Source organism: Paenarthrobacter sp. A20 (genome assembly GCF_024168825.1).
GTDB lineage: Bacteria > Actinomycetota > Actinomycetes > Actinomycetales > Micrococcaceae > Arthrobacter.
Genome location: NZ_JALJWH010000001.1, coordinates 737,970 through 794,906 on the forward strand (window position 1 = coordinate 737,970; position 56,937 = coordinate 794,906).

52 protein-coding genes (2 of these 52 running past the window's edge) are annotated in these 56,937 nt (G+C 63.6%); 23 read left to right on the forward strand and 29 right to left on the reverse strand.

The features are described 5' to 3' along the window. Positions 1-868, reverse strand: the 5' portion of a protein-coding gene (locus J3D46_RS03550; protein ID WP_231340355.1) for a shikimate dehydrogenase. The gene continues 47 nt to the left of window position 1, outside the view; only the first 868 of its 915 coding nucleotides appear in the window; its start codon is at positions 866-868; its stop codon lies beyond the left edge, outside the window. A gap of 204 nt (positions 869-1,072) precedes the next feature. Next, positions 1,073-1,843, reverse strand: a complete 771-nt coding sequence (locus tag J3D46_RS03555; protein ID WP_231340354.1) for an IclR family transcriptional regulator — start codon at positions 1,841-1,843, stop codon at positions 1,073-1,075. Between the two features lie 203 nt (positions 1,844-2,046). On the opposite strand from J3D46_RS03555, the gene J3D46_RS03560 reads away from it, so the two are divergent. Beyond that, on the forward strand, positions 2,047-3,384 hold the full coding sequence (locus J3D46_RS03560; RefSeq protein ID WP_231340353.1) for an MFS transporter: 1,338 nt from the start codon (positions 2,047-2,049) through the stop codon (positions 3,382-3,384). Between the two features lie 144 nt (positions 3,385-3,528). Here J3D46_RS03560 and J3D46_RS03565 read toward each other — a convergent pair whose 3' ends face one another. Both J3D46_RS03565 and J3D46_RS03570 read right to left on the reverse strand, forming a co-directional pair. Then, positions 3,529-5,406: an S-layer homology domain-containing protein gene (locus tag J3D46_RS03565; protein WP_231340352.1), complete on the reverse strand. Its 1,878-nt coding sequence runs from the start codon at positions 5,404-5,406 to the stop codon at positions 3,529-3,531. 110 nt (positions 5,407-5,516) lie between these two features. Beyond that, positions 5,517-8,240 carry an FG-GAP-like repeat-containing protein gene (locus J3D46_RS03570; protein ID WP_231340351.1) on the reverse strand — a complete coding sequence of 908 codons (2,724 nt, stop codon included), beginning with the start codon at positions 8,238-8,240 and terminating at the stop codon, positions 5,517-5,519. Positions 8,241-8,469: 229 nt separating this feature from the next. On the opposite strand from J3D46_RS03570, the gene J3D46_RS03575 reads away from it, so the two are divergent. Then, positions 8,470-8,706 (forward strand): hypothetical protein, encoded by a 237-nt coding sequence (locus tag J3D46_RS03575; protein ID WP_089597727.1) that lies wholly within the window; start codon positions 8,470-8,472, stop codon positions 8,704-8,706. Between the two features lie 23 nt (positions 8,707-8,729). On the opposite strand, the gene J3D46_RS03580 is transcribed toward J3D46_RS03575, so the two are convergent. Together J3D46_RS03580 and J3D46_RS03585 are read right to left on the reverse strand one after the other, a co-directional pair. Next, positions 8,730-9,017 (reverse strand): MoaD/ThiS family protein, encoded by a 288-nt coding sequence (locus J3D46_RS03580; RefSeq protein ID WP_159707990.1) that lies wholly within the window; start codon positions 9,015-9,017, stop codon positions 8,730-8,732. Positions 9,018-9,024: 7 nt separating this feature from the next. Further along, the gene (locus tag J3D46_RS03585; RefSeq protein ID WP_231340412.1) at positions 9,025-10,272 is read right to left on the reverse strand and encodes an exo-alpha-sialidase; all 1,248 of its coding nucleotides are present in this window, start codon (positions 10,270-10,272) and stop codon (positions 9,025-9,027) included. A 542-nt stretch (positions 10,273-10,814) separates the two neighbouring features. Here J3D46_RS03585 and J3D46_RS03590 point away from each other — a divergent pair. Both J3D46_RS03590 and J3D46_RS03595 read left to right on the forward strand, forming a co-directional pair. After that, the gene (locus J3D46_RS03590) at positions 10,815-12,026 is read left to right on the forward strand and encodes a GGDEF domain-containing protein (RefSeq protein ID WP_231342820.1); all 1,212 of its coding nucleotides are present in this window, start codon (positions 10,815-10,817) and stop codon (positions 12,024-12,026) included. 158 nt (positions 12,027-12,184) lie between these two features. Continuing rightward, entirely contained in the window at positions 12,185-12,964 is a 780-nt protein-coding gene (locus J3D46_RS03595) for an isocitrate lyase/phosphoenolpyruvate mutase family protein (RefSeq protein ID WP_231342822.1), read from the forward strand. Between the two features lie 54 nt (positions 12,965-13,018). Here the strand turns inward: J3D46_RS03595 and J3D46_RS03600 are convergent, their stop codons facing one another. Then, positions 13,019-13,942, reverse strand: a complete 924-nt coding sequence (locus J3D46_RS03600) for a LysR family transcriptional regulator (protein WP_231342824.1) — start codon at positions 13,940-13,942, stop codon at positions 13,019-13,021. Between the two features lie 182 nt (positions 13,943-14,124). Between J3D46_RS03600 and J3D46_RS03605 the strand changes: the two genes are divergently transcribed. Together J3D46_RS03605 and J3D46_RS03610 are read left to right on the forward strand one after the other, a co-directional pair. Further along, complete coding sequence (locus J3D46_RS03605; RefSeq protein WP_231342825.1) at positions 14,125-14,469, forward strand: YgjV family protein; 345 nt, start codon at positions 14,125-14,127, stop codon at positions 14,467-14,469. A 109-nt stretch (positions 14,470-14,578) separates the two neighbouring features. Further along, positions 14,579-15,610: an LLM class flavin-dependent oxidoreductase gene (locus J3D46_RS03610; RefSeq protein ID WP_231342826.1), complete on the forward strand. Its 1,032-nt coding sequence runs from the start codon at positions 14,579-14,581 to the stop codon at positions 15,608-15,610. 9 nt (positions 15,611-15,619) lie between these two features. Here the strand turns inward: J3D46_RS03610 and J3D46_RS03615 are convergent, their stop codons facing one another. Then, positions 15,620-15,820 carry a hypothetical protein gene (locus tag J3D46_RS03615; protein WP_231342827.1) on the reverse strand — a complete coding sequence of 67 codons (201 nt, stop codon included), beginning with the start codon at positions 15,818-15,820 and terminating at the stop codon, positions 15,620-15,622. A 167-nt stretch (positions 15,821-15,987) separates the two neighbouring features. Here J3D46_RS03615 and J3D46_RS03620 point away from each other — a divergent pair, with 167 nt between their 5' ends. Genes J3D46_RS03620 through J3D46_RS03630 form a run of 3 tightly spaced genes read left to right on the forward strand, consistent with a single transcriptional unit; the run spans position 15,988 to position 19,530 of the window. After that, positions 15,988-18,627: a CHAT domain-containing protein gene (locus tag J3D46_RS03620; RefSeq protein ID WP_231342828.1), complete on the forward strand. Its 2,640-nt coding sequence runs from the start codon at positions 15,988-15,990 to the stop codon at positions 18,625-18,627. Further along, on the forward strand, positions 18,624-18,965 hold the full coding sequence (locus J3D46_RS03625) for a CU044_2847 family protein (RefSeq protein ID WP_231342830.1): 342 nt from the start codon (positions 18,624-18,626) through the stop codon (positions 18,963-18,965). Before J3D46_RS03620 ends, J3D46_RS03625 begins: the two co-directional genes overlap by 4 nt. Before the next feature lie 58 nt (positions 18,966-19,023). Further along, positions 19,024-19,530, forward strand: coding sequence for a universal stress protein (locus tag J3D46_RS03630; protein WP_231342833.1), 507 nt, complete (start codon positions 19,024-19,026; stop codon positions 19,528-19,530). Between the two features lie 306 nt (positions 19,531-19,836). Here J3D46_RS03630 and J3D46_RS03635 read toward each other — a convergent pair whose 3' ends face one another. The 4 genes from J3D46_RS03635 to J3D46_RS03650 are packed head-to-tail and all read right to left on the reverse strand — an operon-like array spanning position 19,837 to position 24,857. Next, positions 19,837-21,228, reverse strand: coding sequence for a GntP family permease (locus tag J3D46_RS03635; protein ID WP_231342835.1), 1,392 nt, complete (start codon positions 21,226-21,228; stop codon positions 19,837-19,839). Between the two features lie 23 nt (positions 21,229-21,251). Further along, the gene (locus J3D46_RS03640) at positions 21,252-21,887 is read right to left on the reverse strand and encodes a bifunctional 4-hydroxy-2-oxoglutarate aldolase/2-dehydro-3-deoxy-phosphogluconate aldolase (protein ID WP_159707966.1); all 636 of its coding nucleotides are present in this window, start codon (positions 21,885-21,887) and stop codon (positions 21,252-21,254) included. Further along, positions 21,884-23,527 carry an amidohydrolase family protein gene (locus J3D46_RS03645; RefSeq protein WP_231342837.1) on the reverse strand — a complete coding sequence of 548 codons (1,644 nt, stop codon included), beginning with the start codon at positions 23,525-23,527 and terminating at the stop codon, positions 21,884-21,886. The genes J3D46_RS03640 and J3D46_RS03645 overlap by 4 nt, the downstream gene beginning before the upstream one ends. Before the next feature lie 10 nt (positions 23,528-23,537). Next, on the reverse strand, positions 23,538-24,857 hold the full coding sequence (locus tag J3D46_RS03650) for an alanine racemase (RefSeq protein WP_231342838.1): 1,320 nt from the start codon (positions 24,855-24,857) through the stop codon (positions 23,538-23,540). A 247-nt stretch (positions 24,858-25,104) separates the two neighbouring features. Here J3D46_RS03650 and J3D46_RS03655 point away from each other — a divergent pair, with 247 nt between their 5' ends. Genes J3D46_RS03655 through J3D46_RS03665 form a run of 3 tightly spaced genes read left to right on the forward strand, consistent with a single transcriptional unit; the run spans position 25,105 to position 27,294 of the window. Next, a complete protein-coding gene (locus J3D46_RS03655) occupies positions 25,105-26,127 on the forward strand; it encodes a sugar kinase (RefSeq protein WP_231342839.1) in 1,023 nt (340 codons plus the stop codon). Further along, entirely contained in the window at positions 26,087-26,893 is an 807-nt protein-coding gene (locus J3D46_RS03660; RefSeq protein WP_308102750.1) for an IclR family transcriptional regulator, read from the forward strand. The genes J3D46_RS03655 and J3D46_RS03660 overlap by 41 nt, the downstream gene beginning before the upstream one ends. Beyond that, a complete protein-coding gene (locus J3D46_RS03665; protein ID WP_231342843.1) occupies positions 26,890-27,294 on the forward strand; it encodes a RidA family protein in 405 nt (134 codons plus the stop codon). The genes J3D46_RS03660 and J3D46_RS03665 overlap by 4 nt, the downstream gene beginning before the upstream one ends. A gap of 277 nt (positions 27,295-27,571) precedes the next feature. Here J3D46_RS03665 and J3D46_RS03670 read toward each other — a convergent pair whose 3' ends face one another. The 4 genes from J3D46_RS03670 to J3D46_RS03685 all read right to left on the reverse strand — a co-directional run bounded on the left by J3D46_RS03670 (position 27,572) and on the right by J3D46_RS03685 (position 32,083). Continuing rightward, the gene (locus J3D46_RS03670; RefSeq protein WP_231342896.1) at positions 27,572-28,495 is read right to left on the reverse strand and encodes an AEC family transporter; all 924 of its coding nucleotides are present in this window, start codon (positions 28,493-28,495) and stop codon (positions 27,572-27,574) included. Positions 28,496-28,600: 105 nt separating this feature from the next. Beyond that, positions 28,601-29,971, reverse strand: coding sequence for an L-serine ammonia-lyase (locus tag J3D46_RS03675; RefSeq protein ID WP_231342898.1), 1,371 nt, complete (start codon positions 29,969-29,971; stop codon positions 28,601-28,603). Between the two features lie 131 nt (positions 29,972-30,102). Beyond that, positions 30,103-30,996 (reverse strand): LysR family transcriptional regulator, encoded by an 894-nt coding sequence (locus J3D46_RS03680; protein WP_231342900.1) that lies wholly within the window; start codon positions 30,994-30,996, stop codon positions 30,103-30,105. Positions 30,997-31,018: 22 nt separating this feature from the next. After that, positions 31,019-32,083 (reverse strand): Lrp/AsnC family transcriptional regulator, encoded by a 1,065-nt coding sequence (locus J3D46_RS03685; RefSeq protein WP_231342902.1) that lies wholly within the window; start codon positions 32,081-32,083, stop codon positions 31,019-31,021. Between the two features lie 81 nt (positions 32,084-32,164). Here J3D46_RS03685 and J3D46_RS03690 point away from each other — a divergent pair, with 81 nt between their 5' ends. Both J3D46_RS03690 and J3D46_RS03695 read left to right on the forward strand, forming a co-directional pair. Then, positions 32,165-33,625: an MFS transporter gene (locus tag J3D46_RS03690; protein WP_231342905.1), complete on the forward strand. Its 1,461-nt coding sequence runs from the start codon at positions 32,165-32,167 to the stop codon at positions 33,623-33,625. A 29-nt stretch (positions 33,626-33,654) separates the two neighbouring features. Then, positions 33,655-34,884 carry an amidohydrolase gene (locus J3D46_RS03695; RefSeq protein WP_231342907.1) on the forward strand — a complete coding sequence of 410 codons (1,230 nt, stop codon included), beginning with the start codon at positions 33,655-33,657 and terminating at the stop codon, positions 34,882-34,884. Positions 34,885-35,009: 125 nt separating this feature from the next. Here J3D46_RS03695 and J3D46_RS03700 read toward each other — a convergent pair whose 3' ends face one another. Further along, positions 35,010-36,323 (reverse strand): LssY C-terminal domain-containing protein, encoded by a 1,314-nt coding sequence (locus J3D46_RS03700; protein ID WP_231342909.1) that lies wholly within the window; start codon positions 36,321-36,323, stop codon positions 35,010-35,012. Positions 36,324-36,471: 148 nt separating this feature from the next. Between J3D46_RS03700 and J3D46_RS03705 the strand changes: the two genes are divergently transcribed. Then, the gene (locus J3D46_RS03705) at positions 36,472-37,887 is read left to right on the forward strand and encodes a CotH kinase family protein (protein ID WP_231342911.1); all 1,416 of its coding nucleotides are present in this window, start codon (positions 36,472-36,474) and stop codon (positions 37,885-37,887) included. Between the two features lie 37 nt (positions 37,888-37,924). Here the strand turns inward: J3D46_RS03705 and J3D46_RS03710 are convergent, their stop codons facing one another. Further along, positions 37,925-38,908, reverse strand: coding sequence for an NAD(P)-dependent oxidoreductase (locus J3D46_RS03710; RefSeq protein ID WP_231342912.1), 984 nt, complete (start codon positions 38,906-38,908; stop codon positions 37,925-37,927). A gap of 112 nt (positions 38,909-39,020) precedes the next feature. On the opposite strand from J3D46_RS03710, the gene J3D46_RS03715 reads away from it, so the two are divergent. Then, positions 39,021-39,266, forward strand: coding sequence for a hypothetical protein (locus J3D46_RS03715; protein ID WP_231342913.1), 246 nt, complete (start codon positions 39,021-39,023; stop codon positions 39,264-39,266). A gap of 261 nt (positions 39,267-39,527) precedes the next feature. Further along, positions 39,528-41,819: a maltose alpha-D-glucosyltransferase gene (gene treS, locus J3D46_RS03720; protein WP_231342917.1), complete on the forward strand. Its 2,292-nt coding sequence runs from the start codon at positions 39,528-39,530 to the stop codon at positions 41,817-41,819. Between the two features lie 66 nt (positions 41,820-41,885). Here treS and ppk2 read toward each other — a convergent pair whose 3' ends face one another. After that, entirely contained in the window at positions 41,886-42,821 is a 936-nt protein-coding gene (gene ppk2 / locus J3D46_RS03725; RefSeq protein ID WP_231342919.1) for a polyphosphate kinase 2, read from the reverse strand. Between the two features lie 36 nt (positions 42,822-42,857). Beyond that, positions 42,858-43,412: a GNAT family N-acetyltransferase gene (locus tag J3D46_RS03730; protein WP_231342921.1), complete on the reverse strand. Its 555-nt coding sequence runs from the start codon at positions 43,410-43,412 to the stop codon at positions 42,858-42,860. Positions 43,413-43,678: 266 nt separating this feature from the next. Here J3D46_RS03730 and J3D46_RS03735 point away from each other — a divergent pair, with 266 nt between their 5' ends. The 4 genes from J3D46_RS03735 to J3D46_RS03750 are packed head-to-tail and all read left to right on the forward strand — an operon-like array spanning position 43,679 to position 47,218. Next, positions 43,679-44,716 (forward strand): TOMM precursor leader peptide-binding protein, encoded by a 1,038-nt coding sequence (locus J3D46_RS03735; RefSeq protein WP_231342186.1) that lies wholly within the window; start codon positions 43,679-43,681, stop codon positions 44,714-44,716. Between the two features lie 22 nt (positions 44,717-44,738). Further along, a complete protein-coding gene (locus tag J3D46_RS03740; RefSeq protein WP_231342188.1) occupies positions 44,739-45,182 on the forward strand; it encodes a hypothetical protein in 444 nt (147 codons plus the stop codon). Continuing rightward, on the forward strand, positions 45,160-45,993 hold the full coding sequence (locus J3D46_RS03745) for a hypothetical protein (protein WP_231342190.1): 834 nt from the start codon (positions 45,160-45,162) through the stop codon (positions 45,991-45,993). Before J3D46_RS03740 ends, J3D46_RS03745 begins: the two co-directional genes overlap by 23 nt. Then, on the forward strand, positions 45,986-47,218 hold the full coding sequence (locus J3D46_RS03750) for an MFS transporter (RefSeq protein ID WP_231342191.1): 1,233 nt from the start codon (positions 45,986-45,988) through the stop codon (positions 47,216-47,218). The genes J3D46_RS03745 and J3D46_RS03750 overlap by 8 nt, the downstream gene beginning before the upstream one ends. 22 nt (positions 47,219-47,240) lie before the next feature. Here J3D46_RS03750 and J3D46_RS03755 read toward each other — a convergent pair whose 3' ends face one another. Continuing rightward, entirely contained in the window at positions 47,241-48,149 is a 909-nt protein-coding gene (locus J3D46_RS03755; RefSeq protein ID WP_231342192.1) for a MurR/RpiR family transcriptional regulator, read from the reverse strand. Between the two features lie 178 nt (positions 48,150-48,327). Here J3D46_RS03755 and J3D46_RS03760 point away from each other — a divergent pair, with 178 nt between their 5' ends. Both J3D46_RS03760 and J3D46_RS03765 read left to right on the forward strand, forming a co-directional pair. Further along, positions 48,328-49,620 carry an exo-beta-N-acetylmuramidase NamZ domain-containing protein gene (locus J3D46_RS03760; RefSeq protein ID WP_231342194.1) on the forward strand — a complete coding sequence of 431 codons (1,293 nt, stop codon included), beginning with the start codon at positions 48,328-48,330 and terminating at the stop codon, positions 49,618-49,620. Between the two features lie 61 nt (positions 49,621-49,681). After that, the gene (locus J3D46_RS03765; RefSeq protein ID WP_231342197.1) at positions 49,682-51,700 is read left to right on the forward strand and encodes a glycoside hydrolase family 3 protein; all 2,019 of its coding nucleotides are present in this window, start codon (positions 49,682-49,684) and stop codon (positions 51,698-51,700) included. Positions 51,701-51,721: 21 nt separating this feature from the next. Here J3D46_RS03765 and J3D46_RS03770 read toward each other — a convergent pair whose 3' ends face one another. From J3D46_RS03770 to J3D46_RS03805, 8 genes are all read right to left on the reverse strand, one after another. After that, positions 51,722-52,090, reverse strand: coding sequence for a YdcF family protein (locus J3D46_RS03770; protein ID WP_253465135.1), 369 nt, complete (start codon positions 52,088-52,090; stop codon positions 51,722-51,724). After that, positions 52,087-52,731, reverse strand: a complete 645-nt coding sequence (locus tag J3D46_RS03775; RefSeq protein ID WP_253465139.1) for a YdcF family protein — start codon at positions 52,729-52,731, stop codon at positions 52,087-52,089. The genes J3D46_RS03770 and J3D46_RS03775 overlap by 4 nt, the downstream gene beginning before the upstream one ends. A 136-nt stretch (positions 52,732-52,867) precedes the next feature. Further along, positions 52,868-53,227, reverse strand: a complete 360-nt coding sequence (locus J3D46_RS03780; RefSeq protein ID WP_231342200.1) for an iron chaperone — start codon at positions 53,225-53,227, stop codon at positions 52,868-52,870. A gap of 44 nt (positions 53,228-53,271) precedes the next feature. Next, positions 53,272-53,937 carry an alpha/beta fold hydrolase gene (locus J3D46_RS03785; RefSeq protein WP_231342203.1) on the reverse strand — a complete coding sequence of 222 codons (666 nt, stop codon included), beginning with the start codon at positions 53,935-53,937 and terminating at the stop codon, positions 53,272-53,274. A 14-nt stretch (positions 53,938-53,951) separates the two neighbouring features. Next, a complete protein-coding gene (locus J3D46_RS03790; RefSeq protein WP_231342205.1) occupies positions 53,952-54,356 on the reverse strand; it encodes a rhodanese-like domain-containing protein in 405 nt (134 codons plus the stop codon). Further along, a complete protein-coding gene (locus J3D46_RS25065; RefSeq protein WP_231342206.1) occupies positions 54,353-55,168 on the reverse strand; it encodes an IclR family transcriptional regulator in 816 nt (271 codons plus the stop codon). The genes J3D46_RS03790 and J3D46_RS25065 overlap by 4 nt, the downstream gene beginning before the upstream one ends. Then, on the reverse strand, positions 55,169-56,779 hold the full coding sequence (locus J3D46_RS03800; RefSeq protein ID WP_231342207.1) for a beta-N-acetylhexosaminidase: 1,611 nt from the start codon (positions 56,777-56,779) through the stop codon (positions 55,169-55,171). It lies immediately after the preceding gene. Next, positions 56,776-56,937, reverse strand: the 3' portion of a protein-coding gene (locus tag J3D46_RS03805; protein ID WP_231342208.1) for a carbohydrate ABC transporter permease. Its footprint extends 750 nt past the window's final position; 162 of the gene's 912 nt are visible here — the last part of the coding sequence; the start codon falls outside the window, past its right edge; its stop codon occupies positions 56,776-56,778. The genes J3D46_RS03800 and J3D46_RS03805 overlap by 4 nt, the downstream gene beginning before the upstream one ends.

Genomic DNA, 56,937 nt, shown 5'->3' on the forward strand with positions numbered 1-56,937 from the left:
CTTCCACGGCGATCAGTTCCAGGAAGTGCGACCGCATCCGTTCGCGGTTGGCTTCCCGCCCGGTGATGAGCTGGAAGGCATCCGCCGCCTGGCCGACTGCCATGCGACCGCCGTCCAGGACATCGCAGCCCTTGGCGCGTGCTTCGCGGACCAGTTGCGTTTCGATGGGGCGGTAGACGATGTCGGCCACCCAGTGGCGCGGTTCCAGCAGTTCGATGTCCAAGGGAAGACCCGGGTGGGCCGCCATGCCGATGGGAGTGCAGTGCACCAGGCCGTCGGCGAGGGGCATGACCTGGCTCAGCTCGCTGGTGCTCCGCGGCGTGACAGTGGCTTCCGGAAAGAGCCCGCCGAGTTCGGAGGCACGTTCTGCGGCGCGGGCGGGATCCATGTCCACGAGGTCCAGCGTGCCGACGCCGGCCTTGAGGAGCGCATAGGCAACGGCGGAGCCGGCACCGCCTGCACCGAGCTGGACCACGCGGTCCAGCTTCGCGTCCGGCAGTCCGGTGGCGAGCGCAGCGCCGAAGCCGGAGAAGTCCGTGTTGTGGCCGATCAGCCGACCGTCCTGGATGAGGACCGTATTGACGGCACCCAGGCGACGGGCGTCGTCGGAAATTTCATCAAGGTGCCCAAGCAACAGCTGCTTGCACGGGTGGGTGATGTTCAGGCCGTTGAAGCCCATGCGCTGTGCTGCGGTCAGGAGATCACCGACGGCGGTGGCCGGCAACGCGAGTTCCAACAGGTCGATGGGGCGGTACAGCAAGCGAAGGCCCTGCACATCGGCTTCACGTTCGTGCATGGGCGGCGTGAGCGAGGGCATGACGCCTTCGCCTATGAGGCCCACCAGAACGGACTCGGCTCGGTTGCTCATCCTAAAGCTCCTTTGACTTCAGCACCGCGGGCTTCTTGCGCTTTTCTGGGGCGCCGCCTGACCGGGTGTTATTTAGACTACTACAAGTGTTCATCTTCCGCACGCATGTTCTTATCGCGAACATTTGCTGGGAGCGCACCCAATCAAGTCGCAGCTCAAGGCGTTATGAGGCCCTAAAACGGCTTTAACTGCGACTCAGTTGGGTCAGCGCTGGGGCAGGCGGGCCGCGAGTTCCGCCGCAGCCTCCTGCAGAGTGGGAACGTGGGCGATGAGTTCCTCCAGGGTCAGGCGGAAGACGGGCACAGCGACGGCCACGGAGGCGAAGGCGTGGCCCTGGGAGTTCAGAACCGGCACAGCAACAGCACGCATGCCAATCTCGTTCTCCTCATCCATCACCGCGTAGCCCTGCCGGCGTACCTGCTCGATCTCCGCCCGGAACGCGTCGCGGTCAGTGATGGAATGTTCCGTGAGTGGATCCAGGGGCAGCTCCTCCAGGAGGCGCTTCCGCTCGATCTCTTCTTCGAACGCCACAATGGCCTTGCCTACCGACGTCGTATGCAGTGCACCCAGATGGCCGGGATCGCTGGTGACGCGGAAGGTCTTGGGGCCATCCACCTTATTGACCGTCAGATGATGGTTGCCGTCGCGGACGGACAGGATGGTGGCCTCATGCGTGCGCTCGGTAACGCGCTGCAGGACCGGCAAGGCAGTGGCGGCGAAACCGTGATGATTGGAAACCCTCTGACCGAGCTGGAACACGCGCAATCCCAGGTGGTAGCGGCGGCCATCAGGCTCGTAATCCACAAAGCCGTCGCGCGTCAGCGAGCCCAGCAGGCGATAGGTGGTGCTGAACGGCAGGCTGGCGCTCCTGGCCAGGTCAGCCGCGCTTGCACCCCGCGGTTCATTGCCCAGAAGTACCAAAAGGCTTAGGGCTTTGCCGACCATGTCGGTCTTTGTGTCCTCTTTCACACTCATAGCTCGATGCTCTCACATAGTGAGAGCTATTTCTAGATGGTGGTGACATCTCTTGACAAGTGACCCCACTCACAGCCAGTATTGCTGTATTGCACAAGTAGCTCTCACCATGTGGTTACTTTCGGGATGATCCGGCCGCACCTCGTTCTGGTCTTCCCTTTGAAGCTAGATCCGCGACATCGTCGTCACAGAAGGAACCACCCATGAGCCAAACAATGCCGTCAGCGACGCCAGGCACTGAAACAACCACCGGAACACCCAAGAAAGCCGCGCTTGCCAGCTTCCTGGGCAGCGCCGTCGAGTACTACGACTTCTTCATCTTCGGTTCTGCCGCGGCCCTGATCTTCCCCCACGTATTCTTCCCCTCGGCCGACGCCAACGCGGCCATCATGTCCTTCGCAACCTTCGGCTTCGCCTATGTTGCCCGGCCCGTCGGCGCCGTGATTCTGGGTCACTTCGGCGACCGTATTGGCCGGCAGAAGGTCCTGATGTTCACGCTGGTCCTGATGGGCGCAGCCACGTTCGTCATCGGCTGCCTCCCGGACTTCAAGACCATTGGCTGGTGGGCGCCCGTCCTGCTGGTCCTTGCCCGTCTTTGCCAAGGTCTTTCCGCGGCCGGCGAGCAAGCCGGCGCTTCCTCCATGACCCTTGAACACGCCCCGGACAACCGCCGCTCCTTCTTCACCTCCTGGACCCTTACCGGCACCCAGGGTGGCCAAATCCTGGCGGCACTGGTGTTCATCCCTGTGGTGGCACTGCCGGATGAGATCAAGTACGGCATCGGCTGGCGCATTCCGTTCTGGCTCAGCGCAGTGGTTGTCCTGGTGGCCTTCTTCATCCGCCGCACCCTCCACGAGCCGCCGGCCTTCGCGGAAGCCAAGAAGAACAATGAGATCTCCAAGCTCCCCGTTGCCGATCTCCTGCGGCTGCACTGGCGCGATGTTCTCCGCGTGGTCTGCTGCGCCTTCATCGCCGCAGTCAGCACTGTCTTTGGAACCCTGGCCATCAAGTACGCCCAGGATGTTGCCGGCGTCAACAGCACCATCACGCTCTGGCTGGTGGTCGCAGCAAACGTTGTTGCCCTGGGAACCCAGCCCCTGTTCGGCATGCTCGCGGACAAGATCGGCCGGAAGCCCGTCTTCATCTACGGAGCCTTCGCCAGCGCCATCATGACTCCGGTGTTCCTGCTGACCCTCGAGTCGGGCATGGTGCCGCTCATGTTCCTCGTCTCCGTGGTGTTCTTCTCCTTCGGATACGCCGCAGCAAACGCAGTATGGCCGTCCTTCTACGGTGAAATGTTCAGCACCAAGGTCCGCTTCTCCGGTCTGGCCATCGGCACGCAGCTCGGCTTCCTCATGGCAGGCTTCGCCCCGGCCATCGTCACCGCGCTGGGCGGAACCAAGCCCGGCGGATGGGTTCAGATCTCCATCTTCACCGCAGTCATCTGTGTGATCGCAGCCGTCTCAGCGATGACGGCCCGCGAGTCCGCAAAGACACCCACAGCAGAGCTCGGCCTTCACAAGCAAGCCCAGCACGCCTAAGCCTGACGCTCCAGCCCGCTTTGTCTGGTCTGGAGCACGGAAAGCCCGGGATGTCACCTGACATTCCGGGCTTTTCGCTGTGCCTGAGACGCGACAGGCCGAGACAACTGGGACGGAGCGCGCCGCGCCACCTGAGAGGAGCGTCTAACTGTCCTGCGCGTTGAACCTGTACATGAAGGCGGCCATGGCATCACGATTGACGGGCGTCAGGGGCCGGAAAGTGCGGTCATCCCAGCCGGTGCTGATCTCCGTGGACGCCAACCACGCGATCTCCTTGTAGAACTGGGCGTTGGCCGGGACATCCACGAACGGGGAAGCGGCTGGCGGAACGAAGTCCGTGACCTTGGAGAAGCGGTACAGGAACGCGGCCATGGCATCCCGGTTGACAGGCTGCAAAGGCCGGAACGTCTGGTCCGGCCAGCCACCCGAGATCTTGGTTGACGCCAGCCACGCGATCTCCTTGTAGAACTGGCTGGTGGTCGGAACGTCCACGAACGGCGACGAAGCCGGGGGCGAGAAGGCGGGTTGCCCTGCCAGTCGATAAAGGAACGCCGCCATGGCATCACGGTTCACAGGAAGGAAGGGGCGGTACGTAGCGTCAGGCCAACCCTTGGAGATACCAGTGGATGCCATCCAGCTGATCTGGTGGTCGAACGGCTGCCCCTCAACGATGTCCGCGAACCGCGTGGGCGACCAGTAGGTAAGGTCGGCACTTGTCTGCGCGCCGCTGGTCACGGCAATCTCCTTCGCTTCCGGCTCTTCAGCCACATTTCCGGAGAAGGTGGTGCCGGCCAACCGGACGTTGGTGGTGTTGCCCCGGAGACGGTACGAACCCGTAGTCAGCCCGGTGATCTCGTAGCGTCCTTGGGCATCCGTGACAGCCTTTCGGGTGCTTAGCGAACTATCGCGCGTGTAAGCCTCTACTACCGAGAACGGCAAAGGATGGGCTTGCTGGTCGCGGAGCGTCCCTGTAATGGTTCCACCATTGGTGGCAGTGAAGTCGAATCGTGTCTTTTCCTCATTTCCGGCGAGTGTGATGACCTGCGCGGCGTCAGCACCCTCATGCTCAAGGACTCCGCTGTAGAACTGCCCCTCGAAAGCCCTCCGCCCCGTGAAGATGTCCAAACCGAGCTTGTATTGTCCCGGCGCCAGGCCACTGACCGTGTAGCTTGTTCCGGTCTGGCCTACGATGATCTCCTTCACGACGTTTCCGTCCAGGTCCCACACGGAAATCTGGTGGCTTATGGTTCCAGCCGAAGGCCAAGGCCCGTCCACATACCCGCTGATGCTGGCTCCTGCGTCAGCGGTCATCGTGGCGTTCCAGACGTCCTGTTCCCCTGTGATGGAGACAGTTTCTGCTTCAGCGAAAGACGCGCCACCGCCATACCAAGCGGGCAGGACACCCCCGGTGACTCGAATTTTGTAGTCTCCGCTGGGGAGGCCCCGGAGATCATAGTTGCCGGTGGAGTCTGGGTATTCGGATGCTGCGACACCGCCCGAGGCGTCGATGGCCTCCACTTTCACCGTATTCGTGTCGACGTGGAAGGGCATGTCGACCCTGCCTTGGATCCGGCCGCCACCCATACGCAGGTCAATTCCGGTGACAGACTGCCCCTCATTGACCAGCACGGGAACAAAGGTGTCGAAGTTTGAGCCGCCGTAGATTTCCTCGGGAAACCACGCGGCCTGGCTGGAATGGAAATAGATCTTGTATTCCCCCGCCGGCACGCCAGGAATTGTGTACGTACCATCGAGGTTCACCGTTCCCATCGGAACGGTGGAGGACGGGTTATAGAGATTGATGGCCCAAACGGCCACCTCGCCCAGGTCCACTCCCGAACGGACGGAAATGGTTCCGCTGATCGAACCGCCCGTCGTGCTGCTGAGCGTATCCACACGAACGGCACCGGGGCCCGAGCCAATGGCGTGCGCCGGAACCATTCCCAACACCAACGAAGCAAGCAGTGTTGCCATCATCGCCAGGACAGCCACACGCCAACGCCGGATCCTCAAAAAAGACACGGATTCCCCCAAGATCAAGAGTGGATCGCCGTCCTCATCGCAGCGAATACGGCAATGCTAACGTTCGCCTCCGACAGAAATGGAATCCGTGTCTCAGCTACGACAGATAGCTACCGCGGGTTCAGCGCCACCGGTTTGAACGCGCCCCGGCCCGTCCCGGAGTACATCAACAACGTCCCGTCCCCTGCGACGCCCACCAGGGACGGATCGCCTGTACCGGTAAACGCGTTGCCGATGGCCGCGAAGGTGGTGAACATGTTCCAGCCCGAGCCCAAGTACTGCCGGGCGAGGAAACCTCCGCTGCCGTTGCCCGGGTAGAGCCAAAGTGCGCCGTCAGTCCCCCGAGCCAGCACGTCTTCGCTGCCATCGCCGTTGAAGTCGCTGCCCTGCATCACCGCGTTGAAGATGTTCCAGCCGGTACCGATCTGTCGCCACGGCTGGAATCCGCCCGCACCGTTGCCCGGGTACAACCACATGCTGCCGTCAGCGGCCCTCGCCAAAATATCGGCGCGGCCATCACCCGAAAAATCGCCGGGTGCCAGCAGTTCCGTGAACCCTTGCCATCCCGTCCCGATCTGCTTGCGGGCCAGGAATTGTCCCTTCCCGTCGGTTGGATAAAGCCACAGCGTCCCATCGGAGGCCCTCGCCACGAGATCCGGGTGCTTATCGCCGTCGAAATCCCCGGCACTGAGTACCGCCGTGAAGACGTTCCAGCCCGTCCCGAGCTGCACGCGCGGCAGGAAGCCACCCGACCCGTTGCCTGGGTAGAGCCACAGGACGCCGTTGGTGCCACGCGCCAGGACGTCAGCGACAGCATCGCCGTCGAAATCCCCCGCCTCCCACACTTGGCTGAAGTGGTTCCAGCCGGTTCCAATTGCCAGGCGGTCCGCGAAGCCGGCACCGTCACCCGGGTACAGGATCATGGACGCGCCCGCGAGGACGTCAGCACGCTGATCGCCCGTCAGGTCCTGCCCTCCGACGATGTCACCGGCGCTGTTCCAACCACTTCCGACGGCGGCACGCGGCAGGAAGCCGCCCCCACCATCGCCGGGGTAGACATAAAGCGTGCCGTCAGCAGCGCGGGCAAGGAGCCCGCCGGACCCGCCACCGAAGGAACCGGCAGGGGCGAGGCTGTTGAACGAATCCCAGCCCTGGCCGGCCAGCACCCTGGCAAGGAAACCACCCGAGCCGTTGCCCGGGTAGAGCCACAGGCGACCGTCCGTATCGGAGGCGATCACGTCCGCGCGACCATCGCCGTTGAAGTCACCCGGAGCTACTAACTGGGTGAAGCCCTGCCATCCGATGCCAACCTGGCTTCTGGGCAGGAATCCGCCCTTCCCGTTGCCCGGGTAGAGCCACAGGGCACCGTCGCTGCTGCGTGCCAGAATGTCCGCAAAGCCATCCCCAGTGAAATCGGAAGTGCCCAGCACTGCGTTGAAAATATCCCAGCCGGAGCCGATCCGCACCGAATCCTCCAGGCGGTTCCCGGGCAGGCCCGCGAAAAGGAGCAAGGAGCCGTCGGCTTCGCGGGAAATGACATCGGCGAGTTTGTCGCCGTCGAAATCACCTGCTGAGAACCGCATTCGCGTCTTGAGCTTGGGATCGGCGTTGATGGTGACCGTCGCCGAGGTCGACGTGACGGAATTGATGGTCACCTTGGTACCCGTGTAGGTGGTGAACGTGCTGCCGGCCTGCCACGCGTGGTTCTTTGCGTAGTAGGGCTCAGTGAACGGAACGGTCGACGGCATGAGGATCAGTGACGAGGCAATGGTGGCCCCGCCGCGCTGGACGATTTTGACGCCCTTGTTACCGCTCTGCGTCGATGCCGAGAGGTAGTTGTCGTAGCCCACCGGTTGCCGAAGTTCCAGGTAATAGACCTCGCGGCTGATGGGATCCGTGAACTTGATGGCCCGCTGCGCCTCAGTGCCGCCCCATGGTTTGAGGGTGTAGCTCTTGACCCCCGTGGCAACGCCCACGTCTCGGATTTCGTCGCCGCGGCCCAGCCCGGCGAAGTCCCACAGCGTGGAACTCACCACGGGCGAGGCGTACTGCGCTGCACCCATGATGTCCGTGGTGTCGCCGTACTCGCGGATGTAGCAGGAAGAGTCGGTGAAACGCCCGTTGCTGTCCACCCCAATGTCGGAAGCACCGCTGCGGCACTGCAGCGCATCGGCGTGCATCAAGCCGATCACGTGACCGAATTCGTGGCTCATCACATTGTTGGAGAAGTTGCTGATCTGCGGCATCAGGACGCGACCACTGTAGCTGCCGCTGCTGTAGCCGGCGCCCAGCGCATTCCCGGACAGCGTGGCCGTGGGAACGAAGATCACCAACGCCGTGTAAGGGCTCGCGGACCACTTCAGCTCACTGGTGATGGTGGACATGATGGTGCTGTAACTGTCCGTGGACTTCGCCTTGGACTGGTGCCCGGCCACCTTGCTGGCAACGGACATGGACAGCTTGTTGGCCGTCATCGCTTTCCAGTAGCTGCTGGTCGCAGCCACGGCCTGCTCGGCACCCGCCATCGAAACCGGGTTGGTGTTGTCCGCCAGCTTGGCCGTCACCAGGCGGACGCGGATATCTCCGCCCGGGCCGGCGGCCAGCGCCCCGTCGCGGAGGAGGGAGTCGACGTCGGCCTGTCCCTTGGGTGCGTTGTCGACGGGAGGCGTCTCGAACGTATGCTCCGAGTGCGGTGTTCCTTCCACGAACTGGACGTTCGGATTGTCCGGCCCCGGCAAGGGAACGGCCGTGGCCGGCGCCTGGACGAAAAACAGGCCCGCGGCAAACACCACCAGGCCTGTAGACAACGCGATCGATCGCCGCAAAACACCCATTGAATCTCCCCGGGGATGGAGCCTGTTGGTTCCTGTGAGTCTCAGGAACCGAGATCAGGCTACAGCCGCGGCCGCAGTGCACCCGGAAGGCGGGGCGGGGCCACCGGAAATGCAAGCAACCCGGAATGCTAACCGGACCCTAACCGCCCCGAAATACCGTGGCAACATTGGCCCGCCACACTGGAATAGCCGGCAAGTGCAGGCACAAGCTCCAGCCCAGGAGGCCACAATGTTGAAGGAAGTCACAACACACACAACACGTATACGCGCGATCAGCCAGCTCCACCGTGGAGACGAGATCGAAGCCCGCCTGTCCGTGGGACCCGCCTACGATGACGTGGTCATCCGCCGCGGACAGGTCCAGGAAACCGCGCCGGGAATCGGCGTCGTCTGGATCATGGATCACGCCTCAGGTATGAGGAAGGCCATCAATACCGACGAATGCAGTGTTTGGCGCGTCGCCTGAACCGGCTTGACCCCAAACCCCGCTCAGCCACCGGCCACGGACTGGACAATCAGGACCTCCTGGCCGGCCGCGACCTCCGTATCAAGACCCTTCAGACGCCGGACCTCATCACCGTTCACGTAAATATTCACGAAACGGCGGAGCGCCCCGGTTTCATCACGCAAACGCCTGGCCAGCACCGGATAATCTCCGGTCACAGAATCCAGCAACTGTCCCACGGTCACAGCCCCGTCGGCGGACGCAGTCAGATAGGACTGTCCGCCGACGAGCGGCTGCAGGACACCAGGCAACAGGACCGTAAAGTCAGCCACAACGGACCTAACCAGGTACCGGGGCGCTGGATTGATCGTCCGGAGTGGGGTCAATCGACCGGGCCGCTTCCTCCACAATCACTGCGGCTTCGGCAATCACAGTGGCTTCCGCCGCAGCCAGCGGGGCTTCCACGCCTGCGGCGTTGCCAACCACGACAGCGGCCCGCACGCACAGTACGTCCGGTAGGTGCGAGGCCACTTCAGTAAAGGTCCCGTCCTCGTCGGCGCTGGCGTACACGGCACCGCCGCGGGTTCCGAAATACACGCCAACGGGTTCGGCTGTGTCCACGGACGCCGCATCGCGCAGGACGGCGTTGTATTCGTGGTCCGGAAGTCCCGTGTGCAGTTCAGTCCACGAGTTTCCTGCGTCGTTGGTTCGGTGCACGCTGAGCTTGCTGTCAGGAGGGATGCGTTCGCCATCGGCCTTCAACGGAATGACCCAAGCCGTGCCCTCGCGGCGGGGATGCGTCAGCATGACGAAGCCAAAGTCCGCCGGCAGCCCCTCCGCGATGGAATCCCAATTCTCACCGTTATCGTCCGTGCGGTACACGCCGTGATGGTTCTGCGCATACAAGCGGCCCTCGACGGCGGCATCCGCTGCGATCTTGTGAACGCACTGGCCGAACTCCGGATTGGGATCGGGCATGAAGTAGGCCGAGATTCCCTTGTTGCGGGGCTCCCAGGACGTCCCGCCGTCGAGCGATCTGTAAACGCCGCCAGTGCTCATGGCGATGTGGACCTTTTCGCCGGACGGATCAACCACGATCGAGTGCGCAGCCGCGCCACCATAGCCGGCGCCCCATTCGCTGCGATGCGGGTGGTCCCACAGCCCGCGGTTGAGCTCAAAGTGCTCGCCGCCGTCGGTGGATTTCCACACGGAAATCGGTTCGCAACCAGCCCAGACGACGCCGGGGCGGGAGTCGGCGTCGGGGTGGATCTGCCAGATCCGTTCCAAGGCGGCGTCGGTGCCGTCCGGGAATTTGATGGCGCCTTGCTCAGGCTCGGTCCAGGTGGCACCAAGGTCGTCGGAGTGGGCCACGGTGGGACCCCAATGCTCTGATCGCACACCCACCATGATCCTGGTTTTGCCGCCCCGCGTGTCTATCCCGATGCTGGGTATCTCGCTCATCAGGAAGTGCGGGCCGGAGAGGGACCATTCCTTGCGGTCCGGGCTGGTAGCCAGCCACAGGCCTTTCTTGGTCCCGATCGCTAAGACATAGCTCTCTGCGGTATCTGCGGTTGCCATGAGTCCCATCGAACCATCAGGGCGGGTGGGTGGCAAGGGTGGGATACTGGCCGATTTTGCGGGACGGCGGCCGGCATATTCCATCGCCGATAAATCAGTATCGATTCCGTTATTGGCGTGCCTGGGAAAATCTGCTGTTTCCTCGACTGCTGGGCCCTTCGCTGGTTCTCGTGTTTTTTATTTCGGCCGCAGGCAGCATTGCAGGCATGGCAGCGGTCCGCATTAAAAGGCCCGCGGAACCTTAGAAGGCCCCGTGAAATCAGCCGCAAACAAGAGCCAGTGCAGGGCGTCCCTGAACGGGCGCTGACCCGCGAGGCAGCGCCCAACGCCGAACAAACGTGGCTCACGTCCGGGTTCGGATTCCTCCGGGTTCGGATTCCCCTCACTGATCCCTATTCACTAAAGTGAGAAAACATGCTTGACTGTTGGCTTTGTGGCCAAAAGCCAGTAGAGCAACAAATGCGGGGGATTAAGTGCAGCACGGAGATAGCGATCATTCGAGGGTAACAAATGAGGGATATTTGGTGCTCGGAAGTTAGCGGCGCAGCGCCATGATTGCACAATCAGTGCAAGAGGGAGCCATAGTCCTGGACCCCTTCTCCGTCAGGATCGTCCTCGGCCTGGTCACTCTGACCTTGATCGTCATTTCCTGTGCCTCGTCCCAACGAAGACGCTCGCCCTACGCCGAGTGGTGGCGGGTAGCCCTGTGCCTCTTTTTCGTTGGCAATGCAGCCTTCCTGCTGAACGGTACGGCCGCCCAACTGTGGGCCAATCCCGCCGGCAAGACCCTTGTTGTCGCGGGGACATTCTGTGTCTGGGCGGGGGCACGCACCCTCCGCGACCGCCGGGCAAGCGCGTGGCTGCTGTTGCCGGCTCCTCTTCTCAGTGGCTTTGCATCCGTTCTGGACGATCCGGGAAACAGCGTGTGGTCCGGCGGCTTGGTGTACCTGTGCCTGACGACGCTGGGAATCACGTTGGCCGCGATGGAACTGTGGTTCGCGAAACCTGCCCGGTCCAGGATCACCAAATTCCTGTCCATCGTCGCCGGGCTGACGGCCTTGTACTACCTGTTCCGGGCAGTGACCTTCGTGCTGGCCGGACCGGGCAACGAGGTTTTCCGGACCTTCTTTGGCTATGCGCCGGCTGCCCTGATGCATTTGATGCTGCTGGTGGCCGTGTCCTCCACCATGAATACGCTCAGCAACAAGCAGTTGATCAAACGCCTCCGGGAACGGGCGGATCGTGATCACCTGACCGGGTTGCTCAACAGGGGTGCTTTCCTGGAGCTGGCCTCCCGGCAGTTGGCGGGCCCTGCGTCCCATCACGGTGCGGCCCTGGTCCTGGCCGACCTGGACCATTTCAAGGCCGTCAATGATGAACACGGGCACTCGGCCGGTGACGCGGCCCTCCGCGCCTTCGCCACAGCCTGCACTGCCTCGGTCAGGTCGACGGATCTCGTGGCCCGATACGGTGGGGAGGAATTCATCCTGTTCCTGCCTGGAGCTACCCAACAACGGGCTGAGGTCATCGCTTCAGAAATCAGTAGCCGCCTATCGGCGATGCAGGGCCCGGATGGCTTGCCGTTCCCAACAGTGAGCTACGGCGTCACCTCGACAGGCACGGACGTTCCGGACCTGGCCTTCATGATCAACGTGGCAGATGCCGCGCTTTACAATGCGAAAGCCCAGGGCCGGAACAGGGTCGTAGGAGCAGAGCCGGCGGAAACGGAACCAGCGGCAGAAGCCGGCCACCCGACGTCGTAGTTTCCACCGCTACGTAGTACATGGGCACACGATGCATGGTGTGCCGCCTCACCCCCCAGGCTGTTTCCATGGCCCGACGTTATGCCTAGGCTGTGGGTGGCAAGTGAGACTGGTTCCCACCCGTGGATCACGGAGAACAACGATGACGGAGAACGACGATGACTGACGCAAATATCAACGCCCGTGCACAGCAGCTCAAAGCCCTGCATGAGGCACCGGAAATCCTGAGTGTGGTCAATGTGTGGGACGCCATCAGTGCCCGGACAATTGCAGCACTGCCTGAGACGAAGGCCATTGCCACTGCGGGGCATTCGATTGCTGCAGCCTTTGGCTATGCCGACGGAACCATGCCCTTGGACGTCGCACTGGACGGCGTGAAACGCATCGTCGACGCGGTGGATCACCCGGTCACTGCCGACCTGGACGATGGCTACGACAACCCGGCCGAGACCATCCGCCGGGCGATGGGGATCGGCGTAGTTGGTGCCAACGTCGAAGACCGGCTTCGGCCCTTCGACGAGGCCGTGGCCCGCGTGCAGTCGATCATGTCGGCAGCCGCCGACGAAGGCATCCAGTTCCAGCTGAACGCACGCACCGACGCGATCGCCCGGGGCGGGGACCGGCCGATCAAAGACAGCATCGAGGACGCCATCGCCAGGGGACGCGCCTTCCTGGACGCCGGCGCTGCGCTGGTCTTCGTGCCAGGCGCCATGACCCGTGAAGTCATCGAACCGCTGGTTGAAGGCCTCGGTCACGGGAAGCTCTCCGTGATCGGTGCACCTGGAGCCCTGCCCGCTGCCGAGCTCCAGAAACTGGGTGTGGCCCGCGTGTCCTACGGCCCGTTTACGCAGCGCGTGGCCCTGCGTGCACTGCAGGACCTCGCCACCGACCTGTACGGCTCGGGAGTGATCCCTACTGACACCCCGGCCCTCAACTAACCTGAAGCAGTCGCCGGCTGCCTGACCTGCCCCGCCTGCGAAAGGCGCGGCGGGTCAGGAGCCCGAGCGGGTGTCGAACGCCGCCGCAGACTCCCGGAGCAGCCGGGCCACCGTGTCCACGGGCAGGCTCGCCGCCCTTCGCCGGTCGAAGCGTCGCAAGGCGATGTGCCGGGTCCCCAAACCGGGAACGTCCAGGATGTCCACTTGGTCATGGACCACGCCGGTGAGCGCCAAGGTGGGCACGATGGCAACCCCCTCGCCGGCAGCGACGAGTGCCAGCGCGGTGAGTGTGTCGTGGTACTGATGAACAGTCTCAATCCGGGCACCCGTCGAGTGGCGGAGACGCCCGAGCACTGCTGTGTTGGCTGCTGACGGCTCGACTCCCAGCCACGGCAAGTGCAAACGGGTCAGGTCGATGTTGTCCGTGCCCAGCAGGGTTCCTGTGGGCACCACGAGCTTCCATGGTTCATCCAGCAGGGGTTCCTGCACCATTCCGGCCGCCATCGGATGCTGCTCGGCCGCTGTCGAGTCCTGTTCAATCACCACAGCATCGAGCTGGCGTTGGCGGAGCAGCCGCATCAGCGCGGGATAGGAATCCTCCACGATCTGAATCTGCAACTGGGGGTATTGGCTGCGCCACTCCGGAAGACGCGGGATCACCACTGTCCGCATGAAACTGGTGAATCCGCCCACGCGCACAACACCTGCGATGTTGACCTCGCTTTGCATCCGGGCGCGGGCCACGTTGAGGGCTCGTTCTATCTCTTCCCCCGCCTCGGCCATGGCCAGGCCTGCGGGTGTGAGCACGGAGCCTTTAGGGGTTCGCAGGAGTAGCGCCTGCCCTGCCTCGTTCTCGAGTTTGCTGAGCTGCTGCGACACCGCGGAGGGCGTAATCCGCAGTTCATCAGCTGCCGCGAGGACGCCGCCGGTACGGGCAACAGCGAGAAGAACCAGCAGTCGGCGCGGGTCCATATCCATGTTAAGCGCTCCTAAACACGGGCTTCAGAATATTGCAATTGAACTAAACGGCTTACTCACTCAATATTGACTCAAAAGCACGATTCCGTCGCCCAACACCGACTACCGAATCAAGCCTCCACTCCGGACCACACGCCGCCCGCCGGCTTCATCCGAGTGCCCAAAATCATGAAAGGACTCCCATGGAAATGCTGTTCGAAATCACCGGCTGGGCCGGCGCAGTGGCAATGCTCGGCGGCTACATGGGAGTGTCACTGGGCTGGTTGCAGGCGGGCAGCACCTTCCAGACGGTCAATCTTTTTGGTTCATGCGCGTTCATCGTCAATGGCACGCTCCATGGAGCCTGGCCCTCCGTCGTGACGAATGTCGCCTGGTTCCTGATCTCGGCAGTGGCTCTTCTCCGGATGCGGGCCAAGCAGCGGCCTGCGCGGGTCGCAGCCCAGGCTCCGGAAAGCCCGTCACTGCGCCCGGACACTGCCGCCCAGGTCATCGTCGCGGCAACCCGCCCGGCCGCCAGCTGCGCGTAGTTCTGGCACCAGAAGCAGTCCTCCATCACAAAAGGTAACGTCCCGCCGTCGCCCCCGGGACCGCAGCCTATTCTGGGCAGTAGCCGCCGCCCGACCGTGAAGGAAGCCCATGCCCATCCCCGAACACCCCCTGCGCAAGCTTGGTTTCCTCACTATCGGCCTGTTCGATCCAGCTGACCCGGCCGCCGGGCACCAATCGACGTTGGAGATCATCGAACTCGGCGAGCGGCTGGGGTTCGACAGCGCCTGGCTGCGGCACCGCCACCTGCAGTTCGGGATCTCCTCACCTGTTGCGGTCATGGCCGCGGCAAGCCAGCGCACCTCCAGGATTGAGCTCGGCACCGCCGTGACGCCGTTGGGTTGGGAAAACCCCTTGCGGCTGGCCGAAGATCTGGCCACCGTGGACCTGCTCTCCGGTGGGCGGATCAACCCGGGGCTGAGCGTCGGCGAACCCATGAACTTCGACACTGTGAAACATGAGCTCTATCCGGACACCGCTGACGTGGAGGACTTCAGCTACGCACGGGTGGACCGGCTTGCCCGTCTGATAGCCGGCGAAAAAGTGCGGGACTTCTCCGGGAAGCAAGGCGTAGTGGAGGAATTCTCCAACCGCGTGGAGCCGCACTCCGCCGGGCTTCGTTCACGGCTTTGGTATGGGGCGGCAAGCATGAAATCGGCCGTGTGGGCCGGAGAAAACGGCTTCAATCTGCTCTCCAGCAGCGTCATCTTCCCCGACAAGGACCAGGAGCCGGATTTCGCCGGGGTCCAACAGTCACAGATCCGCGCTTACCGCGCGGCCCCCGCCCTGGCAGGGAACACTGCCCGGGTATCGCAGGGGCTGGTGGTAATTCCCACGGATTCGGCATCACCGGCCCAGCGGCAGAAGTACCAGCGGTACGTGGACGAACGCACACCACGCACACGCACGCCCCAAGGACCGAAGCGCATGATGTTCGCCCAGGACATCATCGGTACCAGCGATGACATCGCCGAGCAGCTCTACGCCCATCAGGGATTCCAGGAAGTCGACGAGGTTGCCTTCGCGCTGCCCTTCAGCTTTGACCAGGAGGACTATGTACAGATCCTCACCGACATCGCGGGCAAGCTGGGACCGGCCCTGGGATGGAAGCCGGCCGGCTAAGCAGCCTCGTCAGTCCACGAACTCCGACTGCGTCTCAATGAAGTCCCAATCGGCGACGGTCAGCACACCGCTGACCTTGTCCCGGTGGGGTCCGCCGGCTTCGGCAATATGCTGCAGTACTTGCAGCGGAAGTTCGTCGGCACGCAGGTTTTCGCGCAGCCATTCCTTGCTGTCCAAGTGCAGATCGAGCCACCACATGTAAATTTCCATCGCAGACCGCCTTCCTTCGAATTAACCGTAGGCCGGGGCAGTTGCGTCTACAAGGGTCCCGGCCTACGGGCTCTTGTGGCGGGGCGGGCTTAGGGCCAATCTATTCCTAGGGGCACTCCCGGCTCACTGGATGTGCGGCGGATTGCCCTCTGCACAAGGGATCCGCGATGGACTGTGACATCGAGCTGGAAATTGATACCGGCTCCGCACGCGGCGAATATACGGTGCACGTAGTCCGTGCCCCGGCGGGAGGCCACGCTTCGGGGGCATTCACCCTTGACGTGGACGGCATCCTGGACCGGCTCCCCCAACTGGAGGCCACAGTACTTGCTTCCGCTGTTGCCGCCCGCAGGACCATGCCCGTGGCCGAGATGGCCGTCCGCGAGGTTGGCCAGGAGCTGTTCCAGGCGCTGTTCACTCGCGAGGTCTACGGCACGTACCGGGCAAGCCTGGGTGCGGCGCAACACGCCGGCCAGCAACTGAGGGTTGTCCTGAGACTGGCAGCCCCGGAACTGGCCACCATGCCTTGGGAGACCCTGTTCGACCCGGAAACCGAAACGTACCTCTGCCAGACCGAGCCCCTGCTCCGGCACGTCCCCGCCCCCGATTACAACCTGAACCCCTTGGATGTGGCGCCTCCGTTGCGCATCCTCGGGATCGTGGCCTCACCCCGGGACCTGCCCACTTTGGACGTCGACGCGGAGAAGGACCACTTGGGCCGGGCTCTTGCCGGTCCGGTGTCCGAAGGCCGGGTGGAGCTGGTTTGGGCAAAGAGCGGCACTTGGGATGACGTGCAGTCCATGCTGCTCGCCGGCCCCTGGCATGTGGTCCATTTCGTGGGACACGGCGACTACGACTCCCGTACCGACGAAGGCCGGATAGCGCTGGTGGGGCCGGATGGCAGGGCCGCGATGGTCCGTGCCGTCCGACTCATGGCCCTGCTCAGCGTCGCCGCACCCCGTCCCCGGTTGGTGGTGCTGAACTCGTGTTCCTCCGGCGAAATGGGGCAGTCAGACCTCTTCTCAGGCACCGCGTCGGCCTTGGTCCGGAGCGGCATCGGAGCCGTGGCAGCAATGCAGTTCGCCATCAGCGACTACGCCGCAATCGCCTTCGCCCACGGTTTCTACGCCGCCATCGCAAACGGCCGCACAGTGGACGAGGCAGCACGGATCGGCAGGATCTCGGTCATGGCCAGCCCGGACGGCACCCTGGAGTGGGTCACCCCTGCCCTCTACGTCCGCGGCGGCTCCACCCAACTGTTCACCTTGAAGGGAACGCCCCGCGCGCCCGGTTTCGTTGACGGGACAGGCTCGGTTGCGGGCACTGGTTTTGCTACCGGCACGACGGCGGCAACATCAGCGGGTGGCCAGGCTGCGGGTTCGACGGCGGTCACCCCGGTGGGCGGTCAGGCGGCAATCCCACCGGGATTTGCCGGTGGTTCCGGAAGCGGTGCTGCGCAGGCCATGAAACGCGCCCAACTGCGTGCGTTGTATGTTCAGGCATCGGCGGAACTGCGGGCACGGCGCTTCGAGCAGGCCGTAGAGCTGTTCGAAGACCTCCTGACACTGGAACCCGGATATCGCGACGCCACAGCCTTGAAGGACAACGCGCGGCACCGGCTTGAGCTGGCCCGGACGTACCGCGAAGCTCTCGAAGCTGAAGAAGCGGGCGATTGGTTGGCCGCGGCAGATGGCTTCGCCGTGGTCCAGGACGACCCCGCGTACCCAGAAGCCGCAGCCCGGAGGCAGGACTCCGAACGGCGGCAACGCATCTCCGATCTGCAGGGCGAGCTGCGCTATCACTCGTCCCTCGGCTCGTGGGAGGCGGTGCTGGACGTGTCGGAAGAGTTGGCGGCCGTGGACGCCGGCGCAACGGATCCCGACGGACTCGCCACGGCAGCGCGGGCAGAAATCGAGAAGGCCAGGCCCAAGGAGCCACCCCCGGCTGAGGTGCCTGTGGTTGCCGGGGCCACTGAAGATGAGACACCACATGGCTCCTACACAGCGGCCGATTCTCCGTTGCGGCCACTGCGGAAACCGACGCCGGCACACACCGTCGCCGCGGACCAAAGTCCCGGCCCTGGGACTGGCGCGAACCCCGCCCCAACTACCGGCACCGAAGAACGTCCGGCACCTGACCCAGCCCCTGACGAAACCAAAGCTGAGGCACCCGACGGCGTCCCGGCGTCGGGCGCTGGCGTTTCAGCACCCGACCCCGGAGGCGGGCCGGAGCCGCTGCTGTGGACGCCGTTGGCGTGGGGCGGCGCCGCGCTGGCTGTTGCAGGCGGCGTGGGAGCGTGCTTCGCGGTGTTCTTCATGTGGTTCGACGTCGAGTTCTGGCAGGACAACGGCGGCGACATCGTTCTTCGGGTCCTTTATGGGCTGTTGGCTCCTATCGGGTTCCTGCTGTTGGCCGTCGCGGGCCTCCCGGAGCGATCAGCCCAAGGAAGGTTGGCCATGGCGGGCGTTGTGGTTTCCCAGGCCGCTTTTGGCTTGGCCGGCCTCAACTACACGGTTGAGGTAACCGCAGTCGTGTCCAGCTTTATCCTGTGCGTTTTTGGGCTGTGGGCGGGCGTCCTGGCACTCCGGAATCCGGCACAACGGACTCTCGCATGGTTCTTGCTGCTGCCCCCTGTGCTGCAGCCCATCATCTGGATTCAAGGGAAAGGCGTGTTCATGGAGAGCTGGTATATGACGCAGGCGCTGCCATTGCTCCTGCATTTGCTGCTGCTTTGCTCGGTGGGCATTGGAATCATGGTCACTGCCCGCAGGCTTCGTCCGGTTGCTGAAGCGGGGACCGCGCCATGAGCAGGCTGGTTGAGTTCACTACCGACGACGGCGGCACGGTTGTTGTGGAGGTCGCGAGCGCTGCGGGGAGCCTGGTGACCAGGGGCGGCGATCATGCAGGGGATCATTCCGGCATTTTCGCGCGGGCCCAGCAGACCTTCGAGCGGGCGTTGGCGCATGTGCGCCCAGCGGTTCAGGGGGTCATCGATGAGCTCCTTAGCCTGGAGAACCGTCCGGATGAGGTGAGTGTGGAATTCGGCATCGACCTTCATGCGGAGGCGGGCGCGTTCATTGCATCGGCGAGCACGGGCTCCAATTTCACAGTGCGCCTCACGTGGAACAGGCCCTCTGAAAGCTAACCCGCAGTAGCCCCCAAACAGCCTGTTCATTGGATCGCCCCGGCGCAACAATAAGGGTATGGCTGCGGAAAATTTCAGCGGACCGATTCCCTTGGTTGTAGGGGTTCTGCCGGACCAGCATGTGGAGGTCCTCCAAACTGCCCGGACCTTGGCCGAGCGGCTCGGCGTGCCGTTGGTGTGCGCGTACGTGGACGAGGCCAGCTACCTCGTGGAGTGGGACCCATCCCGGGAGACACACCGCATGTCGCTTCATCCCGAGAAGGACGATGCCGACGTCGAGGCCGTGCGCGGCGATCTTGGCAGGGTTATCGCAGAGGCGATGGACGGCGGCACGGCTGATTGGACCTTGCGTCTGCTGGCCGGCGATCCGGCCCGGGCCTTGGGCAGGCTCGCCGCGGATATCAACGCCTCAATGATCATCGTTGGGACGCCGGAGCCGGGTTTGGGGCATCGGATTTCGGAGGCCTTGAATGGTTCGGTGGCGGCGTGGCTCAGCCATCACCAGCGCCGTCCCGTACTGATCGTGCCCCGGAAAAAGAGGCCTGACGGTGCCCATAAAAACTAAAGCGAAAGTACTTATTCAAGGTGGTGGCAAAGGGGTTCCCCGCAACGTAGAGTAATTACTGCAGGTCGGCCAAAGCCCCTGCTCAAAGACCGCTCCGGAGTGCGTATCCCCCAATAACGCACTCCGGAGCTCTTTGCTTTAAGCGGCCTGCCCACATGTACCGCCACCACCTTCTTTGACGCGACAACGGCCCCGACACACCTTTTCCAAGGCGTGTCGGGGCCGTTTCGATTTCATCGTGGGTGGCAGCGGTTCAGGCTCAAACGGACGGGCACGACGCCGGCGCCTGGGTTGGGTGCCGGAACGTCACCTGACGAAGGTGTACAGCAGGGCCGCCATCCCGAAGCCCACGATGGAGAGCACCGTTTCCAGCACGGTCCAGGTCTTCAGGGTGTCCTTGACGGACATGTTGAAGTACTTGGAAATGATCCAGAAGCCGCCGTCGTTCACGTGGCTGGCAATGATGGAGCCCGAGGAAATGGCCACCACGATCAACGCGAGCTGCGGCTGCGAGTACCCGGAGGCCAAGCTGGGAGCCAGGATGCCGCCGGTGGTCACGATCGCCACGGTGGCCGAACCCTGCGCGATGCGCATGCCGGCGCTGATCACGAAGGCGGAGAGGATGATCGGCAGGCCTGCCTGGGACAACGAATCCGCAACGGCCTTGCCCACGCCGGTGGCCGAGAGGACCGCGCCGAAGAAGGCGCCGGCACCGACAACCAGCAGGATCATGCCCACGGGACGCAGCGAAGAGCCCGTGATTTCGCTGAGCTCGGCCGAGGTCATGCCGCGTCGGATGCCCAGGAGCCACATGGCCAGCAGCACGGCCACGGTCAACGCGATGGCCGGGTTGCCGAAGAACTGGAGGATGTCCCGGAACGTGCCCGCAGGGGCAAAGATGTTGCCGAACGTGCCGCCGAGGATGAGGATCATGGGCAAGCCGATGGCCAGGAGGACAAGTCCAATGGACGGCTCGTTGCCCTTGGCCTGATCAGATTCCGGAACAATCCGGTCCTCCGGCACGGAAACCATCACGCGCTTGCCGATGTACGTGCCCCACAGGATGCCCGAAGCGAACCAGGCCGGAATGCCGCAGATGAGGCCCATGAGGATGATCCATCCAAGGTCCACGCCGAACAGTCCAGCGGCCGCAACCGGTCCGGGGTGCGGCGGCAGGAAGGCGTGGGTCACGGAGAGGCCGGCGAGCAAGGGCAGCGCGTAGAGGGCCAAGGACTTGCCACCACGGATCGCAGCAACGTAGACCAGCGGCGCCAGGACGAAGATGCCGATATCGAAGAACACCGGAATACCCAGCACGAAGCCGGTGATACCCATGGCCAGCGGGGTGCCCTTTTCGCCGAAGATCTTCACCAGCTTCCCCAACAGCACTTCAGCGCCGCCGGACCGCTCAAGGATGGCGCCAAGAACGGTGCCGAGGCCGATGATCACGGTGATGTGGCCCAGGATGCCGGCGAAACCCTTCTCAATCAGGGCGTCGCTGCTCTTGGTGGCTGAGCCCACCAGGGCCTCCACGGAGATCCCGCCCACCAGGGCAACGATCACACCGGTTCCCACCAGGGCGATGAACGGCTCAAGTTTGACCTTGATGATCAGGAACAGCAGAAGGGCAATGCCTGCACCTGCAAGGAGGAGCAGCCCGGCAGTATCGTGCCGCAGCCAGTCAAGGAATTCATTCATGGGCGTTTCTTTCTGGGTGAGTCCTACTTGAGGGTGCCGGTGAAGGCGGCGGCACGTGCCGCAATGTCTGCCCAGTCGCCTGCTGCAACTGCTGCGGGCGGGACTACGCTGGTGCCGCAGCAGACTGCGGCAGCACCGGCGTCGAGGTAGCTCTTGGCGTTGGAGGCGTCGATGCCTCCCGAAGGCAGCAAGCGGATGCCCGGGTACGGGCCCTGCAGGTCCTTCAGATACGCCGGGCCGAGCTGCCGGGCGGGGAAAATCTTGACGGCGGCCGAGCCCAGGTCCAGGGCCTGCGCCACCTCGGTGGGGGTCATGGCGCCGAGGCTGAACGGGATCCCCGCAGCCACGGCAACGGCGGCAACCTCCGGCCTGAGGCCGGGGGTCACCAGGAACTGCGCACCTGCGTCGATCGCCGCGCGGGCTTGGTCCGCTGTCATCACCGTGCCGATTCCGACGGCGGCACCATGCTCCGCTGCCGTCTCCGCCGCACGCTGTACGTGCTTGAGAACATCCGGGGTGGTGAACGTCAGCTCGACACTGCGGATGCCGCCGTCGGCCAGTGCCCGGCAGAGATCCGCGGCGTCGGTGATGGACGGGGCGCGGACAACCGCGAGGGTACGGTCGGCTTCGAGCTGCTGGAGGAACTGTTCAGGGGTCATTGTTGTCCTTCTCTGGTGAGGCCGTCGCTGCTGCGGCGCAGGGCGCGGCCGGCGCGTGCGCCGGTGGGTTGGCCGGCGTCGATCGCTGCCGCGCCGTTGACGAAGACGTACTGGATACCGCTGGCGGCTTGGCGGGGGTTCTCAAAAGTGGCTTCGTCGCGGATGGTTTCGGGATCGAAGAGCACGACGTCGGCCGCGTAGCCTTCGCGGACCAGCCCCCTGTTGTGGAGCTTGAGCCGTGCGGCAGGACGGCCGCTGAGATGGTGGACCGTTTCCTCGAGGCTGAGCAGTCCGAGGTCGCGGGAGTAGTGGCCGAGGTAGCGCGGGAACGTGCCCCAGGCCCGGGGATGTGGCTTGGCGCCGACCAGGAGTCCGTCGCTGCCGCCGGTGTGGGTCCGGTGCTTCATGATGGCCTGCACGTTTTCTTCATGGCCTACGTGCTGCAGGATTCCGGTTCCGAGGCGGTCTTCGGTGAGGATGCGCGCGAAAACGTCGAAGGGCTCTTGCTGGGTTTCCGCAGCAATGTCCCTGATGGTCTTTCCCACGTGACCCGCGAGCGCCGGGTTCTGGACGCCGCTGATTTCCAGGGTGTCCCACTCGGCCACTACGCCGTGGCAGCCATCGGAGCCGTAGACCTCCACGGCTTCACGGATCTTCGCGCGGGTTTCAGGATCTGCCAGGCGCGCGAGAGTGGCTTCCGTGCCGCCGGAGGAGGCCCAGCTCGGCAGGATCGCCGCAAGAGTGGTGGCTCCCGGGAGGTATGGGTAGGTGTCCAGGGTGATGTCCACGCCTTCATCGAGGGCGGAGTCGATCAGGTTCAGGAGTTCCCCGGCGCGGCCCTTGTTCTCAGCGAAGTTCATGGTGGCATGCGACAGGTGCAGTGCGCAGGCGGTGTCGCGGCTCAGCCCGATCATCTCGGCGTAGGCACCAAGCGCTCCCTTGCCGTAGGAGCGGTGATGCGGTGCGTAGAAGCCGCCCAACTCCCCCACCGTCCGGCAGAGCCCGGCAAGTTCCTCGGTTTGGGCGTACATGCCCGGCGTGTAAGTCAGGCCCGAGGACATTCCCACGGCGCCCTCCTCCATCGCCGCGCGGATGACGTCCTGCATCTGCTGCTGTTGCTCCGGCGTGGGGTCGCCTTCGGCGAAGCCCATCACCATGGCCCGGACGGTTCCCTGTGGGACGAGGTACGCGGCGTTGGTGGCGATGCGGCCACCGTCGTGTTCTGCGTCGAGGCGGTCGAGGTACTCGCCCACGGTCCGCCAGTTCCAGTCGAAATCGGCCGGGTTGTCGTTCCAGCCGGCGATCTTCTCCCGGACACCGGCCAACGTCGCATCGTCCACCGGCGCGTAGGACAATCCGTCCTGGCCGAGCAATTCCGTGGTGACGCCCTGGCTGAGCTTGGCGTAGTGGTCCCTGTTGACCAGAAGTTGCAGGTCCGAGTGCGCGTGCATGTCGACGAACCCGGGACTCAGGACAAGTCCCGTGGCGTCGATGACGCGGTCGGCACCGGTTTCCGCTGCGGTGAGGGTCCCGGCGTCGACGACGGCGGCAATCACCGCACCGTCCAGCAGGACATCCGCGGGGTGGCGGTCGGATCCGGTTCCGTCCACCAGGGTGGCGTTGCTGATGAGTGTCTTCATGGCATGGGTCCTAGAAGAAGGTATGGATGAGGTCCACGACGGTCTGGTCGCCGGCGGTATCCGCGAGGACCGGGATGACGGTCCATTTATCGAAGGCGGTGCACGGGTGGGACAGGCCCAGCCGGACGACGTCGCCGGGGTTCACCGTGGTGGTGTTGGCGTCGTAGGTCATGAAGCTGTGCTGGTCATTGACCGAGGTGATTTCGGCGCCCACCAAGGGGTCCATGGCTCCGCCCAGTGTTGGGCCGATGAGCTGCGGTTCGGGCAGGCCTTCGTCGAACGGGAGGTCACGCTTGCCGGCGTCGAGGATGGCCAGGCCGGGTTCCGTCTGCGAAACGACGCGTGCCCAGCCGTACATTCCAGCGCTGAACGGCTGATTGCCTTCACGGGAAAACGGCGAGATTCCGCGGTAGAAACCGTCGTCGTGGATGATGTACGCCCCACTGCGGATCATGAGGTCCACAGATACGGAATCGGACCCAGTCTCACCGGCCGCTCCTGTTTTTCCGATGTACGGCGACAAGACGGTGACAACATCGTCAAAGTAGGCGCTTCCCCCCGCGGTGAGGATCACCTCGCTGGAGCCGTACAGCCCTTCGGTGAGCAACTGCTCATGAAGCAGCCCCATCCGGGCGAGGTAGCCACGGACGGCGGCCAGGCCGGCGTCGTCCGCTGTGTGCGCGAGCGAGCCTTCGTACCCACTGACGCCTACCAGGCGGAGGTTCGGGGAGGACGAAATCGCGCGGGCCACGTCCATGGCGGCTTCGACGCCACGGGCGCCGGTCCGGCCGCCATGGGCACCGAGCTCCACCAGGACGTCCAGCACGGCCCCACTGCCGGCGAGGGTCCGGTCGATGACATCCACGGTTCCCAGGGAGTCGATCCAGGACAGGATGGTGGTCCCGGCGGGCTGGCCGGCTACCCACTGGATCGCCTGCGGATCCGTGAGGCTGTTGGCCAGCTGCAGGTTCCGGACCCCGAACTCCCGGGCAACCCGGAGCTGCGCGAAGTTGGCCAGCGTGATGCCCCAGGCGCCCCGGTTGAGCTGCTCGGTCCAGAGCTGCGGCGACATGGTGGTCTTGCCGTGCGGCGCGAGGAGGACTCCGCGTTCCGTGCACCACCTGGCGAGGCGATCGGCGTTGGTTGCGAGCGCTGAAGCGTCGAGTGTCAGCAGCGGCGTCTGGAGGTCGGCCAACGTGTGCTTGGCGGCGAGGAAGTCCGCGTGGGTTGTCCCGTTGTCGGTTGCCGGCACGGCCTTGTGCCGCCAGTCGAGCCTGCGGTCTGCGAGGCCGGCCACGGCGGTCCCCGAAATGGCTTCGGAAGTGTTCACGCGTTCATTCCCTTCGCGGTGCTGCGTTTTTGGAGCTGCGTTGTGGGGTTGTTTGGGGAGGTTTTCCCTTAGCGTTGCGTATTTTGCAACGCTGGTTGCAAACCTGCTGGTGATATGTCTAACATGGTGGCGGATTGAGAGTCAAGGCCGCGGCATACCCGCAGAGCCTCCCAATCTGCCGCGAATCGCCCAGAATTCGTGGCCCACCAAAGGCGCTGGGAAGCGCAACGATGAGTGCGGGAGAACGATGCTTTCAGCTGTATGCGTTGGCGAAACCATGGCCATGCTTACCCCTGTCCATGCCGTTCCCCTGCACCTTGCCACCGAGCTCCACTTCGGAATCGGCGGCGCAGAATCAAACGTCGCCATGGGCCTGGCGGCCATGGGGCTGGACACCCACTGGGTCAGCCGGGTGGGCCGCGATGGCTTCGGCACGCGCATCCTCCACGACCTCCGGGACCACGGCGTCGGCGTGTCCGGCGTCGAGGTTGACGATTCCCTGCCCACGGGCCTTTACGTGAAGGTCCCCGCCCAGGAAGCAGACCCCGACGGCGGCAGTTCAGTTCTGTACTACCGGCAAGGCTCAGCGGCGTCGGCCATGGGACGGGCCACGCTCGCCAATCCGGCCGTTTCCTCCTTGCTGGAGAATGCTGCGCTGATTCATCTGAGCGGGATCACCGCTGCCCTCTCCCCCGAGTGCCTGTCATTGCTGGAGGCCATCCTGACCGCACCGCGGAACGGCCGGACCATCAGCTTCGACGTCAACTGGCGCGAAGCCTTATGGGCAGGCCAGGACCGTTCCGTCCTGCAGCGCCTGGCGAACCTGGCCGACGTCGTACTCGTTGGAAAAGACGAAGCCGAGCACGCCTTCGGCACCACCGACGAAGCCGAACTCCGCCGGATGATGCCGGATCCCGAGGTTCTGGTCATCAAGAACGAGGCCATCAGCGCCATTGCGCTGACACGCGGCACGGCTGACTCAAGTGGCACCCGGGAAGAGGTGTCCGCCCTGTCCGTCGCCGTCGTCGAGCCTGTTGGCGCGGGTGACTCGTTCGCCGCCGGTTACCTCAGCGGCATGCTGTTCGGCCTCGGCCAGAAAGAAAGCCTCCGCCGCGGACATGTGGCAGCAGCGTGCACCCTCACTGTTCACGGCGACCGCGGCCCGCTGCCCGATGCCGCCGAGCTTGCAGCCATCCTGGATTCTTCGGATGACGCCTGGGCTGCTATTCATGTTGAAGACGGACAATTCAACACCAGAACCGGAGCGTGACACTGTGAGCCAGAGCCTCATGCGGGCCATCGACCTGCTCGGCGAACTCGCCGCCAAACCCGCAACGCTGGACGAGCTCGCGTCCAAGGCCGCGGTGCACAAGACCACCGTGATGCGGCTTCTGCACGCCATGGAGGAGAAGCGTTTTGTGGTGCGCGACGAGGACCAGCGGTTCATGCTCGGCTCAAAGCTGTTCGAACTGTCCTCGCTGGCACTGGAACAACGGGACATCCGCAAGGTGGCCCACCCGCATTTGGCCGACTTGAACGGCCGCACCGGGCACACTGTGCACCTTGCCGCCTTCGAAGGGAGCGAGGTGGTGTACATCGACAAGTTCGAGTCGCACCACCCCGTCCGCATGTACTCGCGCATCGGCCTGACTGCATCGCTGCACTCGGCCGCTGTGTCCAAGGTCCTCCTCGCCGATATGCCGCGCAGCCGGCAGGAAAAGATCGCGGCGGGGCTGGACTACATCAAAGTTACCGAGAACACCCTGACCTCGCCGGAGGCCCTCCTGGCCGAACTCGAGCAGGTCAAGGAACAGGGCTGGGCCCACGACAACGCCGAGCACGAAGCCTTCGTGCACTGCATCGCGACCCCCATCCGCGACGCCAGCGGCACCGTTGTAGCAGCAGCCTCTTGCTCGGTACCGGTAGTGATGCTCAGCTATGAAGGCTTGCTTGAGCTGCTGCCCGACCTCAAAGCCAGCACCGAGTCCATCTCCAACGACCTCGGCTGGATCAGCCACGAAAGGAACTCAGCATGAGTGAAAAGACCGTAGTACTGACCGAAAACGCCCCCGCCCCGGCGCACGTATTCTCGCAGGGCATCAAAAAGGGTGGCATGTTCCAGGTTTCCGGCCAGGGACCCATGGACCCCGCCACCAACCAATACATCGGCGACGGCGACGTCCGCGTCCAGACCCGTCGCACGCTGGAAAACGTGAAGGCCATCCTGGAAGCCGGCGGCTCCTCCGTTGAAGACGTCCTCATGTTCCGCGTCTACCTCACCACCCGCGACGACTTCGCCGCAATGAACGAGGTCTACGGCGAGTTCATCCGCGAGAACGTGCCCAGCGGCCAGCTGCCGAGCCGCACCACCGTCTTCGTGGACCTGCCCCACGAGGTCATGCTGGTGGAGATCGACGCCCTGGCAGTCACCGCGTAACCCCCTCCCACCTAACTACAGCTTCCACCGGACGCTCTCTCACCGCCGGAACGGTTTCGGGGAAGGCTCTCTCACCGCCCGCACGGGAGAGCTCGACGGCGGCACTCACCCGAGTGCCGCCGTCGAGCCTTAAGCGGTGGCTGGCTTCCCACTGCGTGCCGCCACCACCCACTTTGGATCTGAAACCACTCCGACACGCCGCGACTGACGGCATGTCGAGCTCCGTCATGTTTCAAAGTTGGTGTTGGAGGCCCAGCCAGATGGACAGCTGTTGGGCCTAGCCGAACAGCCAGGCCGCCCCCAGCAGCAGCGGTATGGCCAAGATGCTGGTGAACACCGCCGTTGACTGGGCAATCCCTTGGCCCACGCCGTAGCGGACAGCATAGAGGACCACGTTCTGGCCGGTGGGAAGGATGGCACACGCCGTGACCACGAATGTGCTGAAGGGGTCCAGGTGGAAGACGAAGGCGGCCAGGATCCATGCGAGCACAGGCTGGACTGCCGACTTAAGAATGACGGCAATAGTGGTGGGGACGCGGTCTCCGATGCCGGGGCGCACTGACAATCCGTGAAGGGACATGCCGAAGATGATCAGCATCAGGGGGACAGCCAACTGGGCAACCAGCGCCAACGGATCCAGAACCAGGCGGGGCAGTTCAATCCCCAAGGCACTCACCACGATCCCAAGAATCGCGGCAACTGTGACCGGGTTGCGGAAGGGGATGGACAGCACGCGCCAGATGGAGACGTGTTTGCCCGCCGGATCCGTGAGGTCCAGGATGGTCAGGGCAATGGGCGTGACGATGGCCAATTGAAACAGCATGATGGGCGTGACGTAGGTGGCGCTGCCGAGGATGTAAAGGGACAGAGGAACGCCCAGATTGGTGGAGTTCACGATTCCCACGGACAGCGCGCCAATGGTGGTCCGCCGGACACCCCAGCGGCCAATGAGGCCCGCCACGGTAAACACGAGCATGACCGCCACCGCCGTGACTACGGAAATCAGGCCGGTGGCGCTGAGGACATCTGAAATGTGGCGCGAGGCAATCGCCGAAAACATCAGGCAGGGCAGCCCCACCATGAACGTCAGCGTGGAGAGGACTTTGCTGCCCTCGGGACCCAACGTCTTGGTTCTGCCAAGGATGTAGCCAATGAGCAGCACAACACCGACCACAAAGAAACCCTGAAGGACTCCGTCCACACCGTTTTCCTCAATCCGTAACTCTGGAATGCCGGCTGGTGACGCAGGCTGACTGGGAACGGATTAACCCTATCGGTCAGGAAACGACCGCCGGGCCAGGTGACGTCAGCACGCTATGACATTGACGGCCAGGCCTCCCCGCGAGGTCTCCTTGTACTTGCTCTTCATGTCCGCGCCGGTCTCGCGCATGGTTTTGATGGCGGCATCCAGCGAGACGTGATGGATACCGTCGCCGCGAAGGCTGATCCTGGCCGCATTGATGGCTTTGTTGCTGGCCATGGCGTTGCGCTCGATGCACGGTATTTGCACCAGGCCGCCCACGGGGTCGCATGTCAGCCCGAGGTTGTGTTCGATCCCGATTTCCGCAGCGTTCTCAACCTGCTGGGGCGTGCCGCCGAGGATCTCGCACAACGCCCCGGCCGCCATGGAGCACGCCGATCCCACCTCTCCCTGGCACCCGACTTCGGCACCCGAGATGGAGGCGTTCTCCTTGAAGAGAACACCGATGGCGGCCGCCGTGAGCAGGAACCGCACCACCGAATCCTCCGTCGCCCCGGGCGTGAACATCATGTAGTAGTGCAGGACGGCAGGGATGATGCCCGCAGCTCCGTTGGTGGGCGCCGTGACCACTCTTCCGCCCGTTGCGTTCTCTTCATTGACCGCCAACGCGAAAAGGTTGATCCAGTCCACGGCGCGAAGGGGATCGCTGGTGTCGTCTTTCGCCTGCAGGTCAGCCAACAAACGGGGCGCACGACGGCGGACCTTGAGGCTGCCGGGCAGGTGCTCTTCCGGGCGGCGACAGCCGCGTTCCACGCATTCCTTCATGGTGTCCCAGATGTGGAGCAACTCAGTGCGGGTTTCCTCATCGCTGCGCCAGGCACGCTCGTTGGCCAGCATAATGTCACTGATGGACAGGCCTTCGCGGTCGCAATGGGACAACAACTCCTCGGCGCTGGTGAACGGGAACCGGAGCTGGACGTCGTTCTGCGGCTTGGCCCCCACCGAGCCTTCGTCCACCACGAAACCGCCGCCCACCGAGTAGCACGTCTGCTCGGCGAGCACGTTTCCGTCGTGGTCGAAGGCCTGGAACCTCATGCCGTTGGGATGGGCCGGCAGGGATTGGCGCAGGTGGAGCGTGACGTCCTTGCCCCGGTTGAAGGGGATCATCCGGCGTTGACCGATGAGGAGTTTCCTGGATTCTGTGGCCTCCTCGACCCTCTGGTCCGCCGTCACGGTATCCACCGTTTCGGGCGACTCTCCCATGAACCCCAGGATGACAGCTTTGTCCGAGCCGTGGCCTCTTCCAGTAGCCCCCAGTGAACCGAACAGTCCGGCGTGAAGGCGATCAACGGCGTCGAGCATGCCTTCAGCGGCAAGGGTTTCAACGAAGGTGCGGGCAGCCCGCATCGGGCCGACCGTGTGGGACGACGACGGGCCGATCCCGATCGAAAACAGATCAAGGGCGCTCAAGGCCATGGCGTTCCTCCGCGGGGTAAAGGGTTGGGGGTCTCTTCCCAGCTTGAGGGCGGATCGGGTCAGCGTCTATCGGGAACTTCTGAACTCGATGTGAAGCGCAGCTTAACGATCCTGTACCGTAGTGCGCTGCATCAGGCAGTGGGGCGTGCTTCCACGGCGATCCTGAGTTCTTCAAGGACGGCAGCAACGGCTGGTGATTCCTTGCTGGCGGTCCGGTTCAAGACGATGATGTTGCGGCCACAGCTCGGCTCCACCCGGCGGACTACCAAATCCTCCGTTTCCCGCCCGAGGTTCAACTCACTCATCAACGCGACCCCGAGACCGCCACGGACCAACCCCAGTGTGGCCATGAGGTTTCGGCAGTTCGCGACAACGTTCGGCTCGAAGCCCGAGTCGCGGCACGTTTGGCGCACGAACTGCTCGAACACACTGCCCTGCTGGTCAAGGATCCACCGATCAGCCGCGAAGTCGGACAGGGTCACCGCCTCCGTCGCCTGCCTGCCCCCGGGAAGACAGAGGATGATTTCGTCACGCGCCAAAACGGTCTTCACGAGCCCTTCGTCCTGTATTTCGTGCAGGTCGTCCACTACCGCGACATCGATGTGCCCGGCGCGCAATTGTGCGACGCTTTCGAACGGCTCAAGGTCGGAGACGGTCACGTCCAGGCGCGGATAGTTCGTCTGCAGGGACATCACGGCAGCGGGCAATACCGTGCTGCAAAAGCTGGGGAAGGCGCTGATGGCAAGCCGGCCACGGACATCAGTAAGGAACTTCTTCAGGTTGGCTTCGGCGGATTCCACCTCAGAGGCGATGCGGCCGTAGTGGCCAACCAACATAGTGCCGGCTTCGGTGAGCCGAACCTTCCGTCCGGCGCGGACAAGGAGCGGCAGTCCGGCTTCCCGTTCAAGCACCGCCAGCTGCTGGCTCACGGCCGAGGTAGTCATGTGCAGCTTGGCAGCGGCCGCTGTCATGGTGCCTTCAAGCTCAAGGGTCTTGAGGATGTGCAGCCGACGGATATCAAGCACAGGAACCTCCTACGGTTTAGCTCTACTTAACCCCAGAAGCAGGCCGCGAGCCACGTTCGGGTGACCCATCCGGCGTCGTCCAGGGGTGAATGAAACCGAGAGTCGCCGCTCCGTCGTCATCAATCAAACGCCCCAGGTGCTTGCTCATCCTGAACACCACGCTGCGATCCACAATCCTCGCGCTGGGAACGGCCGCTTCCAGAGCTGCCTCGAAGCGCATCACATCGGTCAGCTCCCTCAGCCATACGGCGACCACCAGGTTGTACTGGCTGGCCACTGCGAGCGCAGTGCGGGCTTCCGGGATCCGGGCCATCAGCCCGCGTATCTGCTGGATGTGCTTGGCGGCTGTGCGCATGAAGTACCAGGCATAGACGGGCCAGCCTGTGACGCTCCGGGCAACATCGGTACGAATGCGGAGCAGCCCGTCGGCCCGCAAGCGGGCCAGCCCATCTGCGACCCGCTGCTCGCTGAGGCCGTGTTCTGCGGCGATGTGGCTGACGGGCCGCCTTCCGTCCTCGGTGAGGCAGTGCCGTAGGGCCGCTTCGACGTCGGGGTGCACCGTCCGCGGGGCCCTTGTCCGGGGCGGGCGCGGTTTGGGTACTTTGGCCACTTCGGGTGGAGTCAGCGCGCGCAATCGCCAGTCGGACGCCTCCATCACCATTTCCGTGACCAGATGCGTCTGGGTGTTCCGGACGCCCTCGAGCGCACCGATCTGATTTGTGACCGCATCCCAGATGGCCAAAGGGTTGTCCGCGAGCATGGTCGCCAGAAGGTCGCGCCCGCCGGAGGTGTGGTCGAGGGTCAGCACGGAGGGAATCCGGGTAATTTGCCGGGCCACGTCACCGATTTGTTGCGGGATGCAGGTGATGTCGATGAGCGCCGAGGCCCCACTGGGGAAGATGCCGGTCACCCAGGCGAGTCCACGTTCCCGCAGCGAGTCCCATCGCCTTGCCAGCGTTACGGGGTCCACGCCGATCACCGGAGCCAGTTCGCTCCACGGGGCGCGGCCTTCAATCTGAAGAGCATGGATGATGCGTTCCTCAAGGGGATCGAGCATGTATTCCTGCATGAAGATAAGGATATTCATGAATACCTGCGATTTCATCCAACGGAAACACGGCACTTCCATGATGTTGTGATCCCGTTCACTTCACACATCGGAGCGCACATGCGTACAACTGCGCAGACTTCCACCAAGGCCGCAGGAGCCGTCGGCTTCCTGGTGGTCATGGAGCTCGGCAGCGGCATTCTTCAGGGCTGGCTGAATCCTTTGTTCTCGTCCATCGGTGAACACCATGGAGTTTCGGCTGCCTCGCTGAACTGGATCAGCGCCGCGTACTTGCTGGCTACCGTCTTGGTAGTCCCGCTGCTGTCCAAGCTCGGCGACATCCACGGCCACAAGCGAATCCTCATGATCTCCACGGCAATTGTCGCCGCGGCCTCAGTGCTTGTGGCGTTTGCCCCCAACTACGAGTTGTTCCTGCTGGGCCGGGCCATCCAGGCGCCACTGGCAGTGTTCCTCCCCCTGGAATTCGCCATCGTCCACCAGCGCGATTCGGAACGCTCGGGTCGGAGCATCGGCCGGCTGGTCGCCGCGCTGACCCTCGGCGCCACGATCGGCGGATTCCTCGGAGGCCTCGTCCTCGACGCCACGGGGAGCCTGTCCATCACCTTGCTCATGCCCGCAATCTTCATGGCCCTGTGCATCCCGGGCATCGCCATGTTCGTCAAGGAGACCCCGCTGCGGAGCAAAGGGCGGGTGGACTACCTGGGGGCCGCGCTTCTTGGAGCCGGGCTGGTTGCCCTGCTTGGAGGAGCCTCGAACCTGGCGACCTGGCCGCCAACGACGACTGCCCTTGCGATGGCGGCCGGTGTTGCGCTCCTGGCTGCCTGGGTGGTTTCCGCCCGCCGGATCGAACACCCTCTGGTAGACCTCACCATGCTCTTGCGCGGTGGAATTGGGCTGCCGATCGTGGTCGCGTTCCTGTTTGGGGCGCAGCTGTTCGGAGCACAGGCACCCATCTCCGTGTATCTGCGCTCTGATCCCGCCACCTTGGGCTTTGGCTTCGGTGCCGCAGCTTCTGCTGCCGGAACCATGCTCAGCATTATGGCCTTGGCCGCCTTCCTTGGGGCTTCCCTCGGCGACCGCGTTTCCCGCGCCTTGGGCGGCACCCGCACCGTTGCCCTCGGCGGAGCGCTCGGCGCCGTGGCCTATGCCCTCATGATCCTGACGCCGGGCAGCCTGGTGACCTTCTCCACGTGGCTGGTGATTGCCGGCTTCGGTACAGGACTGGTCAGTGGCACCCTGCCAACCTTGGTGGTCCAGCGCGCGGCGGCGGATTCTGTGGGGATCGCGTCCGGCCTGTATAACACCGCCCGTACCGCTGCCGGCGGTGTTGCCGGAGCGCTGTTCGCGCTGCTGATGTCCGCTCTCACAACCCCGACGGCTACGGGAACACGCGCCGCAACCGAGTTCTCCTTCCACGCCGTGTGGTGGATCTGTGCAGGCCTTTGCGTGCTCTTCGCCATCGCCGTCCTGTTCATCCGTCAGGCTGCACCACCAAAGGAAATGGCCGCACCAGCCGTGGCCGCACCCCGGGCAGGCGACGCCCTCGAACCCGTCAACTGACACGACTACAACTACCAGCGAGGAAAACAATGACAATTTCAATCGACATCACCTCACGGCAGACACTGCGCGACGCCGTACGGGAGTCCGTGGCCGCCGTCGGGCCTTCCATCCTTGACCTCAGCCACAAGGTCCACGCGCTGGCCGAGGTCTCCTGGGAAGAACACAAATCGGCGGCGGCCGCGGCCGAAGTCCTGCGCGACGGCGGTTTCGACGTCATCGAAGGCGCCTATGGTGTGCCGACGGCGCTTGAGGCCGTCTACGGGAGCGGCGAACTGACCGTCGTGATCTGCGCAGAGTACGACGCCCTCCCGGAAGTGGGCCACGCATGCGGGCACAACATCATCGCCGCAGCAGGCGTCGGCGCAGCGCTGGCCCTCAAGCCCGTAGCGGACGCCGCCGGGCTGCGCATCAAATTGCTCGGCACTCCGGCTGAAGAGCATGGCGGCGGCAAGGTGTCCCTCTTGCAGGCAGGCGCCTGGGAGGACGCCGCGTTCTCGCTCATGGTTCACGGGATGACCGGGACGGAACGGAGCGCATCAGCGTTCAGCATGGCGGCCGTGGAACGCTTCGAGGTCCAGTTCAAGGGCAGCGAAGCCCACGCCGCAGGAGCGCCGGACAAGGCCATCAACGCGGGAGCAGCAGCGAGCCTGGCGCTGATGAACATGGCCGTCCTGCGGCAGCACCTGCCGGAGGACTCCAACACCAACGCCTTCATCTCGCACGGCGGCGGCGCCACCAATGTCATCGCTGGTGACGCCACGGTGCAGGTGGAGGTCCGGGCCGGAGACCTCAACGATTGGCGCGAGCTCAAGCGGCGCGTTCTCGCCTGCTTCGAGGGAGCGGCCATCGCTACCGGCTGCACGTGGACGCACTGCCAGACCGAGCACCCCTACGCCCCCTTGGACACGCACGCCGGACTGGGTAAGGCATGGGACGCCAACATGGAAGCAGTAGGCCGGCCCGTGGATCACACCCCTGTCTTCGGTGGCGGCTCCTCGGACATGGGCAACGTCTCCCAAGTGATCCCGTCTGTCCACGGCATGGTGGTTGTCCGCAACAGCAGCGCGGTGCCCCACCACCCGGACTTCACGGCAGCCGCCATCACGCCCGAAGCCGACGACGCAGTCATCGACGGCGCCACCGTCCTGGCGCTCACCATCCTGGATGCCGCTTTGGATCCCCAACTGCGGTCCGGGCTGATGGAGCTTCAGGCCTCGCGACAGCCCGGTGCCACCAGGCTGACGCTGGAGGCATAGGTTACGGCCCACACGGTCGACGGCGGCACTCGCGTGGGTGCCGTCGTCGATCCTTTACCGGGGACGGCTATTGGGGGACGGCTACTGGGGGACGGCGTGTCCCGGTCCCGCAAAGTCAAAGAAGGTCAGGACGGCACACGCCGGTTGACCAGCTCCGGAGGAAGAGCCGGAACGCGTTGGCGCTTCGCGTAGACCCTGGCCCGTTGGCTGGAGAGCGCCAGCAACACGAGGATGTCCGAGGCCAGACCGGAGAGTCCCGCCTCGAAGGTGAGGTTCGCGGTCCCCGTGGAGTAGTCGATTGCCTGAACCAGGATCGAGATGGAACTGAGGGCCATGGCGATCACCCGGGCGCCGTTGCTGCCCAGGAAAATCCGCCATGCCAGGAAGACTTCGCCGAGACCGAAGAGCAGCACAATGACCGCTACGGTGACCAGGGCCGCCGTCGTGGTTTCAGGGTCCGAGGAAGCGTCATCGAAGGTGATGCCATCCAGCTCTCCGCCGGACGTCAGGAGCGTGATCGATAGGACCAACGCCGCGACCGCCCTGGCAACCACCAGTGCCGCGCCCATCATCGTGGGGGCCGGCCGCCTATCGCGGCTGTCAGTCCTGTTGGCCGGTTGCCCGGAGGGGACCGGCACGCGGCGTGCGTCAACAATGGGCAGGTCGCCGTCGGTGGAAATCGAGTCACCGCCGCCGTTGCGTGTGTGATAGCCGGTGGAGAAGTCCTCGATGACCTGCACGGTGACAGCGGGCTCTACGGCAGAAACCGTGGAAACGATGTGGTCGCGTTCCACATCGGTGTTCTGCTCGATCTTGTGCGTGATCTGGAGGGTGAACAGCGAGAAACCGACGCTGCGGTCATAGGTTCCGGCAGCCAGCCAATCCACTTTGTGGCCACCGGGCAGGAGCCATCCCTCCGGGCAACGCCAGAAGCGGACGTGGTGGCGTTTGCCCGGGGTGTTGTCCACTTCCTGTTGGTAGGCAAAGTCCTGTTGCCGGTCGAAGAGGTACAGAGGGCTGACCGGTGCCTCGGTGTAGCTCCGGCGGAAAATGGTGGAGCTGACAATACGGCGGCTGCTGGCAAACGTTACGTCGTCGGCCATCGTCCACCCGGCGGACTGCATGATCGCGTGGATCTGGGGCTCAGCGCCGAGAAGGGCAACATTCACTGGATCCCCGAGAAGGCCATCGCTGGTTCGTGCGCGGCCAATGAAATAGCCGGGAACGTAAATGGTGGTCAGAATCCGGTGCAGCCGTGGCAGCAGCAAATAGGCCAGGAATGCCCAGAACACCACGGAGAACCAGATCTGGCCCCATCCCAGATGGAAGCTTTCCCCCACCAACAGGAACGCCAGCCACACGGCAGCCGCTCCGCCCAGGATGAAGAATCCATGGTCCAAGCGGCTGTCTGTGACTTCTTTCTTCGGCACCTTGTACATTTAGCTCCCCCTTGTGGCCCCTTAAGCTTCGGACTTCGGGTGGCTGTTGTACAGACGCCAATACATACAGCCCGCACTGGTACGGCACAGCAGAGTCACAGGCATCATAGGGAACCTAGGAAGGACCCCTAGCCGAAAGCCAACGTCCATGCATCGCACACCACGCACCGTTATCGCCGTATCCGTCCTTGCCGTGACACTCGCCGTCGCAGGGTGCGGCGCGGGCGCCGGGACCCAAGCGGCCGGCACCAGCGTCTCCACCGGCACCGCAGCAAGCACGACGGCGGCCACCACCCTTTTCGACGCCGGCTCCCCACATACGGTCAGCATCCAGTGGGACGAGGCCGCGTACGCGAAAATGATCGCAGCTTATGAGGCCGATGGTTCCAAAGAATGGATCAAAGCCGATATCACCATCGACGGAACAATGATTTCCGCCGTCGGCGTGCGGCTTAAAGGGAACTCCACGCTTCGTAGCCTCAGCGGAAATGGAAGCGGCCCCGGCGGAAATGCTACGTCCTCAGGCATCTCCTCAGACGTCCCGGAGTCGCTGCCGCTGCTGATCGATTTCGGGAAATACGTGGATAACCAGACGTACCAGGGGCTGACCCAACTCTCGCTTCGCCCGGGTTCGCCTGTCCTGAACGAGGCCCTGGCCCTGGCTATGACCCAAGCCAGCGGGCAGGCCACACAACGCTATGCCTACACCACGTATTCCGTAAACGGCGGCCCAACCCAAACCAGGCTGTTGGTGGAAAACCCTGGCGAGACATACGCAGATGCCCTCTTCGACACCCCGGGTGTCCTGTTCAAGGCAGATGCCGAATCCAGCTTCACCTATCAAGGCGATGACCTGGCCACTTACGAGGAACAATTCAAACAGCTGAACGCCAAAGAGACCGCTGACTTCCAGCCGGTGGTGGCGTTCCTCAAGTGGCTCTCCGAGGCCAGCGACGAAGAGTTCGATGCGGGGCTGGCAGAGCGGGTGGACGTGGAGTCGTTCGCGCGTTATGCCGCCACCATGAACCTGCTGGTCAACGGGGACGACATGGCCGGGCCCGGACAAAACTACTACCTCTGGTACAACCTCGACACCAAGAAGATCTCCATCATTTCCTGGGACTTGAACCTGGCCCTGGCAGGGGACGCCACAGCCACCCCGGACCAGGAGGTGTCCATCGGGGGTGGCGGTGAGGGTGCCGGAGGCGGGATGCAGCCGCCATCCGGATTCACCCCACCATCCGGGCTCACTCCACCAAGCGGGGACCCCGCGGGCTCCGACGCGTTCCCTGGGATGGGCGGAGCTGCTGGCGGAGGGCGGGGCGGGAACGAGCTCAAGGAACGGTTCCTGGCGTCGGCCGACTTCAAAACCTTGTACGACGACGCCTACAAGGATCTCTACCAGCAGCTCTACGCCAGTGGAAAGGCCGCGGGCCTCCTCGACCAGATCGCCGCCTCCGTGCCCACCAGCGACAACCTTTCAGCGTCCGACGTGGCCAAGCAAACGGACACGCTAAAGGCCTTCATCACCGAACGCACGGAGGCACTGAAGGACAAGGTTTAGTGTCCTTCAGCACTGAGGCGAGTCCCGGCGTCGAGCGTTACGCCGTGGAATCAAGGGAAGCCTGAACCTGAAGCTTGTTGTTCCCAATAAGCCACTGCAGCGCCTCACGAACGGCCTGTTCCGGCTCGTAGCGGGGGGCGTAGCCCAGGAGGGACCTGGCTTTTTCGATGGTGAGGCAGTGGTTGCGGGAGAGATGGGCCCAGCTGGTGTCGGCATGTTCAGGCGTGGTGGTTTGGCGGAAGTCCTCCCAACTGATCATCTCCGAGTGCGGTTCCCGCCCAAACCACGACGCCGCGATTTCCACGTAGCCGCGAACCGTTAAAGCTGCGGGTGCAACGATGTTGAAGTCCTCGCCGGCTGCCGCGTCGCGATTCAGGATGGCTCCCTCGAAGGCCTGCGCGAGGTCGTCCGCATGGACGTGGTGCATCATCTCGGTGCCACTGCCCGGAATCTGCAGTGGCTGTCCGGCCGCGATCTTTTGCCACACGGAGGGATCGAAATTTCCGAGCGGCCCCACGGGATGCCATCCGGGACCGACAATGTGGCCGGGGTGCAGGGACGTGGTGATGAGCCCTCCGGAGGCCGTCTCATCCTTCAGCATCCGGGCAATATCGCGTTTCTGGATGCCGTATTCATCCAGCGGCTCCGCGGTGGAGTCCGCCCCCTCTGAGATGGGCAGCTTCCGGCTGGCACCATAACGCCAGATCGACCCGCAATGCAGCAGGTGCCCCGCCTCGCCGCGCAGCCGGTTCACCAGCGCCGTGGCGGAGTCGAGCGTGAAGCACACCAAGTCAACTACGACGTCGGCTCCCAGGTCGGCGACCCTGTCACCGAAGATGCCCTCCCGGTCCTCGAGGCGGCGGTCCGCGACGACCTGCCGGACCTGCTGCCACTCGGGCGCATCAACGTATGCTGTGCTGGTCCCGCGGCTGATATTGATGACCTCGTGGCCGCTGCGGACGAGCCTGGGAATGAGGAAGGAGCCAATATGGCCGCTTCCGCCGATAACAACAATTTTCATGTGTCCTCCGATCTTCACCAGCCACGGTAATGGCTGTTCGGCGCCGGCCATAGGGCCGGAGGGGCTTTCGCGGACCGTTGACTGCCTCGGGCCGGATGCTTACTCTATCGAAATGACTAACCTGAAGAAGAAGATTGCGTCCATATTCGCGGCAACCTCCATCCTGGCGGGCGGTGGAATTGCTTTGGCTGCCCCGGCCGAGGCGGCCAGCACCTACGTCTATTGGTTTCACACGAAGGCGACGTGCGAGTCGAACCTGGATGCCGCCCGGCCCGGATTCGGTTCCTACGTGCGCCTTGTCGAGGGGTGTGTCCGGAACGGCAACGGCTACGCCTACACGGTGGTGTGGCGGTACTGACAGCCCCACACCCGGCCCGCACGATTCCGAGCCCGACGTCGGCACCCACCCGAGTGCCGACGTCGGGCTTCATCGTGGCCACCGCAGCGCGACCAACGTCAACCCGACACATAATAACGAGACTTACTTGTTCCCTGGTTAGACAAACGGCAGGCTCCCCCGACTAGCATGATTAAGCCGGGCATGCCCGGGTACGTGACCTCTTGAACGACCCCCTCGGACGGTCGGCGTTGACGCGGCGACCACGTAAAGGAGAAAACTGTGCGGGAGCCTGCAGTCAACGAGAGCGTGTCAGAAATCAGCGGAACCCCTGAAGGAAATTCGGAGGAGACGCCCCAGGAAACGCCCGATGAAACAGCAAGCGAACCAGCGGAGATCACGTTCGACGAACAGTTCTATCCGGCCCGGCCGAAGGCCCTCAGGCCGATTGCCCGGCGGCGGCAGTTCTTCGCAGCGCGCCCCTCACTGGAGTTTGACGGCCTGAACAAGACGTACGTGGACTGGCTGCGGAATCAGTCCATGCTGGGCGACGCCAACACCATGGCCCGCCAATTATCCGGCCAGGCCAGCATGTGGCAGAACTCCTACGCCAGGCCCAATCCCCGGGCGGCCGTGGAGCGGGCACCTGTCTGGTTCACCGCCTACCCCCTTTCCTTCATCACCAAGGATGGCCAGTCGTTCCTTTCGGCCCTTGGTGATCCCGAGCTCTGGGATGCCTTCAGCAAGATTGGCATCCGTGGGCTGCACACCGGGCCGGTCAAGCTGGCGGGCGGCATCCGCGGCTGGTCGCAGACGCCCAGCGTTGATGGCCACTTTGACCGCATCAGCATGGCGATCGACCCCGCTTTCGGCACCGAGGAAGAGTTCCGCCAGATGTGCGAGGTTGCCAACGATCATGGGGGCACCGTCATTGACGACATCGTTCCCGGGCATACCGGCAAGGGCGCGGACTTCCGGCTGGCTGAGATGAACTTCCGCGACTACCCCGGCATCTACCACATGGTGGACATCCCGGAGGAGGACTGGCACCTGTTGCCCGATGTCCCCGAGGGCGAGGACTCCGTGAACATCAGCCCCGATGCGGAGCAGGCCCTGCAGCAGGCGGGCTACATCATCGGCCGGCTGCAGCGGGTCATTTTCTATGAGCCTGGCGTCAAGGAAACCAACTGGAGCGCCACCAAGCCGATCGTCGACACCACCGGCAAGACCCGCCGCTGGGTCTACCTCCATTACTTCAAGTCCGGCCAGCCCTCCATCAACTGGCTCGACCCAACATTCGCCGGGATGCGCCTGGTAGTTGGCGACGCCCTGCATTCCCTGCTGGACCTTGGCACTGGCGCACTGAGGCTGGATGCCAACGGCTTCCTCGGCGTCGAAAAGAGCGCGGAGGAAGAGCCCGGCTGGTCCGAGGGCCACCCACTGTCCGAGGCAGCCAACCAACTGATCGGTTCCATGATCCGCAAGGTGGGCGGGTTCTCCTTCCAGGAACTCAACCTCACCATCGATGACATCAAGATCCAGTCCGAGTCCGGCCCGGACCTCTCCTACGACTTCATCACAAGGCCCGCTTACCACTACGCCCTGGTCATCGGGGATACCGAGTTCCTGCGGCTGATGCTCAGGCTTTCCATGGAAATTGGCGTGGACCAGGCTTCCTTGGTCCACGCCCTCCAGAACCACGATGAACTGACCTATGAACTGCTCCACTTTGCTGCAGGGCACAGGGACGACGTCTTCGAACTTGGCGGTGAGGAACTGACCGGCGCCGAGGTTGCCGAGAAGGTCCAGAACACCATGCGGGAACGACTCACCGGCGAGAACGGACCGTACAACGCGGTCTTTACCACCAACGGCATCGCCTGCACCACGGTCAGCTTCATCATGGCGGCCCTGGGCATCAAGGATCCGGACGCCATCACCAAGGAGCAAGAGGTCCAGATCCTGGACGCCCACGTCCTGCTCTCCATGTACAACGCACTGCAGCCTGGCGTCTTCGCACTCTCCGGCTGGGACCTCACGGGCATCACAGCCATTGACCGCGAGACGGTCCGCGAGCTCACTTCGCAGGGCGACACCCGCTGGATCAACCGCGGAGCCCACGACCTGATGGGCACCAGCCCCGACGCGAAGACCTCCTTGGCCGGCATGCCCCGCGCACGGAGCCTCTATGGTCCGTTGCCCGAACAGCTCAAGGACTCAACCTCCTACGCGCGGCGTCTGCAGCAGATCCTCACAGTGCGGGAAGAGTCGGGGATCGCCACCAGCACCCTCCTGGACGTGCCGGACGTGTCCAACCGTGGACTGCTGGTCATGGTCAACCAGCTCGCCGACGGGGCTCTCCAGGTGACCGTCCTGAACTTCTCCGACCAGGACATTGCCGGCAGCATCCAGTCACCGCACCTGGTCCCGGGCGCCACCGTGCACGACCTCTTCAGCAGCGAAAATGTCGGCCAAGTGGACGACCTCCACAGCTTCTTCCTCGAACTGCCCGCCTTCCAGGGCACTGCACTGCTGTTGAAGGACCCGGTCATTGAGGACGAGGTCACCGAATAGGGAGCACGACGTCGGCACTCACGGTGAGTGCCGACGTCGTGGTGTGGCGTTTGGTCGCCTGCAGCGTTAGTCGCCTACAGCGTCCCGGCCGCGGCGGAGGATGAGCGGATCGGCGTCGTAGACAACCGAGGTGTCCTTATCCTCGTAGTCGAATTGGTTCAGGAAATAGCGCATGGCGTTGATGCGGGCGCGCTTCTTGTCGTTGGACTTGATGGTGATCCACGGCGCGTGGTCCGAGTCCGTATGTAGGAACGTTTGTTCCTTGGCGTCGGTGTATTCTTCCCAACGGTCCAAGGACGCGAGGTCCATGGGCGAGAGCTTCCAGCGGCGGACGGGGTCGATCTGGCGGATGGCGAAGCGCGTGCGCTGCTCCTGCCGGGTCACGGAGAACCAGAACTTGGTCACATGGATGCCGGCGTCCACCAGCATCTTTTCGAAGACCGGCGCCTGCCCCATGAAGGTGTCGTATTCGTCCTCGGTGCAGAAGCCCATGACGCGTTCGACGTTGGCGCGGTTGTACCAGGACCTGTCGAACATGACGATTTCACCGGCTGTGGGAAGGTGCTGGATGTAGCGCTGGAAGTACCACTGGCCCTGTTCGCGGTCCGAAGGTTTGGCGAGAGCAACTGTCCGGGCGGAGCGTGGGTCCAGGTGCTCCGTGAAGCGCTTGATGGTGCCGCCCTTGCCGGCGGCGTCCCTGCCCTCGAAGACAATCACGTGCTTGAGTCCGCGGTCCTGGCCCCAATACTGGAACTTCAGCAACTCGATTTGCAGGCGGTACTTCTCGATTTCGTATTCGTCGCGGGTCATCCGCTCCTGGTACGGATAATCCTCGTTCCAGGTTTCAACAGCGGATCCACCGGGATCGATCAGGTCCGGGTCCTCGCCTTGCCCGCCGCTGATGGTGTATCCCAGCTCCACCAGGTGGTCGATGGTCTCACGCAGGTTGTCCCTGACCCACCAATTATCCAGTGATGCGGATAGTGGATTTGCCTCCGTCATGCGGTCCTCCTGGTCAGCCGTGTAGTGCGCGGCAGCCTAACAACCGTTGGTGACGGGAACATGAACAGGTGCCAGATCGATCCAGTAGCGCCGAAACAGACGTCCATCCGCATCCGTCCGGGTGTCCTCGAGCGCCCCACCTCCACGCTCGATGGTCTTGGCGGAGGCGGCGTTCGTATCGTCGCAGGTCAGCAGAACCCGCTCAGGCCTTCCCTGCGCAGCCAAGCGGGAACACAACTCCCGCAGGGCCCATGACGCCGCCCCCCGGCCGCGATCCGAGGGCCGGACACCATATCCAATGTGCCCGCCGGAGTTCAGGAGTGCGGGGGTGAGGTAGTGCCGGAATGCAATGGCGCCCACGTACCGTGAGCCTTCGGTAATCCAGAGGTAGGTGCAGGGAACAATGCCGTCCTTCTCCGCCGTTTGCGCGGCGTCCTCCAGTTGCCGAATCCACGCCGCGAACCCTTCGGGGGTGATGACGTCGTCCGCCATGAATACCCCTGCGCCGTCCTGATGAGCCCCGTCCCACTCGCGGTGGGACTCAAGGAAGGACTGGTGGAAAGAGACATCCGGAGCGACGAGCTTAAACATGAAGTCGACCCTATACCTCGCCACGGCAGCGGCGGCGACACGGACGCGACACGCGGATAAATAATCGACAAACTTGTCATACGCACAACAAGCGTCGTATATTCGTTCCGTCCAGCGAGTTTATAAAACAAAGGAGTGAATCAAATGCTTAAGCTGAAGCGACTGGCAAAGCGCCGTTCCAAGCTGAACTTCGTGTTCAACTGAACCAAGCAGAAATAGTGGGGACCACGCAATGCGTGGTCCCCACTCATCATTGGAGGCAAGAATTGGCAGCCACTACCTACTCACTCAAACAGTCCCTCCCGGTTGTGACAACGGAGACGGCCGTACACATCGGACTGGCACCGCCCAACGCAATTGAAATTGAGGACGCCCCGCCTGGGCTCGCCGAATTGCTCGGCTTTGCATCGCACCCCCGGACGCTGGATGACTTGGGCGCCAAGGCACAGGACCTGCTTGGTGGCGACTCCGGGCAGATCGTTGAGGAGCTCATCGAGGCTGACATTCTGGTCCCGTACAGGTTCGACCTCACCGGCCGGTACAGCCGCCACGATCTCTACTTCGAACTTGCCCACGGCACAGGTCCGGGCGCAAGCGATCTGCTGCGCAGCCGGAAAGTCGCGCTCATCGGCGTTGGAGGCATCGGCACGAATGTGGCCATGCAGCTCGCAACAGCGGGGGTGGGGGTCATCATGCTGGTCGACGGCGACACAGTGGAAGAAAGCAACCTCACCCGGCAATACCTCTTTACGGCACAAGACGTTGGCGCTTCGAAGATCGAAGCCGCCGCACGGAACCTTCAGCTTCGGGCTCCGGCCACCAACACGGTTGAAGTCGCGGCCATGATCTCCGGCGTTGAAGATCTTCTGCCGATCTTTCAGGACGCAGACTTCGTAGTGGTATCCGCAGACACGCCCCAGGAAGTGCTTGAGTGGTCCAACGAGGCCTCCATCGCCACCGGCACGCCGTTCACCTGTGCCGGATACCAGGACACGCGCGGCGTGGTGGGACCAGTTGTCAGGCCCGGCACAACCCCTTGCCTGCAATGCGCAGCAACTGACAACGACGTACGCACCAACTCCAGGGCGTCGCTCACCACGGCAAACCTCAATACTGCATACCAAGCCCCAAGCTTTGGCCCCCTGAACGCCATCGTGGCCTCCATTGCCGCTATGGAGGTGTTCCGTTACCTGCTCACTGGATCCACCAACCTGGACGGCAGAAGGCTGGTGTTCGACTCCCTGGAGTTGTCGTCCGAGTTCGAAGATTTCGCCAGGAACAAGCGCTGTGCTGCGTGTTCCTGACTGCGATCCAGGGAAGGTGCTGGTGACCCTGACTGGCGCCTACGTAGTCGCATCCCTCGGTGCCACCATCGCCAACAGGAACTTCTGGCCCATCGCATCCAACAACATGTTCAACGCAAAGTTCGGGGACCGGGTGTCACGCTTCGCGGTCGAATTTCACCTGTCGGACGGAACCGTGGTCACGTGCGGTCCCGCCAACTGCCTGCCAACCCAGTTCTTCCGGGCCGGGGCAATGTTCGCCAACATTTTCATGGCTGCTGACGAGCAACCAAAGCGCGTCCTTTGCCAGAGAATTGAGAACCGTCTTCGCCGAAACAGGTGGAAACCTTTCGATGAGGTCCGGGCACCCGCCCATCTGCCCAACATTCCACTGGGCAGGATGGACATTCTTGTGGAGACCACCGTTCGGGGAATGCCTGAGGAAAAGGAAGTCGTGTACACCTATGTTCCGTCGATTTCGCGCTAGATCAGTCACGTCCCGGCAGGTTCGTGCTGCTGGAGTGTGGATCGTCGCCGCCTTGGCGGTAACGCTTCGCCCAGGTCCGGCGGCAGCGCAGGACTACAGGGCCGCAGTTGCTTCGACGGACGTGGATGCGGATCCAGTTTCTGATGCCCGCAAGCAGTGGGCTGCCCGACGCGCGGCAACTGCCCTCCTGTTGGCGGCCGCGGCGACGAGCGAGGTGTACAGCGGGCCTGGCGCAAGGCACGCGCCGTGGCTTCGGCGGACAGCTCTGGGAGTGTTCCTGGGGACTCGCGCCGCGGATGCCCGGTCACTTCCAGGGCGTTGGCCTTACGACACGTTTATCGAGGTCGTACTTCTCACAAGTCAGCTGTCCACGCCGGCGAACAGGCAGCCGGCCAGCCTGCCGCTCTCCGTCTCGCGCGTGGCCCTGTACCTGCCCTACACCCAGGCAGGCTTATCCAAGCTCATCCACGGTTTCGACGCCTGGGTCCATCGTGGCGACGCCAACCATATTTACCACCGGCATTTGAAGGCATCGGCCGGCCACCCATTTGCGCAGGAGCGATTTGACCTGCCTGTTCGGGCAATGACCCGACTCATTCCATTTCTTGAATTTCTCGCACTCCCACTGGCATTGGTCCTCCCCGGCAGGTTCCGGATCCTGGTTCCATGCTGCACCACCATATTCCATATGATTATTGCCCGCACGTGGAATATCAGCTTTTGGCAGGCCCCACTCATGCAATGGTTGATGGTGTCGACGGAAAAGCAGCCCGATCTCGCAATCATTCTCCGCGCATCCCGAGGTGATTAAATTGTCGCTGGCAAAGACATGGCAGAGACGTCTCCACCTGACCGGAATGTGGGTGAATTCGCTGGGTGGCGGCGCGTACAACATCGCACTCCCCCTCATAGTCCTCCAAACGAGCGGCAGCCTCGCCCAGATGTCCATCGTGGCCGTGGCATCACAGCTGCCCAAGGCCTTCCCTGGAGTACTCATCGGCGGACTCGCTGACCGCATGTCGCCCCGCACCATGACCCACATTGGCTATTGGGGCCAGGCACTGGTTGTTGCCGCGATGGCGCTGCTTATCGGCCCGTGGCACACACCCTTCTGGGTTCTGGTGCTCGGCGCGTTCCTGCGCGGCAGCCTCGACATGTTCGCCAGAACAGCCACCTTCGTGGCCATTCCGAAAATGTACGGCGAAGGCACAGCCAAGTTCAACGCATCAGTGTCCACTGCGTGGACTTCCGCTTCCATTGTGGGACCGGCCATCGGCGGCGCCCTGAGTGCCGTTTGGGGCCCCTGGTGGTTGCTGGCCGTGGACGCGGTGTCCTTTACCGTCATCGCAATGATCATGAATTTTCTGCCGTGGCCGGACCGCCCTACCAGGCAACCTGACCGCCCCGGCTTCTTCAAGGATCTTTCAGCCGGGTACCGAAGACTCTCCCAAGTCAATGGTTGGTGGCGCTTTGCCGGAACCGTTGTCCTCATCGGCTTCCTGTCCGCCCCGCTGTCCACGCTCGCGATCTTCCAGACGTCAGTTGGCCTTGGAGGCTCTACTACGGAAGTGGGAATCGTCGGCGCGGCTGCGGCTGCGGGACTGTTCTGCGGGTCAATATTGTCCGGCCTGGTCTCCGCTTGGCAACCGAACCTGTTGATGCAACGTTCCTCGTGGCTTATGGCAGGAGGAGCTTTGCTCTTCTTCATCCCGTCGTGGATTGCCGTTGCGGGTGCGCTGTTCGTTGTCTGCACGGGCGGCATTGCGTGGACGATTGGGCGCACTTCCCTCATTCACCAACAGATCCCCGCGTCCGATCTTGGCAAGACCATGACCGCCGTCCAATTCTTGGAAACAGTGTCGAGCCCCCTCAGTCTTGCCGTCGCCACCTTCCTCATGGGCGTGTCCTCATTCATGGCCTTTGCCTCGATACTCCTGGCAGCACTTCTTTCAGGGGTACTTGCCATCAAGTCGGGATCGATGCTGAAGCCGGGTGAACTGCAAGCCGAGGACAAGGAAAGCGAGCCCGTCCACTAGCAGTAGCCCGCGGCGTCGGGACCTAGTCGGTTGAACTGGCCCGCGGCAGTTTCCGGCCCTGGACAGCAGCGTGCGTTTTTTGAAGTGCCGTGACCGATGATTCGTAGGAGCGCTGGGCAACTCCCACGAAGAGACAGTCCACAACCATCATCTGGGCGATCCGGCTGCCCATCGCACCGGACCTGAAAGGCGTCTCGCGCGCGGCGGTGGCCAGCACAATATCGGCCGCCCGCCCCAAGGTCGAGTTGGCATGGTTGGTGATGGCAATGGTGGTGGCTCCTGCCGCTTTTGCTGCCAGCAGGAAGTCGACCGTATCCACGGTGGTCCCCGAATGCGAGATGGCGACAGCAACGCCGTCGTCGTCCAGGAGCGCTGCAGAGGCCAAGGCGCCATGGGGGTCTGACCAGCTGAAGGACGTCACGCCGATCCTGTGCAGTTTCTGCTGCAAGTCCTGGCAAACCAGGCCTCCTGCGCCAACTCCAAAGATATCGGCCTTCCGCGAGCGGGAGATCGCGTCAACTGCCTCAGCGAGCTTGCCGACGTCCAGCACCTGCGCTGTATCTGCGATGGACATGGTCTCGTTTAAGGCAATCTTGGAAACGATGTCGCGCAGCGAGTCGGACGTGTTGATGTCTTCGTAGACCTCTGCCGACACGTTGTGGGCCAGGCTCTCGCGGGCGGTCTCCCGGGCAAGGTCGAGGCGCAGGTCCGAGTAGCCGCGGTAGCCCACCTTCTTGTAGAAGCGGACCACTGACGTGGTGGACGTTCCACCCTGCTCGGCAAGGTCACCAATGGACATCATGGCCGCCCGGGAAGGATCCGCCAGGACCAACTCGGCGACAGCCCGCTCGGAGGGGCGCAGCGCTGGCAAGGCGGAACGGATCCGCACCAGCACAGTCCGTGACAACTGCGCGCTTTCTGCGTGTTCCATGGTGTTTCCTTCCTGGCGTCCCGGGCCGACCCGCAGCCGCAGGCAGCGCATGTAAATAAGTTACACAACAGCTCGCACAAAGGTAAACGATTGACGCAATCCCAGTGAGCGAATACGGTCGATGTAATCCAAGTCACAAAAGTTGTCATGCACTTCTGCTCATCAGGAAAGGCTCCCCATGACACTCAACCGCCGAAAACTCATCCATGCCTCGGGGCTGGCCGCCGCTGCCGCCGTCGTCGCACCTTTCGCGCCAAGCGCCGCCGCCGCCCCTCAGGCCGACCGCCCCGGAAAGCCGGGAGCCACAGTCAATGGCGCCGACATTGCCGCCGCCGACAACTGGATCATCTTCGCCGGCCGCCGGGTGGGAGTCATCACCAATCCCACCGGAGTCCTGGAGAACTTCCGCTCGATCGTTGACGATATGGCGGACAAGGACGTGGAGGTGGCCGCGGTCTTCGGCCCGGAACACGGCTTCCGCGGCACCGCCCAGGATGGCGCCAGCGAAGGGACCTCCGTTGATCCCCGCACCGGGATCACCGTCTATGACTCTTATGGCGCCGAGGTGGCCGACTACGTGGGCTTCTACGAAAAGTCCGGCGTGGATACCATCTGCTTCGACATCCAGGACGTCGGGGCGCGGTTCTACACCTACATCTGGACGATGTGGGGTGCCATGCAGGCGGCATCCCGGACGGGTGCCAGGTTCGTCGTCCTGGACCGTCCGAATCCGGTTGGGGGCCAGGCACGGGGCCCCGTCCTTCAACCCGGGTTCGAGTCCGGAGTGGGAAAGCTGGGGATCGCGCTCCAGCACGGCATGACCGTCGGCGAACTCGCCAAGTATTTCAACGCCGTGCACTTGCCGGCCGCCGGCCTCAGGCCTCTCCAGGACCTTCACGTCGTCGAGGTCCAAGGTTGGCGCCGTGAGATGACCGGCCCGGACAGCCGTGCGTCATGGATACTGCCGAGCCCCAACATGCCCACTCCGGAAACGGCTGCCTTGTACCCGGGAACTGCGCTCTTCGAGGCCACCAATATGTCCGAAGGCCGCGGGACGACCCGGCCGTTCGAGCTCATCGGCGCACCCTATGTGGACTACCGCTGGGCGGAGGCGCTGAACAGCAAGGGCCTTGCCGGCGTCACTTTCCGCGAGGCCTACTTCCAGCCGACGCTTTCGAAGAACCAGGGCCTCGTCTGTGGAGGGGTACAGGTGCACATCACGGATGCTTCGCGGGTTGAAGCGCTGGAAATCGGCACGCACATGCTGGTCGAAGCCAAGCGCCTCTATCCAGGTTTCGCCTGGCGTGGCGACGGAGGGCGCTGGATGGGACTGCTCAGCGGGTCCGCGCGCTTTGCCGAACAGCTCGACGCCGGCGCTGACGCCCGGACCATCACGGAAAGCTGGCGGGCGGAACTGGGTCAGTTCGTCCGCGATACCCGCCAATATCTCCTCTACAACGGGCCACGCTAGGCCAACCGGAATACTCACGATTGGGATTGGGATTCGCATGCACAGAAAAGGAACAACCTTGATGACGGCCGCCGCCACGGCACTGCTCATGACGGGCACGGGGGTAATGGCTGGCGCGGGCGCCGCAGTGGCCGCCGTGCCCACCACCGCGCGTACGACGACGGTCGCCGCCTCACCTGACATCGAGGCGATGATTTCAGGCATGTCGCTGGACGAAAAGATCGGCCAGATGACGTGGACCCATGTGTACGGCTCATCGGCAGATGACACCTCCATGGCGGCAAGCAACCAAGAGCGGTACGGCGTCAATACGCCAGCCGAGGTGGTGGAAAAGTACAACCTTGGCGGCGTCCTCTACTTTGCGTGGTCTGGAAACACCAACAACCCCCAGCAGGTGGCCGGGCTGTCCAACGGCCTGCAACAGACTGCGCTGCGCCAGGACGGGACGGGGATTCCCCTGGCGGTCACCATCGACCAGGAAGGCGGCCTGGTTGCCCGTATCGGATCACCGGCCACGGTCCTCCCGGGCAACATGGCGCTCGGAGCCACGGCAGATGCGGACCTGGCGAGGGCACAGGGCAAAATCCTGGGCTCGGAGATGCGTGCCATGGGCATCAACGTTGACTTCGCGCCCGTGCTGGACCTCAACTCCAACCCGGACAACCCGGTCATCGGCATCCGGTCCATGGGAGAAGACCCTGCCTTGGTCAGCGCACTCGGGGTTGCCCAGATCGATGGCCTGCAGGAACACAACGTTGGCGCGGCAGCCAAGCATTTCCCCGGCCACGGTGACACCTCAGTGGATTCCCATTACGGGCTGCCCACCGTCACCTACGACCGGGAAACCCTGAACCAGCACCTGAAGCCGTTCAAAGCCGCCATTGACGGCGGGGTGGACATGGTCATGACGGCACACATTATTGTGGAAGCCATCGACCCCGAGATGCCCGGCACCCTGTCCCACAAGGTGCTCACCGGCTTGCTCCGTGATGAGCTGGGGTTCAAGGGCCTGGTCACCACGGACGCCCTGGACATGGCCGCGATGGCTGCCGAATGGCCCCAGGAAGAAATCGCCGTCAAGGCAATCCAGGCCGGCTCCGACATCCTCCTCAACTCCCCCGACGTGGACGCGTCGTTCGCTGGGGTTCGTGCCGCCGTCGAGTCCGGTGAGATCACCGAATCACGCCTCGATGAGTCCGTTCGACGAATCCTCGAGTGGAAGGTCAAGCGGGGCGTCTTCGAGCAGCCGCTGGCAGATCCCGCCACCGTGGATCAGCTCGTTGGCACGGCCGGCAACCTGGCCACCGCCAACCTGATTTCCGACCGCGCCGTGACTTTGCTCCGCAACCAGGAACAGGTCTTGCCGCTGGCTTCCGGCAGCTCTGTCCTCATGGTGGGCGCCGGTTCGGGACGCCCCGAAATTGCGGGTCCCATGCTCAAAGAGCAGGGCTTCACGGTCACAGAGGACTACGAAAACGGAAGCTCACCCTCCGCCGCCTACCGTGCCCGGGCCGTTGCCGCCGCGGGCAGCGTGGACGCCGTCGTCTTCACCTCTTACAACGCCAGCGCCAACGCAGCACAACAGCAGATGGTGGCAGAACTGGTGGCAACTGGAACACCTGTGATCGTCGTCGCCACACGCAATCCCTACGACATCAGCGTCTTCCCCGGCGCCGACGCCGTGCTCAACAGCTATGGAGTCAACAAGGTCAACTTCCACGGAGTGGTCCGTGCCATCTCCGGTGCAGTCAACCCCGGCGGCAAGCTTCCGGTCAACATCCCTGAAGCCGACGGCGACGGCGTCCTCCTGCCATTGGGCTTCGGCCTCCGGTATGACACCACGACGCCGGCAGCGGTCACCTTCACGGACCGGCCCGGCAAGGGTCAGGACTCGTACCTTGTTCCGTCGGTCGAGGGCGTGGCCTACCTGGTGGACGGCCAGGAAATCGCCGGCGGGACGTACAGGAAACCCGCTGGAACGGTGACCGTTACCGCCGCGCCCATGAAGGGGTACGTCCTCACTGCAGGCGCCACCACTGAATGGAGCCACACCTTCACTACGGGACTCCCCAAACCCTGAACTCTAAACCTTAGGTAAGAGTCACACCACCGGGGAGTTCATCAGTGCGACCGTGATGAGCAGGGCAATCCCGAACATCGGCAGGCAAAGAATGATGTTCGTCAGGCGGTTGTCCCTCATCACGGCCACAAACTCCCGGAGGAACGCGCTGGGCACAAAGTACCTGGCAGTCGGAGCACCCACCACCTCCGCGTTGATCTTCTGCCGACGGGACAGGAGGGCGGCGCGGAGCACGTGGTAGTTGTTGGTACACACCAGAAGCGGCCCCTGGACACCTTTTTCGGCCAGCAGCGCAACGGAATACGCGAGGTTTTCCCGGGTGGTGGTGGCCTTGTCCTCCTCCAACACGTCGCCGGAAGCGGCGCCCTTGGCCACCAGGTAATCCTTCATGCCGAGGACTCCGGCCGCGGCTCATCCGGGCCTTGGCCCCCGGAAGGCACCAGGACGGGCCTGACCGGTGTGACGCCGTCGTAAATTTCCAAAGCCTTGTTCAGGCGCGCGGTGAGCAAAGGCGGGACCTTGCCGTCGATCAAGCCGGAGCCCAGGACGATCACCGCTGCCGGGTTCGGAGTGAAGCGCATCCTGGAATAGACCAAGGCATACCCCAGGAACACCACGAACGCGCATCCCAAATAGGCGCAAAGGAAGAACGCCAACGCGGCCAGGCCGGCCAACACAGGCTGCCCGCTCAGCACGAAAAGGAAGGCGACAACCGGCGCGAGGAACACCGCCATTCCCACAGCCATCGGCAGGAAACTGCTGATGCCGGGGCCTTCCCTGCGGACCATGGTGATCCCGTTGGCGATCAGGAAGCCGGCAAAGACGAAGATGCTCACCACGGGCACCACCAAAACCACCAGGTTCAGCCACTCGAACCAAGGGTTCAGGTCAATCAGGAAGTCCAGGAGGGCCTGCAGCAGGAACCACGCCGCTACCAGCAGGAGCACGCCATTCCGGAGCCGGCGCCGATCCGACTGAAACGAGGCAAGGAAGAGGCCCGCGAAGAGAAGTCCAAGGACCAGGGTCAGCATGGTCCAAGCCTATGCGGTGCCGCTAACGCTCGCGGGGTGCCTCGTACGATTCGGGCATGAGGCCTTCGCCGGTGGCCACATGGAAGCGGTCCTTCTATAGGTGACGCAGCCTATTGGTGACGCATCGGCGAGTAACTCAAGCCCCGCCGGAAGGCAGCTGCTGAAGTCGCCACGCGATGATGTCGCGGATCAGCTCGGTGGGGAGCGGGGTTTTATGGGGCAGCTTAATGGCGTGCCCGGTGGTTCCATAGTCGGCCAGCTCCACCGAAAAATGCGCGATTGCGTCCGGGGTCGGGTAGAACCCGATGTGCTGCTTTGTTCCGGTGAAGAAGAACAGCGGCTCGGTGCCGAGCTTGAAGGTGGGCATGCGCCAACTGATCGATTCCACCGCGTCGTCCGGCACGGCCGAGCGGATCATGTCGTACACGGCCAACAACCGCTGCCGCACGTCGCCGTCGTACTGGTCGATGTACTCGCTGATCGAGGTGGCTGTCATGGAGGTCCTCCTTGTGCGATGCTGCACCCCCGATCATATTCGAGCTAGTTCTCGCGCACCTTGCTTCCAGCGATCTGCTGGGCGAAGTCGTTCAGGACCGCGGCCACGGCGGCCGGATGGCTCAGTGTGGCGTAGTGACCGCCAGGGATCTCTACCGGTTCGGTTCCCAGACGGTCGCGAATTTGGCGCGTCATGAACGACGGTGGAAAGAACAGATCGTCACGGCACAGAATCCCCAAGGTCGGCACGTCCGGATGGTTGCCTGGCCAAGGTCCTGACATCCAGGCACCTTGCTGGTCGCGCTCCCTGTCGGCGGCCTGCTGTGCTAGATCTGTAGGGACGAGATTGAAATATGGCTCTTCGGGGATGGTCTCGCGGTCATGTCCTGTGTTGGTCCACCAGTCGCCGAAGGTCTCGCCCGGCATCGGAATCATTGCCGAGAGGTACACCAAACCGTCGGAGTGGAGCTCTTCGCAGGCCAAGGGTGCCGTGAAGCCACCCAGCGAGTGCCCCACCACGATGGTGTGCCGGGCATCACCAACTGCTTCCGCCACTGCGCGGGTGTAGTCCTCGAGTCCGGCATCAACATCTTCGATGGGCAAGTCGACGGCCACCACACCATGTCCGGACGCTTCAAGCAGTGGGCTGACCAGATGCCAGTCCCACGCGGTGGAACCACCGCCGTGTATCAGTACGAAAACCGCCATCATGCCCCCGCTTCAACTCAGGCCGTGTGTGCTGTCACCAGCGCATCCGGCGTACTTTGGACGACACCCGCTGCTGTTTCCACAGGCAGTCCGTTCCGGATCCAATATTCGATGCCGCCGATCATTTCCTTGACGGCGTACCCGAGTTCAGCGAAGGCCAGCGCGGCAAACGTGCTGCCGTTGCACCCCGGGCCCCAGGAATACACCACCACCTGTGAATCAGCCGGGACGAGATCAGCGGCCAGCACAGCAATCCGGGCCGTTGGAATATGTACCGATCCGGGAATATGTCCGTGGTCCCACGAAGACCGACGGCGGGTGTCCACCACAACCAATGAACCGGGCTCGGACTCAGCCACTTCCATGACGTCGATTTCGCACCGTAGCTTGGCGCGGAAGTATTCAGATGCAGTAATACTCATGCGAGCTTCGCCAGCTTCGCGGATGCCCGGCGCGAACCGAGCTTGGCGGAAATCCGGAGGCTTGTCTCCGCAGCCATCGGCCCGACCTCGCGGACACGCTTAGCGGTCATACGCGACGACAACGAAGATACGGACAGGGCTGCCACTACGTGATCGTCGTGGCCAAAGATCGGCGCGGCGACACAGCGCACCTCCGGCTCGTTCTCCCGATCATCAATGGAATAGCCCCGCCGCCGGATGGCTTCGAAATCAGCCCGCAACAGCGCCGGATCCGTGATGGTCTTCTCTGTGAGCGGGTGGAGCTCGGAGGCGAGGATCGGCCCCACCACTTCCTCGGGACTGAAGGCGAGCATGGCCTTGCCAACAGCAGTGCAGTAGGCCGGCATGGTTGCGCCTACCCGCGACGCCATGCGCACCGTGGCCTCGTCCTCCACCTTGTCCAGGTAAACCACGTCGTGCCCGGAAAGCACCACCAAGTGGCAGGTGCTTTCCGTGGCACGCATGAGGCTCCGAAGCTCACCGTTGGCGACACTGCGCAGATCCACACGGTCAAGATAAGACTGGCCCAGGCGCAAACAGCCATGGCCCAGGCGGAACTTGCCCGTCTCGTGATCCCGTTCCAGCAGGTTCTCCTCCAGCAGTGGTGCGGCCAGGCGCAACAACGTGCTCTTGTTCAAGCCGGAGAGGCGGGCGAGCTCCACGAGCGCCAGCCCATCACCGTTGCCGGGCTCCTCTGACACGACGGAGAGCAGAGCCAACGCTTTGCGGAGTGATGCCGAGGAGTTCCGGGCATCCTTGCCTTCAATAGTCACTCAGTTCCTTACAAGCTGCTCGGCGTCGTAATCGCGCTTCCAACCCTCAACACCAGGGCGCTGCTGCCACGGCATCGGACCGGACAACGGCCGGTATTCCACGCCCATGGCATCAAGCCGTGCCACGTGGGAGCCTGTGAGTCGGGTTAGGAATTCATCGTAGTCCCGGCCTTCCGGGTTGGACCAGAACACTTCGGCGATCGCACTGAGTCGCGGGAACGCTGCGAACTGCACGCGGCGCGGTGAGTCCAGGTGCTCGGTCCAGATGTTGGCCTGGGCACCGAGCAGGCGGCCCGGGAAGTCCGTGCCTTCAAGACCAGGCAGCGGCTCGAACTCGTAGACGGCCTGAAGCGTGGTCACGAATCCAACCGGCACGGGTTCGTCGTCGCCATCCGCTTGGCGATGGTCGAGGTAAAGCTTGTGCTCGGGGCACATCACCACGTCGTAGCCGTTGCGGAGGGCGTCAATGCCGCCCTCGTATCCACGCCAGGACGCGACGAGCGCACCGTCCGGAAGGCCGCCGTCGCCGATTTCATCCCAGACGGACGTGGCGCGGCCGTGGCCCTTCACATGCAACGCCAACTGCCCCACGAACCAGCTGTGCAGACCGGAAACGTCATCCAAGCCCAGTTCTGCGGCCTTCGCCTGGGCCTTGGCGCTGGCCTGCCACTGCGTCAGGGGCACTTCGTCGCCGCCGAGGCTTATCCACGGGGAGGGGAAGATCTCCACCACCTCGTCCAGCACATTGCGGTAGAACTCAAGCGAGGTTTCGGAAATTTCCAGAACGGTCTCGTTGATGCCCCAGCGTGTCCACACCTCCACAGGCCCGTCACCCGCGCCAAGCTCCGGGTAGGCCGCGATGGCCGCCTGGCTGTGGCCTGGAACGTCGACCTCGGGGATGACGGTGATGTGCCGTTCAGCGGCGAAGCCCACAATCTCGCGAAGGTCTTCCTGCGTGTAGAAACCACCGTGCGGGCGGCCGTCGAAAACGCCTGCACGCCAGGAGCCAAGCGACGATTCACGTCGCCAAGCGCCCGTTTCAGTCAGCTTGGGATAGCGGTTGATCTGGATCCGCCAGCCCTGATCGTCCGTGAGGTGAAGGTGCAGCACGTTCAGCTTGTGCATCGCCATCACCTCAATGAACCGCAGCACGTTGTCCTTGGGCATGAAGTGCCGCGCGACGTCCAGCATGGTTCCGCGGTAGCCGAATCTCGGCTTGTCCTCCACAGAAACCCGCGGAACCGGCCACCCCTCAACAGACCCAACTGGAGCCTGCCGCAGCGCAGCCGCCCCCATCAACTGCAGAAGCGTCTGCGCACCGTAGAACGCACCCGCGGCACCGCCAGCAGAAATCACGACGGCGTCACTCACCTCCAAGCGGTACGCCTCGGCGTCGAGCGCTGGGTCAAGCAGGAGGCGGATGTCCGCCCCGCCGGTCGGCGCGGGAGCCAGGTCCCAACCGGTGGCTGCCCCCAAAGCCCGGGCCAACCAGCGGCGGGTACCGGCGAACGCAGGATCCGCACCCAAGGTTGCGCCGGCGTCGAGCTCCAATTCGCCGGTCCCCGCGGAGAAGGCCCACGGCGCCGGGACCAGCTGGTGAAGCGCGCTCATCCCTTCACCGCCCCAGCCAGTCCGGATACAAGCTTGCGCTGGACTGATACGAAGAAGATCAGCACGGGAATGGTCATGATGACCGAGCCGGCCATGATGGCGCCCCAATCGTTTTGGTCGGGCTTGAAGAATGTCAGCAATGCCATGGGCAGCGTCTG

Bases quoted from the DNA above. Each gene is read 5' to 3' on its own strand.
- J3D46_RS03555 (WP_231340354.1), bottom strand. From the start codon at position 1,843: ATGAGTGTGAAAGAGGACACAAAGACCGACATGGTCGGCAAAGCCCTA.
- J3D46_RS03560 (WP_231340353.1), top strand. From the start codon at position 2,047: ATGAGCCAAACAATGCCGTCAGCGACGCCAGGCACTGAAACAACCACC.
- J3D46_RS03570 (WP_231340351.1), bottom strand. From the start codon at position 8,240: ATGGGTGTTTTGCGGCGATCGATCGCGTTGTCTACAGGCCTGGTGGTG.
- J3D46_RS03575 (WP_089597727.1), top strand. From the start codon at position 8,470: ATGTTGAAGGAAGTCACAACACACACAACACGTATACGCGCGATCAGC.
- J3D46_RS03585 (WP_231340412.1), bottom strand. From the start codon at position 10,272: ATGGGACTCATGGCAACCGCAGATACCGCAGAGAGCTATGTCTTAGCG.
- J3D46_RS03590 (WP_231342820.1), top strand. From the start codon at position 10,815: ATGATTGCACAATCAGTGCAAGAGGGAGCCATAGTCCTGGACCCCTTC.
- J3D46_RS03595 (WP_231342822.1), top strand. From the start codon at position 12,185: ATGACTGACGCAAATATCAACGCCCGTGCACAGCAGCTCAAAGCCCTG.
- J3D46_RS03600 (WP_231342824.1), bottom strand. From the start codon at position 13,942: ATGGATATGGACCCGCGCCGACTGCTGGTTCTTCTCGCTGTTGCCCGT.
- J3D46_RS03605 (WP_231342825.1), top strand. From the start codon at position 14,125: ATGGAAATGCTGTTCGAAATCACCGGCTGGGCCGGCGCAGTGGCAATG.
- J3D46_RS03610 (WP_231342826.1), top strand. From the start codon at position 14,579: ATGCCCATCCCCGAACACCCCCTGCGCAAGCTTGGTTTCCTCACTATC.
- J3D46_RS03615 (WP_231342827.1), bottom strand. From the start codon at position 15,820: ATGGAAATTTACATGTGGTGGCTCGATCTGCACTTGGACAGCAAGGAA.
- J3D46_RS03620 (WP_231342828.1), top strand. From the start codon at position 15,988: ATGGACTGTGACATCGAGCTGGAAATTGATACCGGCTCCGCACGCGGC.
- J3D46_RS03625 (WP_231342830.1), top strand. From the start codon at position 18,624: ATGAGCAGGCTGGTTGAGTTCACTACCGACGACGGCGGCACGGTTGTT.
- J3D46_RS03630 (WP_231342833.1), top strand. From the start codon at position 19,024: ATGGCTGCGGAAAATTTCAGCGGACCGATTCCCTTGGTTGTAGGGGTT.
- J3D46_RS03635 (WP_231342835.1), bottom strand. From the start codon at position 21,228: ATGAATGAATTCCTTGACTGGCTGCGGCACGATACTGCCGGGCTGCTC.
- J3D46_RS03640 (WP_159707966.1), bottom strand. From the start codon at position 21,887: ATGACCCCTGAACAGTTCCTCCAGCAGCTCGAAGCCGACCGTACCCTC.
- J3D46_RS03645 (WP_231342837.1), bottom strand. From the start codon at position 23,527: ATGAAGACACTCATCAGCAACGCCACCCTGGTGGACGGAACCGGATCC.
- J3D46_RS03655 (WP_231342839.1), top strand. From the start codon at position 25,105: ATGCTTTCAGCTGTATGCGTTGGCGAAACCATGGCCATGCTTACCCCT.
- J3D46_RS03660 (WP_308102750.1), top strand. From the start codon at position 26,087: ATGTTGAAGACGGACAATTCAACACCAGAACCGGAGCGTGACACTGTG.
- J3D46_RS03665 (WP_231342843.1), top strand. From the start codon at position 26,890: ATGAGTGAAAAGACCGTAGTACTGACCGAAAACGCCCCCGCCCCGGCG.
- J3D46_RS03675 (WP_231342898.1), bottom strand. From the start codon at position 29,971: ATGGCCTTGAGCGCCCTTGATCTGTTTTCGATCGGGATCGGCCCGTCG.
- J3D46_RS03685 (WP_231342902.1), bottom strand. From the start codon at position 32,083: ATGAATATCCTTATCTTCATGCAGGAATACATGCTCGATCCCCTTGAG.
- J3D46_RS03690 (WP_231342905.1), top strand. From the start codon at position 32,165: ATGCGTACAACTGCGCAGACTTCCACCAAGGCCGCAGGAGCCGTCGGC.
- J3D46_RS03695 (WP_231342907.1), top strand. From the start codon at position 33,655: ATGACAATTTCAATCGACATCACCTCACGGCAGACACTGCGCGACGCC.
- J3D46_RS03700 (WP_231342909.1), bottom strand. From the start codon at position 36,323: ATGTACAAGGTGCCGAAGAAAGAAGTCACAGACAGCCGCTTGGACCAT.
- J3D46_RS03705 (WP_231342911.1), top strand. From the start codon at position 36,472: ATGCATCGCACACCACGCACCGTTATCGCCGTATCCGTCCTTGCCGTG.
- J3D46_RS03710 (WP_231342912.1), bottom strand. From the start codon at position 38,908: ATGAAAATTGTTGTTATCGGCGGAAGCGGCCATATTGGCTCCTTCCTC.
- J3D46_RS03715 (WP_231342913.1), top strand. From the start codon at position 39,021: ATGACTAACCTGAAGAAGAAGATTGCGTCCATATTCGCGGCAACCTCC.
- ppk2 (WP_231342919.1), bottom strand. From the start codon at position 42,821: ATGACGGAGGCAAATCCACTATCCGCATCACTGGATAATTGGTGGGTC.
- J3D46_RS03730 (WP_231342921.1), bottom strand. From the start codon at position 43,412: ATGTTTAAGCTCGTCGCTCCGGATGTCTCTTTCCACCAGTCCTTCCTT.
- J3D46_RS03745 (WP_231342190.1), top strand. From the start codon at position 45,160: ATGTTCCGTCGATTTCGCGCTAGATCAGTCACGTCCCGGCAGGTTCGT.
- J3D46_RS03755 (WP_231342192.1), bottom strand. From the start codon at position 48,149: ATGGAACACGCAGAAAGCGCGCAGTTGTCACGGACTGTGCTGGTGCGG.
- J3D46_RS03760 (WP_231342194.1), top strand. From the start codon at position 48,328: ATGACACTCAACCGCCGAAAACTCATCCATGCCTCGGGGCTGGCCGCC.
- J3D46_RS03765 (WP_231342197.1), top strand. From the start codon at position 49,682: ATGACGGCCGCCGCCACGGCACTGCTCATGACGGGCACGGGGGTAATG.
- J3D46_RS03770 (WP_253465135.1), bottom strand. From the start codon at position 52,090: ATGAAGGATTACCTGGTGGCCAAGGGCGCCGCTTCCGGCGACGTGTTG.
- J3D46_RS03775 (WP_253465139.1), bottom strand. From the start codon at position 52,731: ATGCTGACCCTGGTCCTTGGACTTCTCTTCGCGGGCCTCTTCCTTGCC.
- J3D46_RS03780 (WP_231342200.1), bottom strand. From the start codon at position 53,227: ATGACAGCCACCTCGATCAGCGAGTACATCGACCAGTACGACGGCGAC.
- J3D46_RS03785 (WP_231342203.1), bottom strand. From the start codon at position 53,937: ATGATGGCGGTTTTCGTACTGATACACGGCGGTGGTTCCACCGCGTGG.
- J3D46_RS03790 (WP_231342205.1), bottom strand. From the start codon at position 54,356: ATGAGTATTACTGCATCTGAATACTTCCGCGCCAAGCTACGGTGCGAA.
- J3D46_RS03800 (WP_231342207.1), bottom strand. From the start codon at position 56,779: ATGAGCGCGCTTCACCAGCTGGTCCCGGCGCCGTGGGCCTTCTCCGCG.